Source organism: Mycobacterium sp. NGS34 (assembly GCF_059812845.1).
Genome location: NZ_JCALDM010000001.1, coordinates 335582 through 391265 on the forward strand (window position 1 = coordinate 335582; position 55684 = coordinate 391265).

Consider the following 55684-nt stretch of genomic DNA (forward strand, 5'->3'; position numbering starts at 1 on the left):
CACCGGCCGGCATGGCCGCGTGCTCACTGAAGTGCATGCACAGCCGATCGCCATTGAGCACAAACTCGTGCACCACAATGCCCAAACCCGGTGCGGCATCGAAGATCTTGCGAACCGCGTCGGCGTAGGTGGTCGAACGGACCAGCGACAAGCCGTTGATGTGGACGACGTAGTCGGGCTCCATGATCTGCTCGTAGAGGGATTGATCGTGCGAGTTCGTGTAGTCGATGCAGTACGTGCGCATCAGCGCGACAAACGGATGCACGTCAGCCCTGCACGAACGGCCCGAGCACCTGCGGGACTCGGAGGGATTCGGGAATGTGATCGACGCCGATGGTTTGGTCGATCGCCTCGTGCAGGTAGTAGATGCGCCGTTCCTGATAGCCGAGCCGCAGTGATCGCAGGGTGCCGGCATCGAGCGAACGCTGCTGGCCGGGCAGCACGTCGAGGTCCTCGAACAGCACCCGAGACAATGCGGCGATCACCGCCGCGTTCGTGTCCCGGTTCGCATCGTCGTCCACGCCTAGCGACGAACACCAGTGGACGTTGTACGCCGACGTCGACGGACCAGTGGGCCAGTTGGTGATCAGGAAGACGAAGCCGTTCCCGGCGAACACGATGCTCAGGTTCGGAAACACGTGATAGGAGAACGTTCCGCGGAACGGCAGATCACCGAGGCTGGGGAACACGCTTGGGAACACCGACAGCGCCTCGCCGTCGATGCCGTCGCGGTAGGGGACGAGCATGCGGGAGTGGCCGTTCGGCAGCAACTGGATGCCGGTCCCCGCCTGTTGCAGCGTTCGGGCCGCCGTCGTTCGGTGCACGTAATTGACGTGGTAGCTCTCGAGATTCGCATCGACCGGAAGCTTCCAGTTGACTGGGACGTGACGAACGGTGCGATCGACCAGATGCAGGCGTCCGTCCAGTCCGGCGAAGTCGCTGAGGTCGTCACCGACGGGGGCGAGGAAGTCGGACAACGGCTGTGCGTCCGCGTCAAGGTTGATGAATAGCAACGGGCCCCACGAGGCGCACCGCAGTTCTGCCAGCGCGTGACAGTCAACGTCGAGATCGGAGAAGTTCAGCGCCTCCGGGTACCCGGTCAGCTTTCCGTCCAGCGAGTACGTCCAGGCGTGGAAGGGGCAGGTGAGCCGGCGGCCCACATTCCCCTGCAAGTTCTCGACGAGCGCGGCCCCGCGATGGCGGCAGGTGTTGTAGAACGCGCGGACGACGCCGTCCCCGCCGCGAACGAGCATCACCGGGCGGTCGAGCTGGTCGGGCAGGAGGTAGTCGCCCGGGTTGCGCAGTTGGTCGGCGTGGGCGACGAACAACCACGAGCGGGAAAAGACGGCGGCTTCGAGCCGGGCGAAGCCGGGATCCGAATAGCGCCCGGCGGGCACGGGCGGGAGCGCCGGGAATTCCGGCGGGTATGCGCGCCGCGCCGCTTCCGCCCGGGAACACTCCAATACCGCGTTCATCGCGTCAGAGCCGATGCCCATGGTCACCTCGTCTCCGGCCTGCCGCCGATCTCCTGTGGGATAGTTTTATGAATGGCCACTCATTTTGCAAGGGAACGGCGGCCGGCCCCGGCGCGCCGATCCCGGGGACGCCCACCCAACTCCGACGGGCAGATCACTACCCGGCGACTGCTCGAGGCAGCCGCGGCGGTGTGCGTTGAACGGGGATTCGAAGGCAGCACCCTGCCACTGATCGCCGAACGCGCCGGCTTATCACCGACCGCGGTCTACAACCATTTCCCCAACCGGGAGGAATTGCTGTACGTCGCCGCGGTGCGTGCCCTTGAGCAGATCACCGCCGTCGCGCTGCGGAATGGTCGCGGCGAGCGCCCACTGCATGCGATCGCCATGGCTTACCTGCAGCCCGGGATGCGCCAGAACCGCCGACTCATCGCCGAGCTGCACCTCGCCAGCCGCCGCGACGCGCGGTTGGCGTCCCTGATCGCCCAGTGGCATCACGAGTACGCCGACCGATTCGTCGGGGCGCTCTCCGGCACCGATCCGAACCCAAAGGCCACCACCAAAGCCGTCTTTCTCCTACTCCTCGGGCTGTGTCACTTCGACGACCTGACGGCGATCCGGGTGCCGCGCGCGGCGCTCGCCGAACGTATCGAGCGGCTGGTCGATGTGCTTGTCCCCGAAGGGCCTACGGTCAGCGGGACAGCTTCGTAATCAATCGCCGCATACTGCCGGTCAGGGAACGCGGAACGTGATCCGGATCCATCAGGTCGCTCTCGGCCAGCGCACTGTCCTCGCCGGCCACGGTCCGCCCGGTAAACCGCCGCAATGTCTTGCCTTGCCCACGCAGCGTGTCGACGGCCCCCAGGAAAGACCCACCCTGCCGGATCGTCCGCTCGAACTTGTCGACGGAAACACCTAGATGCTCGCACACGAGTTGTTGTCGCACCCCTTCGATAGCTCGCCGGATGTGTTCGTGTGCTTCGGTATTCGGGCCCGCTTCGATGACAAGGTCGCACTCGCTGTCGAAGCCCATCGACCGGTTGTTGAAGTTTGACGAGCCGACGCGCAACAGCCAATCGTCGACGACCAACACCTTCGAGTGAATGTAGATCTGCGAGCCGCCGTCGGTCACGGCCCAATAGACGCCCAGACGCCGGTGTTCGTCTGCCGCCCAGAGCTCTTGGATGAGCCGGTGGCGTGCGCTGTCCATCGTTTCGCGCTCGAGGCGGTTCAGGCCCCGGCGTGGAAGGACGATGACGACCTCGGGGCCGTCGTCCTCCTTGAGCCGCGCGGCCAGCGCCTCGATCACCTGGCGGGCCGCCAGGTACTGGTTCTCCAGATAGATGGTGTGGCGCGCTGCCGCAATCGCCGCGAGGTTGAGCGCTTCCACCTCGCGAACCTCGTCGCGCTCACCGAATGTGGGCAACGTGCGCGCGATCCCGACTTCGACATCGCGCAAAATCGGCTGCAAGCCGCCGGGCCAGACGGGGCGCGTCGACTCGATCGGGGCCAGCGACTCGTCCGTCGCGTTCCGCCACCTTTCCCGGGCGACCTCGGCGAGGGCGAGCGCCGCGGCGCCGTCCACCGCGGCCGCGACCTCGTGTCGAGGACCGTACCTGCGGCCGAGCGCGCGGCGAAACCGGTTGTTGTGCTTGTGTTCCGGGGTGTCCCAGCGATCCAGGGTGAGGTCGATGCCGCCGCAGAACGCCAGGACGTCGTCGATGATCACGATCTTCTGGTGATGGACGGCGCCGGTCGGCCGGGCCCCGTCGATGGCCAGGCGCAACCGGCTGCTGCTGAGGCGATTCACGACCGACACCGGCGTGACGCCGTACCACAGGCCGTCGAAAACGGGCAGCAGGCGCAGGTTGGATTTCAAGACGTAAATCTCCAGGGCCGGTCGTCGCCACAGCAGCCAGTACAGAAAGGCGCCCAGCTGGTTTGGGCCGGCGAGCTTCTTTCCTCCTCGTTCGAAGGCCGTCCTGGCGTCGAAGTCCCAGCCGATCAACATGATTCGATGGTTGGCGCGCAGCATCGCCGCCTTCACCTGCCGAAAATAGTCGGCCGCGTCGACGATGTACGCCAGCTGGTCGGCGTGCACCACGCGCCAGCAGGTCTGGCTGGCGATGGGCAAGGAGTCATCCCGCATACGCGGCCTGTCTACCACATGAGAGCCTCGCCATCCGGCGACCGTCGCCGGCCCACCTGCGGTTCGTCGTTCTACCGCGTGCTCTCGTCGGGAAGATCGTGCCGCGACTGATGCAGACCCGGCCCATCCGGGTCGTCTTCTTGATGCTCCAGTTTCTCCTGGAGCTCCCGCTGCTCCTCGGTCGCTTTCCTCGCATCTTCGGGTGCCGGCGGCGGGTCGATGTTGACTTGCTGGTCCACGCGTGAACTCCTTCGAGCTTCGACGAATGCTGCTGGGAGGATCACCGCAGTGGTCGGATCCCAAACCGACAGGCCGCCGGTGGCGGCGACCGATAGCATGAGCTGCTACTTGTCCCACGGCTGCCGAGCAGTACGGGATCCGACGCTTGGCCGGAGGTTCGCTCACCGATGTCACGGCTCAAGGCGTGGTGGGGCCAACCCGATCATTACGAGTGGACCACTGCTTTCCTGCGTCAACGGGGGATGATGCGGCCGGCCCGGATGATTCTGGTCGTTGTCGCCGGATCGTCCGCGTTCGTGCCGCTGACCGTGTTGCCGAGCCAAAACAACCCCACCCTCGTCGAGGTGATCACCGGTGGAGTTGCCGTGGCCTTCACCCTCGGTATGACGGTGATGTGGCTGGTCCATTGGCCCACGCGTCGGCAGTCGCAGGTCGGAGTGGCCGTGGGCGCCTTATTTGTCGGCGGGTGGAGCCTGGTGCAGCCCACCGGGGCGCTCGCCGCGCTGGCGTGCACGGCCATGGCCGTTACCGGCGGTTACATCGCGTTCTTCCACGGCCCCAAGCTCTTACTCTTCAACAGCTTGGTGGCGCTCGGTGCCACGGTCACGGCGGTGCTGCGATTGGCCCATGAGGCCAACATCGCCACGGCCGCATCGGCGCTCTGGATAAACACCTTTCTCAACTTGTCGGTCCCCCTGGGCATTTGGGGCATGTCGCGCGCCATGGGGACGTACGTTCAGCGCTCTGAAGAGGATCCGCTCACCGGACTGCTGAACCGGCGGGCATTCACCGACGCGGTCGGACACCGGTTGGCGAATCCACCGCCGGCTCACACCCACCTTGCGGTGGTGATGGTCGATCTGGACAACTTCAAACGCATCAACGACACCCACGGACATCTGGCCGGCGACCGGGCCCTGCGGGCCGTGGCCGGCCTGCTGCGGGAGAACGCTCCTGCCGACGCGGTCATCTGTCGCGCCGGCGGCGAGGAGTTCTTGGTCGCGCTGACCGCCGTCGCCTCGGACGTCACCCCACTGGCCACGCGTTTCTGCAACGCGCTCGCCGGGCTTCTCCCGAAGATCACCGCGAGCGTCGGCATCGCCAGCGCCGAGCTACGGCTGCTGACCGGTGACGTCGCACGCACCGTCGAGGAGCTCATCCGCATCGCCGACGACGCGATGTATGCCGCCAAGCGCCGTGGCGGAGACCAGGTCCATCAGGGCGTACTGGCTTAGCCACCGACCGTCGATAGCCGTTCGCGCACACGCTATTCACAGACTGCGCGCAGCGGCCGCTTAGGTTGCGGCGAAATCATCGAACCAAACCCGCTGGCGAGGGGAGCGACGTTGACCATTCGGACCGACGTCGCCTTGCAGCCCAAGCCTTTCGGACCGATGCCCATTGCCGACGGTGTCCTGACCAAGCCGCGGTTGCGCGGTTGGATCCACCAATACTGCGCCGCCGCGGCCGTCATTGCGGGCGCGCCACTGGTGGCGGTCTCGTGGGTCGAGGCGTCCAAGCGGGCCGGTCACTCGACGCTGACCTACGTGCTGGCGATCGTGGCGATGTTCGCCGTCAGCGCCGTTTATCACCGCGTGCACTGGGAGTCGGCAGGCATCAGGAACTGGATGCGGCGGCTCGATCACTCGATGATCTTCGTGCTGATCGCCGGCACCTACACCCCTTTCGCCAGGCTCGCCATGCCGCGGGGGACCGGCTACGTGGTGCTCGCGATCGTCTGGGGTGGCGCCATCGCGGGAATCGCACTCACCCTGTTTTGGCCGACCGCCCCGCGCTGGCTCGGCGTGGCCCTGTACCTGCTGCTGGGCTGGGTGGCGGTCGCCTACACCGGGTTGATCCTGCGCAACGCCGGCGTCGCCGCGACGGTGTTGCTGGTCGTCGGCGGCGCGCTATACAGCGTGGGCGCGCTGTTCTACGGGCTCCGCTGGCCGGACCCGTGGCCGGCGACGTTCGGCTATCACGAGTTCTTTCACGCCTGCACCGCGCTCGCGGCGATCTGCCAGTACATCGCCATCTGGTTCGTGGTCTTCTAGCGGCTACCTCAGGTCGGCGGCGACCCGCTCCAGCGCGGCGAGGTGGTCGTCAACCGTCGCCAGGCCGGCCTTCATGGTGTTCACCGACACGTGCGTGGCCCCGGCGGCTTTCCAGGCGGCGATGTCGTTGGCAATCTTCTCGGGGTCCCCGGCCCAGCTGACCCGGCCCTCCATCCCGAGGGCGTCGGCGTCGCGGCCGGCGGCCGTTGCCGCGCGCCGCACCTGATCACGCGCGTAGTCGAGGCCAGGTCCCGGCTCCATCATCGGGAACCAGCCGTCGCTGAGCCGTCCGGCGCGTTGGTAGGCGCGGTCGGACGCCGCACCGAACCAGACCGGAATGGGGCGCTGAGTCGGCAGTGGGGCAAGGCCCGCCCCAGTCACCGTGTGGTGCTTGCCGTTGAACGTCACCGACCGTTCGGTCCACAGCTTGCGCATCAGCTCGACCTGTTCCTCGGAGCGCCTGCCGCGATTGGTGAACGACTCGCCGAGCGCCTCGTACTCGACGTCGTTCCAGCCCAACCCGATACCCAGCCGAAACCTGCCGTTGGTGAGCAGATCGACCTCGGCGGCCTGCTTGGCCACCAACACCGTCTGGCGCTGCGGCAAGATGATGACACCGGTGACGAGTTCGAGCGAGGTCACGGCGGCCAGGTAGCCGAACATCACGAACGGCTCGTGAAATGTGTCGTCGATGTCGTAGTAGCCCTGCCAGCCCTGGTGCGCGGCCGGATCGGCGCCGACGACGTGGTCGTAGGCCAGGATGTGCGTGAAGCCCAGTTCCTCGACGCGCTGTCCGTACGCGCGTACGACTGCGGGGTCTCCACCGAGCTCGGTCTGGGGGAACACGACTCCAATGCGCATGGCCCGTTCAACCGTGCCGCGGCGCGGTTGCTTCCCGATCGAAATCGCGCCTCGGTCCGGCACTCCCTCGGTAAACATTCGTTCACAGCGAACTGCCAGGGAACCCGGTACCGGCGGTACGCGCCGGCGATGTCGCGCGCTGGTGGCACCCGCTCTACGGGCGGCATCTTCGCACCGAACATTGGGAAGACGCCGGACGTCAGGGTGAGGCGGCGGCTCGCACGCTGCTGGCGGGGCCCGGCGGGGCGCAGGCCCATGACGAGGTGCCGTATTTCTGGTCCGATCAGTATGACGTCAAGGTCCAGATGCTCGGTGTCCCAACGGATTACGATGCCGTCGAAATCGTCGAGGGCTACCCCGACGGATGGGAGTTCGTCGCCGCGTATGGGCGTGACGGCCAGACCGTCGCGGTGCTGGGAACGATCCCCAACCGGGTCTACGCCTACCGCGACGCGATCGCCAAACGCGCCGAGTTTCCGCCGGCGCGACCGGATTAGCCTCGACGAGGTAATGGGCTCCGCGGTTTAGCGGAATTTGAACTTTGTCGCGGTTGGTCTTTAATTCTTAACGTGACAAACGATCGTCCGAACTGATCGCGGCGTAAGCAATGGCATCGCCGCAGTGAAGCAAGCCGATCAGTATGAATGGGTCACCGCCTATTTGAAGGCCCGTGGCCTTCAGGGCATGTGGCAGCGCGCGACATTTGCGTTCACCGCGTCGCAGGCCGCGCTGCCGCTGCTCATGCTGTGGAGCCCCACCGGGCCCGTCAACGCAACGTCGCGGGCGGCGTCCGTCGTCATATCGGCATTGGGATTCGCCGGCGCGACCCTGTGGCTGGTGCACTGGCCCACCCGACGGGAATCGATCCTTTTCTCCGTCGGCGCGATGGCCGTCATCGCCGTGACCTGTTTGGGTTTGTCGAACTCCTACACGGGGTTGATGGGCTGCACCACGTTTGCCATGCTCGGCGGTTTCATCGCTTACTTCCATGACGGCTATTACGTGATCGTCAACTTTGTCGTGGCGACCGTGTCCGCGGTGAGCCTGGCGTGGCGATTCATCTTGGCCACCGGTGACGTCGCGCTGATAACCGCCGGCCTGATTACCGTGTTGGCCTTCAACATCGGCGTGCCATTCGGAATCCGGTCGCTGGTGCACACGCTGCGAACCGACCTTCGGAGTTCCGACCGTGATTCGCTGACGGGCTTGCACAATCGGCGTTCTTTCTACGACGCGGTGTACGAACTGATGGCGAGTTGCGGGCGGTCCGCGGGTGAGTACCTGGTGATCGCGGTGATCGACTTGGACAACTTCAAGAAGCTCAACGACACCCGCGGCCACGCCGTCGGCGATCAGGCCTTGGTCGCGGTCGGCGCGGCGCTGCAAGAGACCTGCAGCCCCACGGCCGTGATCGGCCGCGTCGGCGGCGAGGAATTCGTCATCGTCGACACCGACGTCACACCGAACCCCGTGTGGATGGCCGAACAACTTCGCCGGGCGATAGCCGAGCTTCCCTTCCCGATCACCGCCAGCATCGGCACCTCGGGCATCGCGCTCGACGCCTCGCCGGTTGTGGCCGATACCCAGCTCATCGTCGATCTCATCGGCACGTCCGACGCCGCCATGTACGAGGCGAAGCGCGCCGGCGGAAACCGCGTGTGCCACTATCCGGCGCCGGTGCCTCCGATCGGTAGGTAGCCGACGACGCGCCGTTCTGGGAATGGATGCGCGACATGTCCGCGTTGAGAGGGCCATGACCGACCGGATTGAGCTGAGCCCCAGGGACTGGGTGCGCGAGCAGACCGAACGAATCCTGCAGCAGGGCACGACCGACGGAGTCGAGATCCTCGACCGCCCCGTCGTCCTGATCACCGTCACGGGGGCCAAGTCCGGCAAGCAGCGGTACGTGCCGCTGATGCGCGTCGAAAAGGACGGCCGCTACGTCATGGTGGCGTCGCAAGGCGGCGCGCCCACCCACCCCTCGTGGTACTTCAACGTCAAGGCCAATCCGGCGGTGACGGTGCAGGACGGCGAGAAGGTCGTCGCCCTTACCGCACGCGAGCTGGAAGGGCCCGAGCGGGAGCAGTGGTGGCGATTGGCGGTCGAGGCCTTTCCCCCTTACGCCGAATACCAGGAGAAGACGGCAAGGCAGATCCCGGTCTTCGTTCTCGAATAACCTCGGCGGGCTCACACGCCGAAGGCGCGCTCCAGGTCCTTGAGCGACGTCTCCAGGTGGCCCAGCAGCCGCTGCAGGTGCGGGACGCTGCGGCGGCAGCCGACGAGGCCGAAGTCGAGGTTCTCGGCGTTGTTGGTCACGGTGATGTTGACCGCCTGGCCGTCGAGCGGGATCGACAGCGGGTAGTTTCCGTCCAACCGGGCGCCACGCCAGTACACCGGTTCCGACGGGCCGGCCGAAACGTTCGAGATGACGATGTTGAACGGCGGCGAGGCGGTGGAGAGGTACCCGGGAATCAGCCCGAAGAACAGTCCACCGATGTTGAACGCCGAGAGGGCGAGCTGTTGCACGGGGGGCAGCTGCCGGAACACCTCTTTGGTGTCGCGGATCGACGAGCTGATGATCTCCAGCCGCTTCGCCGGGTCGTCGAGGTCGGTCGCCAGGTTGCACAGGAAGGTGCCGACCATGTTGCCGCCGCGCTCGTCGCCCTCCTTGCGCAGGTTGACCGGCACCATCGCGGTCAGCGGGTCATCCGGCAGGGCGTTCTGCTCGAGGAGATAGGCGCGCAGCGCCCCGGAGGACATGGCCAGCACCACGTCGTTGACGGTCACTCCGGCGGCGGACTTCACCGCCTTGACGCGGTCCAGCGACCAGGACTGGGCGGCCACCCGCCGGGCACCGCCGATCCGGACGTTGAACATGCTGCGTGGCGCACGGAACGGGAGGGTCAGCTGCTGTTCGAGCAGCGCCGCGCGCGCGAGCCGCACCGTGGATGGTGCCAGCGCGAACGCCGACCCCGCGGTTCGGCCGACCCGTTCGAGCAGCGACGGCTGCTTCCTCGGCTCCCGGTGCCGGCGTGGGCCCAGAGCCCACGGCACCCGCACCTCGGCGTCATCCGGGTCAGGGCTGAAGGCGCGTTGCACCAGCCGCAGCGCGGAAACGCCGTCCATGAGGGAGTGGTGGTACTTGGTGTAGACGACGTAGCGCCCGTCCTCCAGCCCCTCGATGAGGTGCGCTTCCCAAAGTGGACGGTGCCGGTCGAGCAGGCTGCCGTGCAGCCGGGACGCCAATTCCAGCAGGTCACGGACCCGTCCCGGCTCGGGTAGGGCCGACCGGCGGAGGTGGTAGTCGAGCTCGACGTCCCGATCCAACGACCACGCGACGTTCGTGATGCCGCCGAAAAAAGCCGGGTGCTTCCGGAACGTCGGTTGAACGTCCGTGCACTCGAGCATCGCCTGATAGGACTCGCGGACGAAGTGCGGGCCCGCGTCCTCGGGCGGAGCGAAGAGCTGCAACGATCCCACGTGCATCGGATGTTCGCGCGACTCGCCGATGAGGAATAGCGCATCCGTCGGCGATATCGGTTCCATGGTTGGCCTCCCCATTCGGTCCCATTCGGGACAACTCCTCACCTCCAATTAGCCCGAGCGGGCATCGCCCACACCTAAGAAATTGCGCAGCGCCGATTCCCGCCGGTAGGGCCATCAATTCGTGGAGTGGCCATCCGGGCGGATAGACTGCTACGCCTGTAACTCGAGCGGCTGAGATCACACGCCGCTGGACCCATAAATTCATGTCCGGGGGAAGTGCCATGCCTGAAGACCAGACTGAAGCTGTCGGCTTGGAGCCGCACTTCGAGGACGTGCAGGCGCACTACGACCTGTCCGACGAGTTCTTCGAGCTTTTCCTGGATCCGACGCGCACTTACAGCTGCGCATATTTCGAGCGCGACGACATGACCCTCGAGGAGGCGCAGATCGCCAAGGTCGACCTCTCCCTCGGCAAGCTCGGATTGCAGCCGGGCATGACGCTGCTCGACATCGGCTGCGGGTGGGGCACCACGATCGTTCGCGGGCTCGAGCGCTACGACGTCAACGTCGTGGGGCTGACGCTCAGCCGCAATCAGCAGGCGCACGTGCAGCGGCGTCTCGACCAGCACCCGTCCGCGCGGAGCAAGCGCGTGCTGCTGCGGGGCTGGGAGCAGTTCGACGAGAAGGTGGACCGCATCGTGTCGATCGGCGCCTTCGAGCACTTCGGGCGCGACCGCTACAGCGACTTCTTCAAGATGGCCTACGAGGCGCTGCCCGCCGACGGCGTGATGCTGCTGCACACCATCATCAAGCCCAGCGACGAGGAGTTCGCCGAGCGCGGACTGCCCATCACCATGACCAAGATCCGGTTCATGAAATTCATCATGGACGAGATCTTCCCGGGCGGGGACCTGCCGCAAGCCAAGGGCGTCGTCGAGCACGCCGAGCGGGCCGGCTTCGCCGTCGAGCGGGTTCAGCAGCTGCGCCTGCATTACGCTCGCACCCTCGACAACTGGGCGACCACACTCGAGTCGCGCCGCGACGAGGCGATCGCGGTTCAGTCCGAAGAGGTCTACGACCGGTACATGAAGTACCTGACCGGCTGCGCCGACCTGTTCCGCGACGGCTACACCGACGTCGCGCAATTCACCCTCGTCAAGGGCTGACCCCGGCCCTGCCGGTTTTCCGAGTCCGGCCGCGCCGTCGCGGCGCGGTTTATCGGCGCACCCCTGCGGGTAACACCACGAGCAACGACCTGATGCGGTAGAGGCCGAGGTTGCTTGGCCCAAAACCGCAGGAAGGACCGACCGTGGACGGCAAGCACAACGCGACCGGGGTGCCGGAGCAAAGAACATCGGCGAACGGGTGGCGTTCGCGCCGCGGGCTGTCCGGCATCGCGATGGCATGCGAGATCGTGTCCGCTTCGGTGCTGTGCGCGGTGAGCTCGGCGGGGCTGTTCGCCTACGTCGAGCCCGACAAGCCGACGGTTGAGTCGACGTTGGGGCCGCCGCCGGCCTCCCACCCGGTGCGGCAGGAGGGGACCGTCATCGCCGCGTCGGCGGACACGGTGACCGCCCGCAGTCCCAACGGCTACACGCAGACGTACCGCGTCACCCCGAACACCACCGTCATTTCGCGCGACGGCAGCCAACCCATCACCGGCGCTTCGCATTTCGCCGTCAACGACCACGTCGAGATCGTCGGGACGATCGAGGGCGGGACCGTGCTGGCCACCGCCGTCTCCGACCGCGGCACGTCCAACGGCGACGGACCGCCGATGGATCACATTGCGGCCCAACCGATCAGCGGTCCGGACGGCGGCACCTGAGCCAGCCGGGTTGCGCTATCCGTTGCCCAAATGCGCGCCGCCGTCGTCCAATTCGTCTCGGCGCAGGCCCATCGGGGTCTTGGCCGGGATGTCCCCGCCGGCGATCACCGCGCGGGTGATGGGCGTGAGCGCCCGAAACAACGTTTCCACCTCGTCGTCGCTGAGGGCATCGAGCGCAGACAGGGCCAGCGCGTCGGTGCTCGATTCGATGTGATCCTTCAGCTCCCGCCCGGCCGCGGTCACCGTGCCGTCGTCGTTGAGCAATCCACGCGCGGCGAGCCGTTGCTCATGGTGGCGCCACGCCGCCTCGTCGTAATCCCGGGTGCGGGCGATGTAGTCACGCCCGACTCGACCGGCCGCCGCGTGCAGCACGTTGGATTCCCGGCCCGAGACGCCGGCCGCCGCCAGCACCGCCACATGCCCATCGCCGCGCTGCTCTCGGAGCAGCGTCGCGGCGTGCCACAGTGCGGCCACCGGTTCGTCCGGCCACGGCAGCGCCAGGTTCGCGGCGAACAGCGGTCGCCCATCGAGCGCGGCCCCGCGCGCCGCCCTGCCCGCCAACTCCCCTGCCACGGACACGTTTTCATCCGCCTCGACGCCGTAGCGGCGCAGGGCCGCGACCGCCGATTCCTGCCGGGCGCGTAACGCGGCCTCGGGACCGGCGATCTCCCACGCCGCCGGCAGCGCCTTCGCGACGCGCTCCGGGGCGAAGTTGTAGAAGATCGCGGTCACCACTTCCCGCGGCACCATGCCCAGCGGCGCCGATCGGGCGGCGAAGTAACCCATCCAGAACCCCCGGTAGCCCAGCCCGTCCAGCGCCGCCCGCGCCTCGGCCGCGAAGTAGGTCACCGCATGCACCGGCTCGAATCGATCGAAGAAGCGCCGCGCCAGCTCGGGTTCTCTGTGCACTTTCATTTGCCTTTCAAGCTGCCTATGCGGAGCGAAAAGTCGGTGCGTTTGGGTTGCGACTCGTTCTCGACCGTCTCGACGTAGATCTGGGGGTCGCGGTCGACGATCCGCAATCCCTCGGTGGTCGGATGCTCGGCCATGAAGTCGCTGTACAGTCGCCCGAGCGCGTCGCGCAGGCCGATCGGGGCGTTGCGGCGGAAGTCGGGCAATCCGTCCCGTTCCTCTTCGCCCATGTGGTCGTCGTTGGCCGACCGGGTGTGGCCGACCGCCGCCCACCACTGTTCCGTCCCGACCTGAGCGGCGTCGGCGTCGCGCACCCCGTCGCGAATGTCGTTGTGGTCGCCGATGGCGTCGAGCGTCTCGCCTTCAGGGTCATCGGTGCCGCGCTTCAGCAGCTGCGGGTAGAAGATCTTCTCCTCGATATAGGCGTGCACGTCGAGCTTGTCGGCGAGCGGACGCCACACCCGCTCGAGCGCCGCGTTGTTGACGGGTGCCTGCAGCCGCAGCGCGTCCAGCCGGGCGAACTGCTGGCGGAACCACTCGTGATCGGCGGCGATCAACTCTGTGATATCAGCCATCTGACTCCTCAGTCTTCACCCGCCAAGCCCTGCGAGCCATCGTGTTCCATGCCGAGCCAGAGATCAACCGGCGGCTGCTTAGGCTCGAGAAGTGACGATCTCCTATGACGAAGCCCTGCGCGAGCGGATCCGCTCACACCTGGCCGCCCATGACCGGCGCGCGGTCACCGACCCGACGAAGCGGCACGCGGCCGTCGCGGTGGTCTTGGTCGACTCGGAGATCGGGGAGGACAGGGTAGATCCGGCGCCGCTGGACGACTGGATCGCGGCGGCCCCGGCGCTGGAGATCGACCTGGACGGCCGGATGGTCGATGTCTCCGGAGGCGCCGCGTTCCTGCTGTGTCGCAGGGCGTCTCGCCTCACTTCTCATGCGGCGCAGTGGGCGCTGCCCGGTGGCCGGGTCGATCCGGGTGAGACGGCCGTCGACGCTGCGCTGCGGGAACTGCGCGAGGAGGTCGGCATCGAACTGCGCGATTCGGCGGTGTTGGGGTTACTCGACGACTACCCGACCCGGTCGGGCTACGTGATCACCCCGGTGGTGATCTGGGGAGGCGGGCGGCTGGACCCCCGGCCCGCGCCCGAGGAGGTCCTTGCGGTGTACCGGGTGGGCCTGCACCAACTGCAGCGTGCCGATTCGCCGCGGTTCATCAGCATTCCGGAGAGCCCGCGACCGGTCGTACAGATCCCGCTGGGTAATGACCTCATCCACGCCCCGACCGGCGCCGTGCTCCTGCAGCTGCGGTGGCTGTGCCTGGAAGGTCGCGACGACCGGGTCGACGAGTTGGAACAGCCGGTGTTCGCCTGGAAATAGGCGCCGGCGCCTGGTACCGGCTAGCTGATTCGGCCGATTCCCGAATGGGTATGTCTCTCTGAGGTTGTGGGGCGAGTGTGGGGGAGGCGATTCTGATGGCGGTGGAACGCGGACGTGCGCGATGCCCGCGGTGCGCGGCGTGGGCCGAGTATCAATTCCTTGAGCTCGCTGACAACAAGCTTGAGTATGAGGTGCGATGCGCCGCTTGCGGCCACCTCCACTCCGAGGTGACGCTCGTGTGCACGGCCACCACGGCGGCTGCCTAACGGTTCGGTCAGCCGTCCGAATGCGGCGTCGGGCTTTGGCCCGATTCCCATTTCGCCGCGAGAGACCTCTTGACCGGCGTGCCGGGCGCGAGGTCGATCTCGAATGTTTCGCCGGCGCCCTCGAGCGTGACGAGATGGCGGCCGTCGGTGAAGTCTTTGAACACCACCTTGTACGGCTGTTCGCCGGCGCCGCGGTCGACGGCGATGACGTCGCCGGGCGCGACGTCCTCGATTCGGTCGTTACCGGTGGCTTCAGTCATGTGGTCAGCTGGAGCCACGTCGTCGAATCCGGTCTCCCCCGCGGCCATTGCGCGCCTCCTCAGGTCGTCTGAATTGACTTCTGAGGCCTACCCGTTGGGCCGCGCGCCTAAAACCGATGGCGGTGTCGGTCGACGTGCGCGGTGGAAAAGCCCGTAACCGTCGTCTCCGGGTGCTGTCACTCGACGGACGCGCAGTGTTTGCCTGCCGGCAACCGGCGGGCGGGCTCGGTCTGCAAACCTTGACCGACGCTCCGGGACGGAGAAGTCGCCATACCTCTTAAGAAGGGCGACCATGACGGAACACTTGCGCGCTTACAACAGTCTCTGGCAGGTCCGCAGCGACTCATGGTGCCGACTGGAGGAGGCCGCCGACCGGCTGATCCGCCCGACCACCGAGGGCGCGCTCAAGACGAAGTGCATCAACACCTGCCAGGAATTGCTCACGCGGCTAAGCACTCTCGAGCCCTACTGGGCCTACCCGGGGTCGCCGCAATTCGCGCGGGTTCAACGACTGTTCGCCGCCGGCAGCTACGACAAGTTCGCGCAGGCGCTGGTGCAGATCAACCGCGCGCTGACCACGGAGTCGTACCGCACCGGCGATGTCGAGAACGCCGGAAGCGACGACCTCGACATGTTCCCGTCCGATCCGCGCCAGCTCGTCGAACATCAACCCGCGACCCAGCGCGACCGTCCCTACTTCGAGGTGCTCGTCGTCGAGAAGATGACCGAGGACCAGGAACGGGCGCTGCGCAACGAAGTCCGCAAATGGCGGCGCCCCGACGACGAATTCGTCTACGAACTGGTGGTGGTGTCAAGCGGAGACGAGGCGCTCATCGCGGCCCGGCTGAACGTCAACCTGCAGGCGGTGGTGATCCGGCGGCGCTTCTCACACCAATCGACCCGCGACCTGTCGGCCCTGGCGGAGTTCGTCGACACCGGGGTGTCGCACGAGCTGGCGGATCACCAGTCGCCCGAGGAACGCGCGCAGATCCTCGCGGTGTCCCTGGCGAAGTTGCGGCCCGAACTCGACCTGTACCTCATGACCGAGATCGAGGTGGAGGACATCGCGGGCCGGCTGGGCCAGTACTTCCGCCGGGTGTTCCACGCTCGGGAAGGCATGCTCGAGCTGCACCTGTCGATCCTGCAGGGGGTGGCGGCGCGCTACCGCACCCCGTTCTTCAGCGCGCTCAAGCAGTACAGCCACCGGCCCACGGGTGTCTTTCACGCCCTGCCGATTTCGCAAGGCAAGTCGATCGTCAACTCGCACTGGATCAGGGACATGGTCGGCTTCTACGGCCTGGACGTGTTCATGGCCGAGACGTCGGCGACGTGCGGCGGCCTGGACTCGCTGCTCGAGCCGACCGGGCCGCTGCGCGAATCCCAGCAGCTCGCCGCGGAAGCCTACGGGTCGCGCCACACCTACTTCGTCACCAACGGGACCTCGACGGCGAACAAGATCGTCACGCAGGCGTTGGTGGCGCCCGGCGACATCGTGCTGCTGGACCGCAACTGCCACCAGTCCCACCACTACGGGATGATGCTCGCCGGCGCGAATGTGGTTTATCTCGAGGCTTATCCGCTCAACGACTACTCGATGTACGGCGCGGTCCCGCTGCGCGAGATCAAGTCGAAACTGCTCGCCCTGAAGCGCGCCGGCAAGCTCGACCGCGTCAAGATGATGTCGCTGACGAACTGCACCTTCGACGGGATCGTCTACGACGTCGAACGGGTCATGGAGGAGTGCCTGGCCATCAAGCCCGACCTCGTATTCCTTTGGGACGAGGCATGGTTCGCCTTCGCCCGGTTCCACCCCGTGTATCGGACGCGCACCGCCATGGCGGCGGCGCGGGCGCTGCGGGAGCGGCTGGCCGACCCCGACTACAAGCGCCGCTTCGAGGAGTACCTGGCGACCGAAGCGCCCAGCGACGACGACCTGCTGGAGCGCCGCCTCATTCCGGACCCGGCGCGGGCCCGGGTGCGGGTGTATGCCACCCAATCGACGCACAAGACGCTGACCGCGCTACGACAGGGATCGATGATCCACGTATTCGATCAGGACTACGACCAGAAGGTGGCGGAGCCGTTCCACGAGGCCTACATGGCGCACACCTCCACCTCGCCCAACTACCAGATCCTCGCGTCGCTGGATCTCGGCCGCCGACAGGTCGCGTTGGAGGGCGTGGAACTGGTGCAGCGGCAGATCGAAAACGCGATGCAGCTGCGTGACGCGATCGACAACCACCCCCTGCTCAGCAAGTACATGCGTTGCCTGCGGACCTCCGATTTGATCCCCGAGGACTTCCGGCCGTCGGCCATTGCCCAGCCCCTGCGCTCCGGCTTGCGCAACATGATGGCCGCCTGGGATCAGGACGAGTTCGTGCTCGATCCGTCGCGGATCACGTTGTTCATCGGCCCCACCGGATACGACGGCGACACGTTCAAGCGCCAACAGCTGATGGACCGCTACGGGATTCAGATCAACAAGACGTCGCGCAACAGCGTGCTGTTCATGACCAATATCGGCACCACCCGCAGCTCGGTGGCGTTTCTGGTGGAGGTTCTGGTCAACATCGCCCGCGAGTTGGACCAGGATATCTCCGAGATGAGCCTCGGTGAGCGCGAGCACTTCGCGAAGGCGGTCTATCGGCTCACCGAAATGTCTTTGCCACTGCCCGATTTCAGCGGATTCCACCCGGCGTTCCTGGACCACAGCGGCAGCGAGCCGACGCCGGAAGGGGATGTCCGCCGCGCGTTCTATCTGTCCTACGACGACACCAACTGCGAATACCTCACCGGCGACCAGATCGACGAGCGCTTGGACGCGGGAGTCGACATCGTGTCGGCGACCTACGTGACACCCTACCCGCCAGGATTTCCGGTCCTGGTCCCCGGCCAGGTCTTCAGCCGGGAGATCCTGCAGTTCATGCGCGACCTCGACACCCCCGAAATCCATGGCTACCTACCGAATTTCGGCTACCGCGTCTACACCGAGAAGGCCATCGAGATGGTCAGCGAGTCCGTGGGACTGCCGTCCAACGGCCACCGCGCTACGCGACGGAAGGCAGCCCCGGCCCCGGCGAAAACGCCGAAAAAGAAGTCGGCCAAGCACGGCGGGCCCAACGGCGACGGAAACGTTCCCGAGGTCGGGCACGAGGAACTCGTCGGTGCGCAGCACGTCGGCGACGCGCTAACCGCGGACCCGCCGCCGGCCGAGAGCGATGTTCCCGAGGTCGGCGTGGACGAATTGATCGGCGGGCAGCAGCGCGGCGACGCCGTGGCGGCCGAGAAGGGCTAGCCTGCTCGGTCGGGGGCGGCGGGTAGGCGCCGTTCGATGATCGCCACGGCGCGTTCGCCCCAGCGAATGTTCTCCTTTTCGAAGGAGATTCCACGCAGCAGCGTCAGATAGGGGCCCACCCGTTCGGCCTGGGCCAGGTACTCGGCCTCGCTGCGGCCATCGAGCATCCGGGCCCGCGTCCGTTCGTAGCGTTGCAATTTGGTCTTGGCCCATTGCACTCGTTGCACCATGAACTCGCGGACGGCCTGCGCGTCGCCGGCGTCCACGGCCATGACTTTGACCGCGAGCTCGTCGCGGATCGCGGAGGGCTTGGGCGCCCGGGCGGTGAACTGCCGGATCGCTTCGTGGCCCGCCTCGGTCAGGGAGAACATGCGCTTATTGGGCCGGCGATCCTGATGCACGACCCGCGCCTGGATGAGACCCTGCTCGGCGAGCCGGTCGAGTTCTCGATACAGCTGCTGCGGGGTGGCCATCCAGAAGTTGGCCACCGAGGCGTCGAAGCCTTTGGCCAGGTCGTACCCGGAGGCCTCGCCCTCGAGGAGCGCGGCCAACACCGCATCGCGCAGGGACACGCCTGACAGTGTAACGATGCGAATATTCAACAAAGTGACTAATCGCACATCGACAGACCGCCCGCCAGGCCTTAGCGTCGAGCAGGCCTATTCAACAAATTGACTATCCGAGGTGTCGCGTGAGTTCAAAGCATCCCTTTCGTAAGGCGGTCGAGGAGCGCGACGAGGCGGCCATCCAGGCGATGCTGGCCGACACCGTGGTATTCACCAGCCCGGTGGCGTTCAAGCCCTATGTCGGCAAGCCCATCACCGCGGCGATCCTGCGCGGTGTGCTGCGGATCTTCGAGGACTTCCACTATGTCCGTGAAATCGGCGACGGCAACGGGCGCGACCACGCGCTCGTGTTCGAGACCGGGATAGCGGGGGCGCCGGGCGTGAAGGTCACCGGTTGCGACTTCCTCCACTTCGACGACGACGGGCTGATCGACGAGTTCATGGTGATGGTGCGGCCGCTGTCGGGAGCCAAGGCGTTGTCCGAGGCGATGGGCGCGCAGTTCGACCGGATCCAGCAAGAGGCCGTCGAGCTGGCCGATCAATTCGCGACGGCGCGGGGGTAGCGGATCGTGCGGATCGGATTGGGGATCAACTACGCCGGCGGGTTCAAGGAGGTCGCCGCGGAAGTGGCCGACCTGGAGCGCGCGGGGCTGGACATTGTCTTTGTCCCCGAAGCGTATTCGTTCGACGCGGTCAGCGCGCTGGGCTACCTGGCGGCAAGCACGGAACGGGTCCAGCTCGCGTCGGGGATCCTCCAGCTCTACACGCGCACGCCCACGCTGACCGCGATGACCGCCGCGGGCCTCGACTACGTCTCGGACGGCCGGTTCATGCTGGGCCTGGGCGCCTCCGGCCCCCAGGTCATCGAGGGTTTCCACGGGGTGCCCTACGACGCCCCGATCGCGCGCACCCGTGAAGTCGTCGACATCTGTCGCCAGGTGTGGCGGCGCGAGACCCTGCGACACAGCGGCAAGCACTACACGATCCCGCTGCCCGAGGGTCAGGGCAGCGGGTTGGGCAAGCCGCTGAAACTCATCAACAAGCCTGTCCGAGAGCGCATCCCGATCCTGATCGCCGCGCTGGGACCCAAGAATGTCGAGCTGGCCGCCGAAATCGCCGAGGGCTGGCAACCGATCTTCTATCTGCCGGAGAAGGCGCGCGACGTGTGGGGGGAGGCGCTGGCCACCGGTCAGGCCAAGCGCGACGCCGCGCTCGGGCCACTCGACGTGTTCGCCGGACCGGTGCTTGCCATTGGCGAAAACGTCGAGCCCCTACGCGAATTCGTCAAACCCCACCTGGCGCTCTACATCGGCGGGATGGGCGCCAAGGGCAAGAATTTCTATCACACCCTCGCCACCAAGTACGGCTACGGCCCCCAAGCGGACCGGATCCAAGAGCTCTACCTGGCCGGCGACAAGGACGGCGCGGCGAAAGTGGTGCCCGACGAGCTCGTGCGGGACGTCAACTTGATCGGTTCGCGCGAGTTCGTCAAGGAACGCGTGGCGGCGTTCCGTGAGGCGGGCGTGACGACACTGAACGTCGCGCCCATGGCGGGCACGCCGCGTGAGCGGATCCAGCTGATCGAGACGCTGCGCGGACTGATCTAGCCGCCCGCACTCGCGGGTCATGTCGCGACCTGCCAAGGCCTCGCTTGCCATAGCATGTGTGCTATCGCGTCGGCGAAGCGCAGGGAGCGACCAACATGGACCTCGACCGAATCACCCATCCGCTGCGACTTTCCAGAGGATCGCATCAGCCCGGGTCGGGCAAAGGGTGTGCAATGAACGCGATTTCGTACATCAATGGCGACGAGCGGATCACCGACTTTCCGGCGACTTCGGCCCGCCCGCTGGCCGCGTTCGTCCAGTCGTGCAACGACCTGCTTGCCGGGCCCGACGGCTATCTCTCGCCCGACGACAGCTTGCTGGTGCTCGACTTGGGTTGGCTGACGGTTGGCACCGCCGACGTCGCCGACACCGTCGTGCACCCGTGGGTCGCCAAGCTGCTGGTCAGCCCGCCCTGGGGCGTGATCCGCTACGCGGGGGACGCGGCGGCCAGGGCCATCACCGACATCGCCGAACTGCATCGCCGGCTCGCCCCGGGCGCGATGCCGCCGATCGCCGAATGGGACGGCGCCGCCCGCGCCGCGCGCGCGGTCACCACCACGCCGGTGACCGCCGAAAGGTACGCGGTTCGGGCCGCCTGCCAGTCGACCGCGCTCGTCGACACCGACGACTGGGACACGCTGGATGCCGTGGCCGGCAACGCGCTCAAGGCGCACCGCCTGGCGAACGCGGATGGTGGAGCCGCCCGCATCGTGGAGATCACCCGCCACGCCATTCGCTCGTGGCGGCGGTTGGCCGGGTTGAGCGTCGTCGGTGCGCGACCCAAAATGGTTGCGGCGTAACTGGATCAACTCTGGCGGTGCGCGGCCCGTCGCAGCCGCACCGCGCGGCTCATCGCCGTCGTCAACGCCAACACCGACATGACGGCCAGGATTGTCGTCGAGACCGCGGACCCGGTGGTGGCCAATATCAGCGGCAGGCCGAAGCCGACGTACGTCACCACGTAGAACACCCCGACCAGGGCGCCGCGCAGCCGCAGCGGCGCCGCGGCTTCGAGATCGATCAACCCCTCGCGCAAGCAGAGGCCGGACGCGCAGCCCAGGATCAGGAACAGCGGCAAGCCCAGCGCCACCGACATGGTGGGCGGGGCCACCGCTGTTGCTGCGTAGCCGAGCGCGGCCAGCACCGCACCGGCGGTGCCGGCGTGTGGCCCCCAGCGAAGCGCGCGGGCCAGAATCTGAATGAGCCCGCTCACGCCGTTGACTATCAGCGTGGCGGTTCCCGCGGCCACCGGGGCCGCGAGCCCGGTGTGCACGCGGCTGGGAATGGTGATGAATCCCAAAGTCGCCGAGGCGAACACCCACGGCGCGAGCGGCATGGCCCAGCTCAGCGCCCACGCGGTTCCCCGCCGCGCCGCCACCGGCGGCTCCCAGCCGTGCGAGGTTGCGGGCGCCGCCTGGTCCCCGCCCCGCACCGCCAAGACCGAAAGAATCATCGCCGCCACGACAAGGCCGGCGGCGAGCCCGAACGACAGCCGAATACCGAGTTGGCCGGCCCGCGCGATCAAGCCCGCGGCGAATGGGCCGACGGCGAACCCGGCGAGCAACACCGCACCGGCGGCCGCCGCACCGGCGGGACCCCTCAGATCGGAGGCCCATGCGGTGCAGGAGCTCATCAACAGGCCTACACCGAGGCCGACGATCAACCGTCCCGGCAGCAAGACGTCGGCCTGCTGCGAGAACAGCATCGCCAACGTGCCCACCAGAGCGGTCGTGGAGCCCGCCAACGCCACCGATTGGCGCCCGAGCGCATCCGAGGCGCGCCCGCCGAAAAGCAGTCCGGGCAACAGTCCCAGCGCGTAGACCCCGAATATGGCGTCCAGCCGGGCCGTGCCGAGGTGTTGGCGGTCGCTGATCGACGGCATCAACGCGACGAAGTGGTTGGCGACCCATCCCGTCGACAACAACAGGGCAAGCACGCTGGCGAACACGGCGCGGCTACCGCCCGCCACTGCCGTGGCCGACGCCGATTGCGTCCCGCGCACGATGCCGGTCGACGCGTTCGACATAGGATTTCGCCCTCCCCGGATGCTGCGCACCGAACCCCTTAAGACGCGGCGGCCCAAGCGGGTATTCCCGCGCCGGCGCAAGCAAACACACGCCCCCTCAGCGCAAATCGCCGTGAGGTTTGAAACCGGCCGGTTTGGTGAACAGACAGCACAACACGGACCAAGGAGGGCAAATGATCAAGCAAACCGCGGCGGCCGCGATCGCGTTGGCCGCGCTGCTGTCCGGCGCGTGTTCGGCCTCGCAGATCGTCAACACCGGCGGTGACACCAAGTGCAAGGACTTCACCGGGCAGGACGAGAAGAAGCAGAGCGACGAAGTCAGCAAGATGCTCAAGGACAAGAGCGGGACCGATCCGACCAACGCCGAGATCACCGCGACGCGGCTGTCCGCGCTCACCTACTGCCAAACGCTGGGCAAGCCGGACACCAAGATCTCCGAGGCCCCGCACGGCTGACGATCGTCGCTAGAAGTAAAACCCTGCGTACGGTGCGTCCGGTACCGCGAACAGGCGATCGGCGAGGGCGAGCGTCGCCGGATCGTCGGCGCGGGCCAGCCCGGCGACGGCCAGGCCGTGCCAGGTCGCACCGCCGAGCAGCACCGCACTCAGCGCTTCGACGCCCGTGTGCAGCTGGGCGGGGCGGTCCGTCTGTTCCGCGCCGTCGGCGGTGACCGTGAAGCTGGCCGCATTGTCGGGCAGAAACGGGTCGTCGATCGCGATGGTCACCGCCCCGTCTCCGACATATCCACGTGCCCCCAACGCCTTTCGCGCGTCGACGACGCGTAGCCACGTTTCGTCGTGCACCGCGCTCACCCGCGCGGCCCGCCGATCGACGAGCAACCAGGGCAGCGGATCGTCGATGGGCAGCATCCAGAACACCACGCGGTCAATGAGATCGAGCCCGAGCAGGAAACGCAGCAGCCCGACGTAGGCCTGGATGGTGGGCGCGAAGAAGTCCTCGACCGCGATGGTGCGCTGGTCGCTGACGAACCAATTCTCGGTGTCGATGGGACGGTAGCGGGCGAACCCGGACTCCGACCCCGGTTCACCGTGCACCGCGACATACGAAGCACCCGGGGATGACTCGGCGCGCATCCGCACGCCCCGCCACCACACGTGCGGGCGGTCGATGGTTCCCGGGCGGGACGGCCGGTTCTCGGCGTAGATCCGGGGCAGGACGTCCCACGCTTCGCCCAGCTCCAGCAGTCGGACCGGACCGCCGGCCCCGACGCCGGGGCGCAGCGCCGCCCGTGCGGTCTGGACCTCCACGGTCTGCGTCGAACTCGCCACCCCGTAGCCGTATCGCTCGTAGATGGTCGCCTCCGAAGCGCGCAGCGTCGCGACCGCCTCACCCCGCGCTGCGATGTCGCGCAACTGATGACGCATCAGCTCGGTGGCGATGCCCTGCCGGGTGAACGACGGCAGCACCCCGATGTGGGTCACGGCCGCATGTCCCACGATCGCCCCGCCGGGGAGCGTGAGCCCGCTCGTCACCGCGTCGGCGGTGCCGACGAGTTGCCCCCCGACGAAAGCGCCGATCGTGCGGCCGGGATCGAGCAACTCGGTGATTTGGCCGGGCGCCAGGTTTGCCAGCGGGGGAAATCCGACCATCGCGGCGCGAAACACGTTCATCGCGGCGACAAGGTCGTCCTCACCGTCGAGGACACGGATGTCGGTGGTCATCCCGACATCATGTCTCAGCTGAAATGCTAGCGAATCTGCAGCCCGGTCAGCGCGCGCGAAATGACCAGGCGCTGAATCTCGCTCGTGCCCTCGAAGATCGTGAAGATCTTGGCGTCGCGGTGCATCCGCTCGACGGGGTAGTCGCGGGTGTAGCCGTTGCCACCCAGGATCTGGATGGCCTCGTCGGTGACGTAGACCGCGGTCTCGCTGGCGACCAGCTTGGCCATCGAGCCCTCCGCCGAGTCGAAGCTCTGGTTGTTGCGCGCCATCCAGCCGGCCCGCCACACCAGCATCCGCGCCGCGTCGATGCGGCTCTTCATGTCCGCCAGCTTGAACGCGATCGCCTGGAATTCGCCGATCTTGTGCCCGAATTGCTCGCGCTGGCAGGCGTATTCGAGGGCGTATTCATAAGCGGCCCGGGCCACGCCGACGGCCATCGCGCCGACGGTGGGCCGGGTGCGCTCGAAGGTCTTCATCGCGGCCTGCCCGCGCGACGAGGCGCCGGACTTGACCCGGGCGATGCGCTCCTCGAACTTCTCCCGTCCGCCGAGAATCGCGTCCTCGGGAAGCCGGACGTTGTCCAGCACCACCTCGGCGGTGTGTGACGCGCGGATCCCGTGCTTCTTGAATTTCTGGCCCTGCGTCAGGCCGTGGGTGTCCGGCGGGATGACGAAGGTGGCCTGGCCGCGGGTGCCGAGCTCGGGATAGACCGAGGCCACCACGATGTGGACGTTGGCGATGCCGCCGTTGGTCGCCCATGTCTTGGTGCCGTTGAGGACCCATTCGCCCGCCGCTTCGTCGTAGCGCGCGCGGGTGCGGATGGCACCGACGTCGGATCCCGCGTCGGGCTCCGAGGAACAGAACGCGCCGAGCTTGGGTTCGTCCGGGGTACCGAACATCTCGGGAAGCCAGCGGCCCAGCTGTTCGGGGGTTCCGTTGCCCGCCAACGCCGCCGCGGCCAGGCCGGTGCCCAGGATGGACAGCGCGATGCCGGCGTCACCCCAGAACATCTCCTCGAACGTGGTGAGGAAGCCCAGCCCCGTCGGCTCGGCCGCCTGCTGCGCGAAGAAGTCCGGGGAGTACAGCCCGACCTTCGCGGCCTCCTGGATCACGGGCCACGGGGTTTCCTCCCGCTCGTCCCATTCCGACGCGGCGGGGCGGATCACTTCGGCCGCAAACTTGTGCACCCAATCGCGCACCTCGATCACGTCGTCGCTCAATTGCAGTGAGAAAGTCACGGGTCTACTCCTGAAATAGGTTGGTGGTCAGTCGTTCCTGGGCTTGCGATATTGCTTGAGGACGCTGAGGGTCTGTTCCACCCACGCCTCGATGTAGCGGTCTTCGGCGATATTGCCGGGCAGGCGCCCGGTCAGCGCCTGCAGCGTCGCGGCGTAGGACAACGCCCCGATCGCCACGGCCGCGGTCGCCGCGGGATCGGGTATCTCGTTGCGGCCGGACCGATTCAGCGCGGCCAGTTCGTCGGCGAACCGCTGATAGGCGTTGTCGGTGATGACCTGCCAGGTCTTCTCGTCGAGATCGCCGAGCGCGTCGGGCTCGCGCAGCATGACCTTGAGCAGATCCTCGCTCTGTTTGAGGTTGCTCCAGATCAGCTGGCCCGCGGTGCGCACCGCCTGTTCCACGCTGGCCGGCACTCCGGCGTCGTACTGCTCCCGGGCGGCCACGATGCTGTCGATCCGGTGCGCGACGGCGGCCTCCAGCAGCTCGCGCTTGGAGCCGAAGTGCTTGTAGAGCGCGCCCGACCCCGGCGCCAGGCCGGACGCGCGCTGGATGTCGGCAACCGACGTCGCGGCGTAGCCCTTGTCGGCAAACAGCCTCAGCGCTTCGCCCAACAGCCGGTCGCGTCCGGAAGGTTGCACGGTGAGAGAGTACTCACTCACCTAGCGCGAAACCAAGCCAGTGTTACGCAGTTCACAGACCGTTCGGGGAGGCGCTGGTACGAGCGCCGCACGCCGGGCGAAGGGCCGCTGGGCGCCGGCACTTTGAGCGGTGCAAAGGCGTGGCAAAGATTTGGGTTCGATATGCACCCGGGCCGTCCGGTTGCTCACGACCGTCCGCGTTAATTACCTTTCACGACAGGGGCCGGGAAATATCAGCCGAGCGACGAAGCCCAGCGCCGTGTAAATGCCGGAACGCCAACGGGTTACGGACATATCCGCGCCACAGATGCGTAACAACATGGCAATACGTAATGAGAAAGCGAGCGATGCACCAGTTCGAAGTATCCCGAAACAACGCCGCCGATCCCGGGCCGGCGTCACGAAACGACCGGCTGCGCTCCATGATTCACAGCGACCTGCCGGCGTCTCTGGTGGTGTTCCTGGTCGCGCTGCCGTTGTCGCTGGGGATCGCCATCGCATCGAACGCTCCAGTGCTCGCCGGCCTGATCGCCGCGATCGTCGGGGGGATCGTCGCCGGGTGCATCGGGGGATCGCCACTGCAGGTGAGCGGTCCCGCCGCCGGACTCACCGTGATCGTCGCCGACCTGGTGTCCGAATTCGGTTGGGCGGTGACATGTTTGATCACGGTCGGCGCCGGCGTCCTGCAGGTCCTGCTGGGCATGAGCCGCGTCGCGCGGTCGGCCCTGGCGATCTCACCGGTCGTCGTGCACGCCATGCTGGCCGGAATCGGAATAACCATCGTACTTCAACAGGTGCACGTGCTGTTAGGCGGAAAGTCCAAAAGCACTGCCTGGCAGAACGTTATCGGCCTTCCGGCCCAAGTTCTAGGCGCACATAAACCGGCGGTGGTCCTGGGCGTGCTGGTGGTGCTGATTCTGATCGGCTGGCGGTGGGCTCCCGCCAAAGTCGCCCGCATACCCGGCGCGCTGGTCGCGATCGTTGCCGTGACGGTGCTTTCGCTGGTCTTCCCGTTCGATGTGCCCCGGATCGAACTCGAGGGGTCCGTGCTGGACGCGCTGCGGCTGCCGGAACTCCCCGACGGAGGCTGGGGCGCCGTCGCGGTGGGCGTACTGACGGTCGCGCTTGTCACCAGCGTTCAGAGCCTGCTGACCGCGGTGTCCATCGACAGAATGCACAACGGGACGCGGACCGACTTCGATCGCGAGCTGATCGGACAGGGCGCCGCCAACATCGTGTCGGGTGCCATCGGTGGGCTGCCCATCAGCGGTGTCATCGTGCGCAGCGCGGCTAATGTCAACGCGGGCGCGAAATCCCGGGCCTCGTCGATCATGCACGGCGTGTGGATCCTGCTGTTCACGCTTCCCTTCGCGGAGCTGGTGGAACAGATTCCGACCGCCGCGCTCGCCGGCCTGCTGATCGTCGTCGGAATTCAGCTACTCAAGCCGGCCCATATCAAGACCGCGCAGCGCACCGGAGATCTCGCCGTGTATATCGTCACCGCGCTCGCGGTGGTCTTCCTCAATCTCCTGCACGGGGTCATGATCGGCCTCGCGGTGGCCGTCGCGCTGACCGGCTGGCGGGTGATCCGGGCCAGGGTCGAGGCCGCGCGCGTGGGTGATGAATGGAAAGTCGAGGTCGGGGGCGCATGTACCTTTCTCGCGCTGCCCAGGCTGACCCGGGTGTTGGCGTCCGTGCCTCAAGGCGCGACGGTGACCGTCCACGTCGTCGCCAACTACCTCGATCACGCCGCGCACCAGGCGATTAGCGACTGGCTACGACACCATAGACACAGCGGCGGCGCGGTGCAGATCCACGGCATGAGCGAGCCGGACGGAGCCCGCCCGACCGACGGTACTGCTCCAAACGTCGAACGCGGCGGTGCCCAGCTGACCTTGGTCCACACCAAGACGGCAACCTCCGAGGTGACCTGACCGCCGCACCAACCCCAAGCATCGCGCCTATATCCTGAGCTCGTTGGCCAAGCCGGGCGAAGACGGAAGGCAAGATGTCACGAGAACTTCGGCCGCTGCCGCGGACGGTGTGAGTGATGGCGACCGATACGCCCGCGCTCCACGGTCTGCGGTTGCCGATGAAGGTGCTGTCACTGCGCACCATCGTCATCGTCGCCGCGCTGTCGGTGATCACGCTCGTCGTCCTGTTGGGCGCCTGGGTGTGGATCGGCGTCACCAACGACCAGTACAGCCAACTCGACCGTCGGCTGGATTCGGTGAGCAGTCTGGGCGACATCAACACGCTGATCAACAGCGGCCAGCTCGCCACGCCCGACCGACCCACACCGGACGGCAACCTGGTGCGCACCGCGCGCATCGCCGGTGTGACGGTGTCCGTCCCCGGCAATATCGTTCTGCCGCAACTGCCGAACGGATACGCCAACACCACCATCGGTGGCGTGCAATACCGCGTGCGCACCTTCAGCGCGGGTCCCGCCTCGATCGCGCTCGCCGCCCCGCTGGCCGAAGCCCAGCACCGGATCAACGAACTGCACCTGCGGGTGTTGCTGATCTGCGGCATTGTCATCGGTGGCACGATCCTCGTCGGCTGGGTGATTTCGTTGATCATGGTCAATCCGTTCCTGCTGCTGGCGCAGCAGGCCCGCGCCATCAACGCCCAATCCAGCCCGGACGAGGTCCAGGTTCGCGGCGTGCGTGAGGCCGTCGAAATCGCCGAAGCCGTCGAAGGAATGCTGGCCCGCATCGGCAACGAGCAACAGCGCACCAAGGCGGCGCTCGAGTCGGCCCGCGACTTCGCCGCAGTCGCGTCGCACGAGCTGCGCACGCCGCTGACCGCCATGCGCACGAATCTGGAAGTGTTGTCCACCTTGGAAATACCGCGGGAACAGCGCCAAGAGGTGATCGGCGACGTCATACGCACCCAGAGCCGGATCGAAGCGACACTGACGGCGCTGGAACGACTGGCGCAGGGCGAACTGACCACCGTTGACGATTTTGTGCCGTTCGACATCACCGAGCTGCTGGATCGCGCCGCGCACGACGCCCTTCGCATTTACCCGGACGTGCAGGTGTCGCTGGTGCCGTCGCCCACGGTGTTGATGGTGGGGCTGCCCACCGGGCTTCGGCTGGTGATCGACAACGCCATCGCCAACGCCGTCAAGCACGGCGGCGCCACCGAAATCCGGCTCTACGTAACCAGTTCCGGCGAGGGCGTGGAAATCGCCATCGACGACAACGGCACCGGGGTGCCCGAGTCCGAACGCACCGCGGTCTTCGAACGGTTCTCCCGCGGGTCCACCGCCTCCCGGTCCGGGTCGGGGCTGGGGCTGGCCCTCGTCGCGCAGCAGGCCGAACTGCACGGCGGTAGCGCGTCCCTGCATTCCAGCCCGCTGGGCGGCACGCGTCTTTTGCTCCGGCTGGCGGGTGACGGGCGCGGGCCGGCAGGTTGACGCGATGCTAGGCCACCTCGGCGTCAACGTGCCGGATCTGCCGGCCGCGAAGCGCTACTACGACGCGCTGATGCCCCTGGTCGAATTCGAGCCGTTCCTTGCAGCCGACGATGAATTCGCCTACAAGCCCGCCGGCAACAAGCCAGGCACCTACCTGTTCTTCTACCCGTCGGGCCAGCCGGGCGAGTACTCCGCGGAGCGGACCGGTCTGCAGCACCTGGCGTTCATGGTGCCGCGCCGATCATTGGTGCACGCCGTGCACGAGCATGTCGTTCGGTTGGGCGGCACGGTCATCCATCCCCCGCGGCATTTCCCGCAGTACGCCGGCCATTACTACGCCACCTTTTGGCACGACCCGTTCGGTCTCAGGCTCGAGGCCGTGTGCCACCACGACCGCGACTGAGCATTCGCCAAGATTGAATCGGCCGAGCACCGCGAACGTGCGGCTAGCCGCACATTCGGCGTCGAGCGTGCGGCCAGCCGCACGGTCGAGCAGTGAAGGTCGCCTATTCGCCCGAATTCACAGAGGGGTGGCCTGCTGGGCCAGGTTCAGCAATACGTAGGCGATGCAGAAAAGGAAGTTGAGTACTACCAGGACCAGGCCCATGAAGAGGAGCGAGCGGGTCCCCTGGCGCTTGAGACGCTTGACCCGCGCGCCGCGGGCCTCACGGTTGAGCTGCATCGCGATCAGCGCGAAATTCACATCCGTTACTTCGTCGTCCGCGACGGGCGCACCGGCCACCATCTGACGCAGGCGTTCGGGGGCGGTGTGGACGCCGACGCGCTCGAAGCGGTGACACAGCCGTCGCGCCCGCCTGCGGCCAAGTGCCTGACATCGCATCTGTACCTGGTGCATGAGTTGCCGCCGTTCGTAGCCCCAGGCATCGGACGGAACCGTCACAAGCCGGGAGTCTAACCCGCAAATACCCGGTTTCGGGAGGTCTAAGTCAATTCCGTCGGCACCTTTTAACCGCCGGTCATCCGCTCGGATTCAGGCAGGTCCAGGTAGCGCTCCAGGTTGCGATGCATGTTGATCACGCGCCGTTCTTCGCTGGAGAGCGCCAAGTGGGTGAACCCGGGCTGGTGCAGGCCACGCTGTAGGCCCGCGAGCAGCTGGATGTCCTGGGTGAGCACCAGGCCCGGTTCGGCCTCCCCGGCGGTGCTCCGCACGTCCGCCGGCTTGCTGCGCGGCGCACCCGGCGCCATCCGGGTCATCAGGAAGATGACCATTTCGCCGCGATCGGGGTCGGCGCCGGGCCGCGAGCACATGACGGTCAGGTGGTCGGCGTTGGCCAGCAGCGTCATGTTGGGAAACACGTTGTACTGGTGCAGCCGGGTGATCCGGTCGGTGTCGGCCCACGAGAGGTCCACCCCGCGGCTGGCCGCGAAGGCCCGCGTGGCCTCTGCGATCAAGTCCTGGACCGTCTGCCCGGGACGGCGTTCGTCGGCGGGAAACGGGGTGCCCTCGGCCGCGCCCATCAGCGCGCCCTGCGTGTAGACGTAGGCGTCCCAGACCTCTTCGTCGCTCAGCGCGCCGTCGAAGCGCGGGCTCTGCACGCCGTAGGGCTGGTCGGACTTTCCCGTGTGACCCCAGATCTGTTGGGGCGCATGGATGTCGTCGACGCAGCGCAGCAGCTCGGGATGCAGCGTCTGGATGTGGTAGGTCTCGCTGTAGCCGTCGGCGATCGTCTTCCAATTGGCGTCGACGTCGATCGTCAGCGTCGCGTAGCAGCGGAAGTCGCTCAGGTGGCACCACGCGATGTCGTCGGGCACCGCCTCCAAATACTCGAGCAACGGCATCGCGCCGACGTCGAGATTGACGAAGACCAGGCCCTCCCACGTGTCGACCAGGGCGGGTATCAGCGGGAAGTCCGACATCCGCAGTGAGCCGAAGCCCTTGCGGTTGGGCACCCGCTTGAGCGTGCCGGCGAGGTCCCAGGTCCAGCCGTGATAGCCGCACTTGAGCTCGCGCAGCCCGGAACCCGAGCCGGCGCACAGCGAGTTTCCGCGATGGCGGCACGCGTTCTGGAAGGCGCGCAAGACGCCGTCGTCGCCCCGCACGATCAGCACCCCGTACGGACCGCAGCGGTACTCGAAGTAGTCGCCGGGCTCGGCGACGTGGTCGACCATGCACGCCAGCTGCCACACCTTCGGCCACATCCGTTCGACCTCGCGTTGGGCGAACGTCGGCGAGTAATAGCGCTCGGCCGGCACCAGGGTGGGGCCGGCCGGCGGGGTGCCGATCGCGTCCTCTTGGGCGTTGGGGCGGGTGCGAGTCGGGTTGCCGGCGGGCGCGTTCACGGACGGCGCCCCTAACGCGCTCCGCGCACCAACCGGCCGGGACGCGCCCCGGTGTCGACGTCGTTGCGGCGCGTCACCGTCCCACTGACGATCGTGGCGGCGTAGCCGCTCGCGCCCTGCAAGATCCGGTTGCCGCCGGCCGGCAGGTCGAAGGCCATCGCCGCGGGGTGCAGACGCAGGGCGTCCATGTCGATCACGTTGATGTCGGCCTTCTTGCCGGCTTCGATGGTGCCGCGGTCGGTGAGGCCGAACAGGTGCGCGGTGTCGCGGGACTGCTTGCGGATCACGTATTCGAGCGGCAACTTCTCACCCCGCCGACGGTCCCGCGCCCAGTGCGTCAGCAGGAAGGTGGGATAGGAAGCGTCACAGATCATTCCGCAGTGGGCGCCGCCGTCGGAGAGTCCCAGCACGCCCGCGGGGTGCAGCATCATCTCCCGGATCGCGTCGCAGTTGCCGTCGGCGTAGTTGAACAGCGGCAGCATCAGCATGTTGGTCGCGTTCGACTCGAGCATGAGGTCGTAAAGGGTGGCCAGGGGGTCCTCGCCGCGTTCCTTGGCTATCGCGGCGACGGTGCGGTCCGGTGTCGGCTCGTAGTCGGGCGGATTGCCGAGCGCGTAGAGGCGGTGCAGGGAGTGCTGCACCAGCGCGAACATCCCGTCGAACAGCTGTGTCGGGTCGACGGGCAGGTCGTCCTCGGAAAGGATCGCCGCCCGCACCGCCGGATCGGCGAGGCGCTGCGCGAGCTCGGCGCGGCCGCATTCGGCCGCGAGCCGGCGATAGGTTGGCCGATGGCTGAAGCCGTGATGCCCCTGGAACCCGATCATCATGCCGAACGGGCGCGCCGCGATCTGCGGGTGCAGCCGGGCGCCCGCCGCGTGCGCATCCGCGGAGAGGTCGAGCATCTCGCGCCAGAGCTTCGGGTCGGCGTCCACTTGAATGAGCGCGAACGACACCGGGCGGTCGATCTCCGCGCTGAGCCGGCGCATCCAGTCCAATTCCTTCTTCGGGCCGATGATGTCCTCGCCCGCCGCCCCCTGCGGAGCCAGCTCGAACACCGCCTGACCGCCGGCGGCCATGGCGCGCCCGAGACCGAACAATTCCTCCTCCGCGGCGAAGGTGCCGGGCACCGGCTCACCGTCCATCGCGCGGTGGCCCATCGTGCGCGACGTCGAAAACCCGAGAGCGCCGGCCTCGATGGCCTCGGTGACCAGCCGCGCCATGGCCGCGATGTCGTCGGGCGTGGCCGGCTCGTTACGGGCGCCCCGCTCGCCCATCGCGTAGGCGCGGATCGCGCCGTGGGCGACCTGGCTGCCGACGTCGATCGCGAATTTCTGCTTGCCGATCGCGTCGAGGTATTCGGGGTAGGTCTCCCAGCCCCAGGTGATGCCCTCGGTGAGGGCGGTGCCGGGGATGTCCTCGACGCCCTCCATCAGCTCGATCAACCATTGCTCGCTGCCGGGCCGCACGGGGGCGAAGCCGACGCCGCAGTTGCCGGTCACGATCGTCGTGACGCCATGGCCGCTCGACGGCTCCAGCAGGCCGTCCCAGCTCACCTGGCCGTCGTAATGCGTGTGGATGTCGACGAACCCGGGGGCCACCAAACGCCCTGTCGCATCGATGGTTTCAGCAGCCTCGCCGGCCATCTCAGGGCTGTCGGCGCCGCGCCGGACGACGTCGACGATCGCGCCGTCCTTGATGCCGATGTCAGCCCGGTAGCGCTCCGCGCCGGTGCCGTCGACGACAGTGCCACCGGTGATCTTCAGGTCGAACATGAGGTTCACTCCTTGTCGCCATGCGCTGTCGACGCGAGGCAGGCAGTATTTCGCTACGCCAAGTAGCGTAACTCCTCACAGTATTCGTCGCGGAGGAACCAGTCAATGACGCTGTCGCTGATCAGCGCGCACCCGCGAGGCATCAACCCTGCCCCGGAAGATCGGTGCGTTGGTAGGTTCTGGAAGTGCTCTTCGCGGCCCTGCGCGACATGCAATGGAAAAAACGGCGCCTGATCATCACCGTCGTCAGCACCGCGCTGATCTTTGGAATGACACTGGTCATGACCGGACTGATGAACGGATTCCAGGTCGAGGCCCGCGGCACCGTCGATTCCCTGGGCGTCGACGCGTTCGTGGTGAAAAACGGCGCGGCCGGGCCGTTCCTGGGGTCGACACCATTCCCCGACGTCGACCTTGCCCGCATTAGAGCTTTGCCCGGCGTCGCGGCCGCGGCCCCGCTGGGCTGCGTGGGGACGATCATGAAGGAGGGCGGGACAACGCGAAACGTCACGGCGTTCGGCGCCCCCGAGCATGGCCCCGGCATGCCGCGAGTCTCGGAGGGTCGGGCGCCGTCGATGCCGGACGAGGTCGCGGCGTCGAGCGTGCTGGGCCTGCACGTCGGCGACACCCTGGAGGTTGGCGCACACGTATTGCGGATCGTCGGCATTGTGCCGAACTCCACCGCGCTGGCGAAGATCCCGAACATCTTCCTCACCACGCAGGGCCTGCAGCAGGTGGCGTACAACGGGCAGCCGATGGTCACGTCGATCGGGGTCGTCGGCACACCCCGACACCTGCCGGACGGCTACCAGACGTATGACCGGGCGGGTGCCGTGAAGGACCTGGTACGCCCGTTGCATGTGGCGGTGACTTCGATCTCGATCGTCGCCGTCTTGCTGTGGATCGTGGCGGCGCTGATCGTCGGATCGGTGGTCTACCTCTCCGCGCTCGAGCGGGTCCGCGACTTTGCGGTGTTCAAGGCGATCGGCACGCGGACGCGATCCATCATGGCGGGGCTGACCTTGCAGGCGCTGGTCGTTGCGTTGCTCGCGGCTGCGGTGGGCGTCGGGCTTGCGCAGCTGATGGCACCGCTGTTTCCGATGATCGTCGCGATCCCCGTCGGCGCGTACCTGCTGTTACCCGCGGTCGCGATCGTGGTCGGCCTGTTGGCCAGCCTGGCCGGGCTGAGGCGCGTGGTGGCCATCGATCCGGCGCTCGCGTTCGGAGGTCCTTAGCGGTGGGCGATCTCAGCATTCAAAACCTCGTCGTCGAGTACTACAGCGGCGGATACGCTCTGCGGCCGATCAACGGCTTGAACCTCGATGTGACGGCGGGGTCGTTGGTGATCCTCCTCGGGCCCAGCGGGTGCGGGAAGACCACGCTGCTGTCCTGCCTCGGCGGCATACTGCGGCCAAAATCGGGCGCAATCAAGTTCGACGACGTCGACATCATCACCCTCGACCGCACTGCGCTGGCGGACTATCGGCGCCACAAGGTGGGCATTGTCTTCCAGGCGTTCAACCTGGTGCCCAGCCTCACGGCCCTAGAGAACGTAATGGTTCCGATGCGCGAGGCCGGGATGTCGCGCCGGGCCGCGCGTGAGCGCGCCGAGGAACTCCTGACGCGGGTCAACCTTCAAGAGCGAATGAAACACCGCCCGGGCGACCTGAGCGGCGGGCAGCAGCAACGCGTGGCCGTCGCCCGCGCGATCGCGCTGGATCCACCGCTGATCCTCGCCGACGAACCGACCGCGCACCTCGACTTCATTCAGGTGGAAGAGGTGTTGCGGCTGATCCGCGAACTCGCGGACGGGGATCGTATTGTCGTGGTCGCCACCCACGACTCCCGGATCCTGCCGATGGCCGATCGCGTCGTCGAGCTGACGCCCGATTTCCCCGAGACGAACAAGCCGCCGGAAACGATAGAGGTCAAGGCCGGCGAGGTGCTGTTCGAGCAGTCGACGATGGGCGAGCTGATCTACTTCGTGACCGACGGTGAATTCGAGCTCGTGCGCGAATTGGCTGACGGCGGTGAGGAATTGGTGAAGGTCTCCGGACCCGGAGACTACTTCGGCGAAATCGGCGTGCTGTTTCACATGCCGCGCGCGGCGACCGCGCGTGCCCGCACCGACGCGACCGTCGTCGGCTACACGGCGCCGGCGTTCCGTCAGCGGCTCGGTGAGGGGGGCATCAGCGACGTGATCAAGCACCGCAAGGTTGCCGCCGAGTGAGTTGGTGCTACAAACAACTCTCCAGTGCCGCAATGGTTTCCAGGTCGTCGAGCGCCGCCACACCGCGGCGCAGGCCTTCCATGGCGATGCCTTCGACCTGCATTCCGCCCATCCCCGCGGTGATCAGCGGGGCCACATACGCGTAGAGCGCGCCCTGCCGGTAGCGCCGCCACAGGTCGTCGCGGTCGAGGTTGGGTCCGCCGGCCGCCGCCAGCGCGCGTCGGTAGTCGTCGAGCAGGTCCCGTTGGGTCGCGACGCGGTCTTCCGGGGTCAGGCTGGTGATCAGCGTGTACGCCAGCTCACGCGAGGGGTGGCCGCGCCGCACCGCCTGCCAGTCCAACAGCCCGGCTTTGCCGCCGTCGAAATACATGTTGCCGGGGTGCGCGTCGCCGTGCATGACGGTGTGCGGGGGCGTGTCGATCAGCGCCGCGACGGCTCGGTAGTTGTCGGCGATGAAGGTTCCGTTCTCGACGGGGATTTCGGTGCGCCCTGCGAGCCGCTTGATCGAGGCGTGCATCAGCGAACCGGTCAACATGGACGTGACGTCGCCCGACGGGGTGTATAGCCAGCCCAGCGGGCCGCGGCGGTCGTGCGGGAGGCGGTCCCAAAAGGTGGCGTGCAGATCGGCCAGCAATTCGACGATGAGGCTGGCCTGGTCGGGGGAGAGCGGGTGCAGGGTGTCGGGAAATTCGCACGACTCGGCGGGCAGGTCGTCCAGAACCAGCAGGTAACGGCCCGTCCAGGTGTCGAAGGCCGCGCCGTAGGCCTGCGGAACGCCGTGCAGCTGCGGGGCCAGTTCGTTGTAGAAGCGCACCTCGGTGTGTCCGAGGCGCCCGAGCTCGCCCATCAGTCGGGTGGCGGCCGTTTCGGCGGCGACCTTGACGAACACCGACTCGGGAACGTTCTTGCCGGTCAGCACAAGCCGGGCCCGCGACGAGGTCCCCGCGTCGCGGTCGAGCACACGGACGGACCTGACGGTGGTTCCCATCAGCTTGGACAGGACTCCGGCGTCGATGTCAGCGACCGTGCGGGGCAACCCCAGCCGGGGGCCCACTACGGCGTCGGCGGTCACCCGGCAGACCCCCTGGCCCAGGTGAGCGGCCAACCCGACGAGGGAAAAAGCTTGTTCCGCAAGGTTTTTCATGTGCATCCGTCCTGGTTCGGGATCCCCGTACCGGCGGGAGGGGTCACTCAACCGGTGCGGGGTCCCGTCAGACAAAAATAACTGAACGTCTGGACATCAGACAATACACGATTATTGTCTGATTTGTGGCACCAGGGCACGCACCACGAACTGCTCGACGAATTGGCGTTTGTCGGCGGTCGGGCGACACCGCCACGACGGGCCCAGCAGGAACAGCGTCGCGGTGTGCAACCACTGGACGATCGAACGAAAGTCGAGGTCGTCGTAGAGGCGCCCCGCCCGCTTCCACTGGTTCAGCAGCGGTTCGTAGTGCCGCAGCAGCAGCTCCACGAAGGGTTCAGAGCCCTTCTCGAGGGCCGCGGCCACCGCGGTGCTCTCCGCGGCGAACATCGCCTCGTTCAGCGGATTGCCGGCCACGGACTCGACGCGCGCCAGCACCATTTCGGGCACCGACCGGACCGGATCGTCGGGCGCGGGCAGCGAGCGAACCATATCGCCGAGCGCCTTGTCCACGCGCATCAGCATCAGACCGAGCAACACGTCGTCGCGTCCGGGGAAGTACCGGTACACCGTCGACCGCGACACCCCGGCTTCGTCGGCCACCTCGGCCATCCGGAACTGAGAGTTCCCGCGGCGGACGATGCAGCGCCCCGCGGCGTCGAGGATCCGCCTGCGGGCCTCCTCGTCGTCGAGGATCGCGCGGTCGGCGCCCCACCACCGGCTCGGTTCCATGGCGCCGATGGTACGGGATACGTTGTGCTGCTTCGGTATCTGATGCCGTCGGCAACCGCAGCAGGGCCGATAATCCTCGAATCCCGTTGCGGCCCCGGCTATTAACCGGCCAGAGAGGGAAATGATGGGCTATTCCGCCGCCGACGAGTCGTTCACCCACCAGCTCCCGACAACCTTCGACCGGGTGCACCACACCGATCCGACATGGTCGGACCGGTGTTACTTCTTCGCCGCATCGCCGGATGGCACCATGCTGTTGGCCAGCGGCTACGGCAACAACCCGAACACCGGAACCGCGCTGGGATACGTCAAGGTCAGCCTCGCCGACGGCCGGCACTGGGATCTCCTGTCGGGCCGGCCCGTGACCGGCGCCGACCGCGCCGACCTGCGCGCCGGCCCGATGAGTTGGACCTGCGTCGAGCCGCTGAAGAAGTGGAGACTCGACGTCGAACCCAACAAGTCCGGTGTCGAGTGGGAGCTCTACTACGAGCCCACCGCCCCGATGTGGGAGCTGCTGCCGATGAAGGTGCGCGACCCGGCCGGCCAGACGCTGGCCGACATGTATCACATGAAGGAACCCGGGCGATGGAGCGGCTGGGTCACGATCGGCGGCGAGCGGATCAGCGTGGACGGGTTCCACGGCGGACGTGACCGCACGTTCGGCGTGCGCGTCTCGGACAAGATCGACTTCTGGCTGTGGCTCGACGCCGGATTCGACGACCGCGCCATCGAAGCCTGGGTCATCGAATCCTCCGATGGCACAGTCAAATACGTTGACGGCGGCATCACCCACGCCGACGGGACGCTGTCGAAACGATTCGTCGCGATCGAGCACGACGTGCAGTTCGACCGCAACAGCAAGCGACCCGCCCGCGCCACACTGGTCTTCACCGACGAGGACGGCAAGGCCTACCGCGTCTTCGCCGACGCCGCCCACCAGGAAGTCAACGCCTACTACGGGCTGCCGATGGCGCACTGCCAGTACGAGGACCTGGGCGGCGGCGCGTACTTCATCCATTTCCTCTGGGACAGCACCAATTCCGAGCAGCTGGCCGAGACCGAGGGCAAATCGATGGCACTCGACCAGCTGATGCGTTTCGAGATGGACGGCGACATCGGTTGGGGCGTCTTCGAATTGCTGCTCGGCGGGCAGGGCTACCGCCGCTATCCGAACTGGACCGCGATGGACATGTCGGCCTTCACCCAGGACAAGACGCCCGTCGACCGGCTTGCCGCGGAAGACGATCGAGTCCACCAATGACGCTGGACGCCAAGCTGGAACAGCGGTTGACGGCCTGGCTGCGCGCGCAGGTACCGGACGCCGACGACGTCCGGATCGAAGGGCTGGACCGGGTGGACTTCGGGCATTCGGCCGAGATGATGATGCTGAGCGTCGTCACCCGCCGAGGCGACCGGGACAGCCGCCAAGACGCGGTGCTGCGCCTGCGGCCCAAACCGCCCGCGCTGCTCGAGCCCTACGACCTCGGGCGGCAGTTCGCGATCCTGCGGGCCTTGGCGGGCTCTGCGGTGCGTGTTCCGCGGGCGCTGTGGCTCGAAGAAACCGGCGACGTGCTCGGACGACCCTTCTTCGTGATGGAACGGGCGGCCGGCCACGTCTATGAAATGGAGGCGCCGGCCGGTGTCGCGGATTCGACCGTGGTGCGGATGTGTCAGAGCCTGGTCGAACAGCTCGCGGCGATCCACACCGTCGACCTGGCGCAGACCGGGCTCGAGACACTCGACGACGGTGGCGATCATCTCGATCGCGAACTCGACCACTGGGCGGCGGAGATGGACCGGGTCAAGCGCGACCGTCTGCCCGCCCTGGAACGGCTTCAGCAGGCGCTGCGCGCGGACCAGCCCGAGCCATGTCCGAAGGTCACGTTGGTGCACGGCGATGCCAAGCCGGGCAACTTCGCGTTCTCCGACGGCGAGGTCAGCGCGGTGTTCGACTGGGAGATGACGACCGTCGGCGATCCGCTGACCGACATCGGCTGGCTCGAGATGTTGTGGCTGCAGCCCGTCGGCCTCAACACCCACCCCGCGGCGCTACCCATCGACGCGCTGCTTGCGCACTACGAGTCGGCCAGCGGAATCACGGTCCGCAACCGCGCGTGGTACCGCGCGTTCAACGCCTACAAGATGGCCGTCATCTGCCTGATCGGCGCGATGCTGATCGAGGATGGCCACAGCGACGACCAAAAACTCGCGCTCGCCGCCTACGGCACCTCGCTGTTGACCAAGGCCGGCCTTAGCGAGCTGGGCATCGACGAACCGCTCGACGACGGTCCCGTCCTGCCGCGCGACGAGCGCATCCAGCGGGTCCTGGAGGCCGCTACGTAGGGCGCGTCAGCCGTGCCCTGACTGGGCTGAACTGTCGGCGACGCGGCACAGCGCGCCGTCGAGCGTGCTGTACAGCGACAACACGTTGTCCAACCCCATCAGCTTGATCGGCCTGCTGGTGGCCGGCCCATTCGCGACGACCGCGAATCGGGTGGGCGGCGCGACGTCGGCCTGCGCGGACACCAGGACCGTCATCCCCGCCGAGGCCAGAAAATCCACTTTCGACAGGTCGACGACGAGCCCGGCGGGTCCGGTGGCCAGTTCGGTGGTTATCGCCTCGGCGAGCTGCGGCGCGCTGAGCATGTCGACTTCGCCCGAGACGGTGAGCACGACCGTCTGGTCTACCTGGCGTTTTCCCACCTCGAAGGCGATCGGATCGGCCGAATCGCCGGATTGTTCGGTCATGGTTTATCACTCACATTCGCCCGTGCGGGCCCGAGAAATCAACAGCTATTGCCAAGCCGGGGCTGTTGACTCAACCCGCGTAGCACGCTTTGTCGAGGAGAAACACTCCATCGATCCTGCGCCGCTAGGCGGTGGCGCAGCCGCACGTGATCATTAGATTCTAAGCCACGGGCAACCGATGTCGCCGCTCCGGTGTCTGGCGGCGCCTTGGCAACATTCGTTGTCAGTAGGCGAACACCGAACGAATTCCGGCGACCCGACGTGGTCGCTATGTGCGCGATGGTCGACGCCAGTGTTGCGCACGGCAGCCGGGGGTGGATGAATTGCGTTCACCGAGTGTCGTTCCCAGGCTGCGCGGCTTGGCCCGGAAAAGCAGGAAAGGACGGTGGGTATGGAGGCCGGTGGTCAGGATGGCGCCCCGGACGACGAAGGGGACGTCGCCAAGCCCGAACATCCCCGCCGCCTCGCGCTGAATCGGCGGACCGCGCTGCTCGGCATGGGCGCCGTCGCCGGTTTCGCGGCGGTCGACGTTGGCGGTTTCGCCTATGCCGGCGGCTGGCTGCGGCCGGACACGCTCACTCCGCCCCGGTTCGCCGATCGTTTCGAACGCATCTACGGCCGCCACGACGGGTTTCGGCGAAACCATGCCAAAGGACTCAGCGCCACCGGGTCCTTCGCGAGCAACGGGGCGGGCGCGGCCATTTGCCGGGCCGCGGTGTTCCGGCCCGGCACGGTTCCCGTCGTCGGCCGGTTTTCCCTCGGCGGTGGCCTGCCGGATCAGACCGACAAGCCCGACACCGTCCGCGGCCTCGGACTGCTGTTCGACGCCGGCGGCCAGCAGTGGCGCACGGCGATGGTCAACGTTCCCGTCTTCACCGACAGCACCCCGCAGGGGTTTTATGACCGGCTGCTCGCGTCCAAGCCGCTGCCCGACACCGGCAAGCCCGACCCGCAGAAGATGGCCGCATTCCTCGATCGCCATCCCGAAACCGTCGCCGCGATGAAAATCATCAAGCAGTCACCGCTCAGCCCGGGGTTTGCGGACAGCACGTTTTACGGGCTGAACGCTTTCTGGTTCACCAACGGCGCCGGCGCCACCGTTCCGGTGCGCTGGTCGGTGGTGCCGCAGGACGCCGGCGGGGGCGGGGCGCCGCCGCACGGCAAGGACTACCTGTTCGACGACCTCATCCGCGCGGTGGCACAGCGGCCGCTGACGTGGCGGCTGATCCTCACGGTCGGCGAGCCCGGCGATCCGACCCACGACGCCACCAAGCCGTGGCCGCAGTCGCGCCGGACCATCGACGCCGGCACCGTCACCATCGCCGCCGTGCAGACGGAGGAAGCGGGCAACGCGCGCGACATCAACTTCGACCCGCTGGTGCTGCCCGACGGCATCACCGCATCGGACGACCCGCTGCCCCCGGCCAGATCGGCCGTCTACGCGCGCTCCTTCACCCGCCGCGCCGAGGAGCCCAAGTCGCCCAGCGAGGTCAACGTGGCCAAGGTGCTGTCATGACGGGCACCGCAAGCGAAACCACCAGCGCCCGGCCGCGTTTCGCCCTTCCCTCGCGAATCCTGCACTGGTTGATGGCGCCGATGGTCATCGTCCAGCTGCTGATCGGGGTGACCATGATCGCTTCGCTCAGCTACTACCCGCTGCTGCTGGCGATCCATCGCCCGCTGGGCGTGTTGATCTTGGTCTTCGCCCTGGTGCGCCTGGCGAACCGGCTCACCCACCGGCTGCCCCCGTTCCTGGCCACCATGGGACCCCTCGAACGCCGCGTCGCCTCGTGGTCGGAGTACCTGCTATACGCGCTGCTGCTCGTCCAGCCGCTGGTCGGGTGGGCCATGCTGTCGGCGGCGCGGTTTCCGATCACCCTGGCCGGGCCGCTGCGCCTGCCCGGCATCGCGCCGCACGACCTCGATCTATACGCCGTGCTTCGGCAGGCCCACAACGTCTTCGCCCTGCTGCTCTTCCTGACGTTCACCGCCCACGTCTGCGCGGTGTTGTTTCACACGCTGGTGCTGCGCGACGGGCTCCTCGACCGGATGGCGGTGTGGCCAACCAAACGCCGGGCCCGGCAGCAGGACGACACCATGGCGTGACGGCCGGGCCGTGCGAATATGACCGACGTGACGTACGAGAAGGACCTGACCGGCCTGGTGGTCATCGACCCGTACAACGACTTCATCTCCGAGGGCGGCAAGGTGTGGGACCGCCTGAAGGGCGTCGCGGAGGCCAACCAGTGCGTCCCGCACATGCGCCAGGTCCTCGATGCCGCCCGGGCGGCCGACATCCGCGTCTTCTATGCGCTGCACCACCGGTACCGGCCCGGCGACTACGAGACCTGGAAGTACATCGCGCCGATCCAGCGGGCCGCGTGGTCGCGCAAGACCTTCGAATACGCAAGCTGGGGCGGTGAGCTGCACCCCGGCTTCGAGCCCCAGCCGGGCGACATCGTCGCCCAAGAGCATTGGTGTTCGAGTGGTTTCGCCAACACCGACCTCGACCTGCTGCTGAAGAGGCACGGCGTCCGTCGGCTCATCATGATGGGACTGATCGCGCACACCTGCCTCGAGGCCACGGTCCGGTACGGCGCCGAACTCGGTTACGAGGTCACCGTGGTCAAGGACGCGACCGCGAGCTACTCGGACACCGAGATGCGCGCCGCGCTCGAGGTCAATATCCCGAACTACGCCAGCGCCCTCCTCACCGCGGACGAAGTCGTCGACGCGCTGAAGTGACGGCGGTGATGACCTGCCTGCTCGTGCCCCGATCCGACGAATATGATCGGCACCCGACAGTGCCACGAGGGAGTGGGGAAGTTCCATGCCGAACCAGCAGCAAGCCGACCGGATGACGTCGGGCAAGGGGTTCATCGCAGCGCTCGACCAGAGCGGCGGCTCGACACCCAAGGCGCTGCGCCTATACGGAATTCAAGAGGACGCGTACTCCTCCGAGGAGGAGATGTTCGACCTCATCCACCAGATGCGCTCGCGGATCATCACCTCCCCGGCGTTCAACGGCGACCGGGTGCTGGCGGCGATCCTGTTCGAACAGACCATGGACCGCGACATCGAGGGTGTGCCGTCGACCACGTATCTCTGGGAGACCAAGGGCGTGGTGCCGATCCTCAAAATCGACAAGGGCCTGGCCGAGGCGTCCGACGACGTGCAGCTGATGAAGCCGATGCCGGGGCTGGACGAGCTGCTGGAGCGGGCCGTGAGCAAGGGCGTCTTCGGCACCAAGGAACGGTCGGTGATCGGCGGGGCCAACGCGGCGGGCATCGCCGCGATCGTCGCCCAGCAGTTCGAGGTCGGCCACCAGGTGCTGTCGCACGGCCTGGTGCCCATCCTCGAGCCCGAGGTCACCATCTCGATTCCGGACAAGGCCGAGGCCGAGGGCATCCTGCGTGATGAGATCACCAAGCAGCTCGAGACCGTGCCCGACGGGCAGCGCGTGATGATCAAGCTGAGCCTGCCGACCGAGGTCAACTTCTACCGTCCCCTGATCGAACACCCGAAGGTGATGCGGGTGGTCGCACTGTCCGGCGGCTACTCTCGCGAAGAGGCCAACGAGCTGCTGGCGAAGAACACCGGACTGATCGCCAGCTTCAGCCGCGCGCTGACCGAGGGGCTTTCGGCCGACCAGTCCGACGAGCAGTTCAACGCCACGCTGGACAAGTCGATCCAGTCGATCTACGACGCGTCCGTCGCCGGCTGAGCCCTGCTCTAGTAGCGGTGATTGGCCATGGGCGGCCTGCCCTGGCCGGCGTCGCCGTCGTCCGACACCAGCGCGGGCACCATTTCGCTGGTCACCAGCCCCTCGTGCCGAGTGAGTTCGTCGACGACGTCGAAGCACTCCGCGATGTTGGCCGGGGTGTCGATGACGATGGTGACCGCCGGGACGCGACGCCGCAGCGACAGCAGCTTGTCCCCGTGCGGGCGGTGGTCGCCGTGGTAACCCCAGATGCCCCGCACCACCGTCGCGCCGTCCGGCGATTCACGCTGACGAAGCCGCTGGACGATCGCGCGGTGAATCGGCACGCCGTCATGCAGCGCCGACTCGGAGGTATAGACCATGAGCTTCTGCCACAGGGGCAGACCGTGCTCGTCCACCCCCGGCAGGGCGTGCGGGCGTTCCAGCAATTCGCCGTCGCGCTTACACACGCGGACCCGTTCGATCGTGAGCATGGGCCGGCGGAGCAGCTCGCCGAGCTCCGGCAGCACCCGCGCGATGCGATCGCCGGACCCGACCGCGACGATCATCATGGGGACGTCGGCGTTGCGACCGACAAAGCGCGCGCGTTGCCGCTGTCCGTGGACGAGGCCGTCGACGCCCAGGAATACCGATGCGCCGGCGATGCGGCGCCGATGCAGCAAGTCGCAGGCCGCGACATAGGCCGGCATCCCGCGGACGCGTTCCTTGCGGCCGAGGTAGATCGTCAGCTTCACGGCCTCGCGCAAATCGTCGGGAAGCTCCGGGAGCTTGACGTCGTCGCGTAGCAGCCGTGCGCGCTCCAGCGTGACCAGGCCACGCTGTTTGATCGCCAGCACCGGGTCGATCAGCGCCTCGATGGTTTTCCGGGTGTCCACGGCGACGATCACCACCGGTGGGTCCTCCGACAGCGTCAGCGACTCATCGGTTCGCAGATGGCGGCCCGTCCCGAATCCGCCGATGCCGCGCAGCACGACGCTGCTGGCGACGCGGTGCTGTTGGTAGAGATTGAGCAGCACGTCGGAAACGAAGCCCTCGCCCGTCCGTCGGCGCTCCGCCAGATAGGCGCTGAGCTTGAGACAGTCTTCGTCCACGCCCGCTCCCGTCGCCGTGCGGAATTTTACCCAGCGGATCCAGCGCCGCCCGGATTGGGGACCAATTCCTCTGCTGCGGCACGGCGACGGCCGTTAAATTGGTGTGTGCCTTGATGATTCGCGACATCGCCGTTACGCGGACGTTAACACCATGTGGCCGCAAAACCACGAAGGAGTCGTCGTGCCCAGTGAGCGCATGTCCGGAACTGATGACATGCGGCGACTCGCCGGTTTGCTCGACCGGGTCGACGGGTTGTTGACCAGCTTGTCCGAGGCCGAGCGCTCGTGGGCGGAATGGTTGAGCACCGTCGCGCCCGAGCATCGGTCGAGCGCGCGAAACCTGGTCCACTACTGGGCGATTCGCCAGTCCGATTTGCGGGAGCTGCAGACGGATCTTGCGGAGTTCGGGCTTTCATCGCTGGGCCGCAGCGAATCGCACGTTCAGGCCACGCTTTCGGCGGTGCGCTCGGCCATCTCGGCGATCGTGGAGGGACGGTGGGAGCCGCCTCCGCCGTCGGTCGTGCCCATCGGGCGGGGACCCGAGATACTGCGGCAACACACGGTGGAGCTGCTGGGCCCGCGCCCGCCGCACCGGGCGACCCGCATCATGGTCACGTTGCCGTCGGAGGCCGCGACCGACGCCGACCTGGTGCACGGGCTGGTGCGGCGCGGCATGAACATCGCGCGGATCAACTGCGCACACGACGACGCGGCGGCGTGGCGCGCGATGGCGCACCACGTCCGGGACGCGGCCGCCCACGCGGGCGAATCCTGCTTGGTGGCAATGGATCTGGCGGGACCGAAGCTGCGCACCGGCCCGCTGGAGCCCGGGCCCCGTGTCACGAAACTGCGTCCGCGAAGAAACGCCCTCGGTCAGGTCGTCGCCCCGGCGCGTGCATGGCTGACGTCGACCGAGGAACCGGCCGACCCTCCGCAACCCGGCATGGCGGTGATCGCGGTGCCGCGCCGGTGGCTGACCAACCGCGGCGGCGGCGACGTGCTGGTGCTGCGGGACGCCCGCGGATCGCGGCGCCGGCTCGCGCTCGAGACCGTCGACGCGGCGGGCGGCTTCGTGATGACCGCGCAGCAGACCACCTACCTGGCGACCGGGACGGTACTGCGCGCCGGAGGCGGTGGAAAGCCGGCCGAAGTGGGCCCGCTCCCGGCGAAGGAGCAGAGCCTGGTGTTGCGCGCGGGGGACCTGCTGCGGCTGACCCGCGACTGTGCACCGGCCCGGGTGGACGCCGATCAGCCCGTTCCGCGCATCGGTTGCACGCTGCCCGAGGCGTTCGAGCACGCCCGCCCCGGGGACGCGATCCACTTCGACGACGGCAGGATCGGCGGGCGGGTGGTGTCCGTCGACCGCGACGTGATCACCGTGCGCATCGACCATCCGGAAGAGGGCGAGGCTCGCCTGAAGGCCGCGAAGGGCATCAACATGCCCGACACCGACCTGCCGATCTCGGCGATCACCGACCGCGACGCCGCCGACCTCGCCGCCGTGGTCGAGCTGGCGGACCTCGTCGACATGTCTTTCGTTGGCAGCCCGGCGGATGTCGAGCGCCTGCTGGCCGAGCTCGATCGCCTCGGTGGCGACCACCTGGGCATCGTGCTCAAGGTCGAGACGCGGCGCGCCTTCGAGCACCTGCCGCAGTTGCTGCTCACCGCGATGCGCCGGCCGCGGGTCGGGGTGATGATCGCGCGGGGCGACCTGGCGGTCGAGTGCGGGTACGAGCGGCTGGCCGAGCTGCAGGAGGAAATCCTGTGGTTGTGCGAGGCCGCGCACCTGCCGGTGATCTGGGCGACGCAGGTGCTCGAACAGCTCGCCAAGACGGGCCTGCCGTCGCGCGCCGAGATCAGCGATGCCGCGATGAGCGAGCGGGCCGAATGCGTGATGCTGAACAAGGGCCCCTACCTGCCCGAGGCGGTGACGGTGCTCGACAACATCATGCGCCGAATGGCGCAGCACTACTACAAGAAGAACGCGTTGTTGCGCCCGCTGCGCTCCTGGTCAGCCGCGAGTCCCGAGCGCCTCGACGATGATCCGGGTGGTGCGCTCGGCTCGGCGTCGTGAATATTGTTGCGTCCCAGACAGTATCGGGTACACCACGCCACCGACGATCGCGTCCGCCGCCGACTCGGCGGCCGCCGCATCGATGCCGTCGGCGACCAGCCGGGCCCGCACGCTCTCGTGCAACGGCACGCTGAACCCGGCGCGCAGTTTCACCGCTGTGTCCTCGTGTTCCATGCCGGCGACGGTCAGGATGCGCAACATGGCCGACCCGCGCGCCGTCGTCAGGCTCGCCACGAGCCTGCCCACCCAGCGCACCAGGTCGGCGGACAGGTCATCGGTGTGGTCCACCGACGCCAGGATCTTGTCCGCGTCCTCGAGCATGACGTCGGCGACCAGCGCCGGACGGGTGGGCCACCAGCGGTAGATGGTCTGCTTTCCCACCCCCGCCCGGGCGGCGACCGCCTCGATGGTCAAGCCGTCGAATCCGCGCTCGAGGAGCAGCTCCCGGGTTGCGGTGACGATGGCCGTGCGCGATTTCTCGCTGCGGCGCCTCGGATAGCTCGCCTGGGTGAGATCGGTTGGCATCCCAGTGATCCTCATCTCCCCAGGTCTTTCCGTCGGCCGCCGGGTTGGGCCGGCTTTACATATCCTGACCCGCCCCGTAGTCTGCCACAAGACGAGACGGTTCGTCTTGTAAGGGAAAGGCAGCGGTCTTCGATGGCGTGTCGTCTCAGCCGCGCGGGGTCGCGGTCATGACGCTGGGACTGACCCCGGAGCAGCAGGATCTCAGCGACGCCGTCGCCCAGTTCGCCACCCGGCACGCCCCCATCGCCGCGACCCGCGAGTCGTTCGACGACTTGGCCGCGGGACGGCTTCCGGGATGGTGGGACGCGCTGGTTGCCAACGGCTTTCACGCGGTGCACCTGCCCGAGCGCCTCGGCGGTCAGGGCGGACGGCTCATCGACGCGGCGTGTGTGCTGGAATCCGCCGGCAAGGCGTTGCTGCCCGGCCCGTTGCTGCCCACCGTGACCGCGGGAGCCGTTGCGCTGCTGGCCGATCCGGACCCGACCGCGGAATCGCTGCTGCGCGACCTCGCGTCCGGCCTGCCCGCCGCGGTCGTCCTGCCCGCGGCCGGCGACTTCCGGGCGCGCGCCAACGGCGAGCGCTGGGTGATCAGTGGCGCGTCGGACGTCACCGCTGGTGTGTGTTCGGCGCGGGTGGTCCTGGTCTGCGCCCGGACCGGGGACGACGAGGACGTCTGGGTTCTGGTGGACACCGAAAAGCCCACGGCGGCGGTCGAATCCATGCACGGCACCGACCTGGTGGCCGATGTCGGGATTCTGCGGCTGAGCGAGTACGACGCCGTCGACTCCGACCTGCTGAGCGGGATCGATGCCGATCGCGCGGAGTGCGTCGCCGTCGGACTGGTGGCCAGCGTGATGGCCGGCATCGCACAGTGGTGTGTCGAGGCGGTCACCGCGCACCTGCGCGTCCGCGAGCAGTTCGGCAAGGTGATCGGCACCTTCCAGGCGCTGCAGCACAGCGCGGCGATGCTGCTGGTCAACACGGAGCTGGCCACCGCGGCGGCCTGGGACGCGGTGCGCGCCGTGAATGAGCCCCTCGACCAGCACCGCCTCGCCGCGGGCGGGGCGGCGACGATCGCGGTCTCGCCGATCCCGGACTTGGTGCTCGACGCGCTGACGATGCTCGGCGCCATCGGCTTCACCTGGGAACACGACGTGCACCTGTACTGGCGGCGGGCCATCAGCCTGGCGGGATCGATCGGTCCGGCCAATCGCTGGGCGCGACGGCTGGGGGAGCTCACCTGCACCCAGACGCGCGACATGTCGGTCAATCTGGGTGACGCGGAATCCGAATTTCGTGCCTGGGTCTCCGAAACCCTCGACGCGGCAATGCAGTTGCGCAACGACACGCCCGCACCGCACGGCGACTACCCGGACCAGGCCTCCGGGCCGCAACGCACGTTGCTCGCGGACGCCGGCCTGATGGCGCCGCACTGGCCCGCGCCCTGGGGCGTCGATGCGGGTCCGCTCAAGCAACTCATCATCGACGAGGAGTTCGCCAAGCGGCCCGGTTTGGTGCGGCCATCGCTGAACATCGCCGAGTGGATCCTGCCCTCGGTGCTGGCCGCTGCGTCAAAAGAGCTGCAGGAGAAGCTGATCCCGGCGACGCAGCGCGGCGAAATCCACTGGTGCCAGCTGTTCAGCGAGCCGGGCGCGGGCTCCGACCTCGCGTCGCTGGCCACCCGGGCGACCAAGGTCGACGGCGGCTGGCGGATCAACGGTCACAAGATCTGGACCTCGTTGGCGCAGTACGCCGACCTGGGCGCGCTGCTGGCGCGGACCGACCCCGAAGCCAGCAAGCATCGCGGCATCGGGTATTTCATCGTCGACATGCGATCGCCCGGGGTCGAAATCCAGCCCATCAAGACGGCGACCGGGCAGGCGCACTTCAACGAGGTGTTCCTCAACGACGTCTTCGTCCCCGACGAGATGCTGCTCGGCGGTCCCACCGACGGTTGGAGCCTGGCGATCGCCACCATGGCCGAAGAGCGCTCGGCCATCAGTGGATACGTCAAGTTCGACCGGGCCGTGGCGCTTCGTCGCCTCGCCGCACAACCCGGACCGGATCGCGACGACGCGCTGCGTGGGCTCGGCGAGCTTGACGCCTACACCAACGCCATCCGGGCGCTCGGTGTGCGGGAAACCATCCGGCTGCTCGACGGGCAGGCCTCCGGTCCGGCGTCGAGCATCGCCAAGGTCGCGATGAACGTGTTGCTGCGCCGCACCTTCGAGGCCACGCTGCGGTTGACCGGACAGGTGGCGATGGTCGATGACGCCGACGCCGCGGTCGTGGAACCCTACCTGCACCTGCCCGCCGAGTTGCTCGGCGGCGGCACCAGAGAGATCCAGCTGAACATCATCGCCCAGATGATCCTCGGCCTGCCCCGAAAATAGGACAACCACATGGGATTACGTGGAGAAGCCGCGATCGTCGGCTACGTCGAGCTGCCACCCGAGCGGATGGCCAAGGCCTCGCCGGCGCCGTTCGTCCTCGAGCAATGGGCCGAACTGTCGGCGGCCGCGCTCGAGGACGCCGGGCTGTCGGGGGAAGACGTCAATGGGATCGTGGCGTCGCACCTGGCCGAATCCGAGATCTTCGTGCCTTCGACCATCGCCGAATACCTCGGAGTTGGTGCGCGATTCGCCGAGCTGGTGGACCTCGGGGGCGCCAGTGCGGCGGCCATGATGTGGCGCGCCGCCGCGGTGATCGAACTCGGCATCTGTGACGCGGTCCTGTGCGCGCTGCCCGCGCGATACATCACGCCGACGTCGAAGAAGAAGCCGCGGCGTCTGGTGGACGCGATGTTCTTCGGGTCGTCGAGCAACCAATACGGCTCTCCCCAGGCGGAATTCGAGATCCCGTACGGCAACCTCGGCCAGAACGGCCCGTACGGCCAGGTGGCCACGCGCTACGGGGCGGTCTACGGGTACGACGAGCGGGCGATGGCCAAGATCGTCGTCGACCAGCGGGTCAACGCCAACCACACCGAGGGCGCGATCTGGAAGGACAAGCCGCTCACCGTGGACGACGTCCTGGCCAGCCCGGTGATCGCCGACCCGCTGCACATGCTGGAGATCGTGATGCCCTGCGTCGGGGGCGCCGCCGTCGTCGTGGCCAACGCCGACCTTGCCCGGCGCGCGCGTCACCGGCCGGTGTGGATCAAGGGGTTTGGCGAACACGTGCCGTTCAAGACGCCCACCTACGCCAAGGACCTGCTGCACACCCCGATCGCGGAGGCCGCCGACACCGCATTCGCGATGGCCGGCTTGGGCCGCGAGCAGATGGACATGGTGTCGATCTACGACTGCTACACCATCACCGTCCTGCTCTCGCTGGAGGACGCCGGCTTCTGCGAGAAGGGCAAGGGGATGGAGTTCGTCGCCAACCACGACCTGACCTTCCGCGGCGACTTCCCGCTCAACACCGCCGGCGGCCAATTGGGCTTCGGCCAGGCGGGTCTCGCGGGCGGAATGCACCACGTGTGCGACGCGGCCCGCCAGATCATGGGTCGCGCAGGCGCGGCTCAGGTCGCCGACTGCAACCGCGCCTTCGTGTCCGGCAACGGTGGAATCCTGTCCGAGCAGACCACGCTCGTCCTGCAGGGAGACTGACGATGAACTTCGAGCGGCCGATGCCCGTCAAAACCCCTACCACCGCGCCATTTTGGGACGCGCTGGCGCAGCACCGCATCGTCATCCAGTACTCGCCGTCGTCGCAGAGCTATGTGTTCTATCCGCGGGTGCGCGCCCCGCACACCCTGGCGGACGACCTGGAATGGCGCGAGATATCCGGGATGGGGACGCTCTACTCGTTCACCGTGGCCCGCCGGCCGGTCGGCCCGCACTTCGCCGACGCGGTGCCGCAGCTGCTGGCCATCGTCGAATGGGACGAGGGGCCAAGGTTTTCCACCGAGATGGTCAATGTCGACGCGGCGGGCTTGCGTGTCGGGATGCGCGTGCGCCCGGTGTTCTGCGACTACCCGGAGCACGAGGTCACGATGCTGCGTTACGAGCCGGCCGAGTAGCGCGTCGTGGCGGCGGCCACGCTCCGGATCAGCTGCGCAGCCGATCGCGCATCCAGGCGAGCCCCCCGGTGATGTCGTACGGGGAGTAGTGGGGATTGGGGGTGTCGCCGAGGAACGCGACGCCGCTGATGATGGCCATCATGATTGCCAAGACGCCTGGAACCGGTTCCCCGAACAGAGTGGCGATCTGCGCGGCGATGGAGAACGGGTTGGAGAAGAAGTCGGAGCGGGCCACAGCCTGGTATACCGCGGCCTTCACCTCACTCGACTTGTCGTCGGTGTTCTCGGCGAAGATGTCGCCCTCGCGGTATACGTCAACCCAGAAGTCGGGCTTGTCCGGGGAGCCGGGCAGCCCGAACCGCCGAAGCGGGTCAAGTCCATGGCTTCCGGGCTTGGTTATCCAGGGCCGCGCCCAATCCGCGATGCTGTCGGTCTGGCGACCCGGATTACCGTAAGCGAGAACACCTTTGAGATCGGGGGTCCGCCAGGCCAGCGGCTTTCCGGGCGCCAGGTAGTCGAAGTAGAAGTCGCAGATGATGATTCCTCCTTGGGAGAACCCACCCAGCGACCAGGGCGTGCCCTTGGGGAATGGGACCAGGTTGTCCATGACGTCTGACCCGATGAGCCGGGCCAACTCGTTGACACCGCTGGCGTTGTCGAACGGAATCGGGCCGTTGTTGTAGCCGATCGGCTGGTGATGGCAGAGCCCTTCGGCTTCCAGTTGCCTGGCGGTGTCGGCCACCGGCCCGGCGAACATGTTCGAGCTATGCCCTTCGACAGTGAACATGACGGGCCGCAGCCCGGGCGCCGGCGGCACGTATCCGACGCGGCTTGCCGTCGTGGCGTCGAATTCCCCCGTCTGTGGCAGGCCTAGGCGGCGCTGCATTTCCTTGACCGCGGCGACTTCGTCTTTTCCGTAGTAGCCGTCTTCCGGCGGCGCGTAGGCGCGGTACTCGCGCATGAACCAGGCCTGCCAGTATTCGATTTCCGGGCCATGCGACCCGGGCTGGTAGGGAAGCGGCATTTTGGTGAACCTCCATAGGAATCGGGCGGTTTGGTGGGTGCGGGCGCGGCGCCGCCTCTCTTACCGCTCCTTCGAAGCGGTCTTCCGCGTCGGCACCTTGGTGGCGGTTGCGGAATTCTTGCGCGCCCGTGCCTTCGCCGCGGGTGTGGATGCCTTCGACGCCGTCGACTTTCCGTTCGGAGGAATCACTATGCGGGGGGTCGCCGCCTTGACGGGCGCAGGGGGTTTGGCGAGCAGGGCGTCCAGGGCCGGCTTGTACTTCGCCAAGTAGTCGACGACCGTCAACGTGCCCAGTTGGGGCCACCCGTGTCCGTAGCCGTCCGAGCCCACGGGCCCGGCCAGCTGCTCGTAGATGAGCCGTTGGTAGTCGGGCGGCACGGTGGGTATCACCAACGGCGACGGGGTCACCGGCATGGCGTCACCGACCCCGAGGACCGAGGCCAACTGGGACGGCGAGAGGCCGTCGGCACTGTTCATGTCGCAGTTACCGAAGGGCGGCACCCCTTCGGGGAGTCCGTCTCCGTACCCCTGACCGTCGGTGTACTGGTGCGCGACCTTGAATACGGCCGGGTCATTGGGATTGGAGCCGTACCCGGCGATGATCATCGGCACGTGCTCCGGCCTGGTCTGCCACATCTGGCGCATGTCGTTGAGGTTGCAATACCCGATAACGCGGCGCGCGTCGCCGAGCCACTTGGCCAGCCCGTAGTACATGCCGTTGACCGCGGCGCTTTGGTCGCAGCCGGGGTTTCCGTCTCCGCACTCGACGTCGATCATGGCGACCATCTTGGGGTGGGGTCCGCCGTTGGAGTTGACCTGATCCTGGAACGTCGCCAGGGTTGCCTGCCAGTCGGGGCGCCAGTAGGCGTAGACGATGAAGCCCTTGAGCTTGCCGCTGTCGGCGGCCTTCTTACACCAGCCGTAGTTTTGGGCGAAGTTGTTGTCCCGGTGTGTCCCGTCGTTGGCTCTGATGGACAGCCATCGATAGGGCCAGTCGATGCCGTCCTGGTTGTACGTCGCGGAGGTGTAGGCGTCGGTCACCGGCACCTGATGCTCGGACACGTCAGCGAACAAGGTGTCCCGCGGCTCGTCTCGCGGCGCGGCAGCGGTTCCGCTGGGCTGGTGAGGAATCGGTGTGCCGTCCTCGACGATGGGGCCGGGGACGAACCACCAGTCGTTGGCGTAGGGGTTGTCCACCGCCATCGCTTGGTCGCGCAGCACGGTTCCTTTGTCACCGTTGGTTTCCACGCGCAGATCGCCGATCTGGCACCACATGTGGGAGTTCATGCCGCCGCCGGGCCCGTGGTGCAAGGCGATTTTGATTGCCGCGTCGGCGGGGAACAGGCTGGGGTTTCCTACCTGGATGGTATGAAATGGGCCGTCAAGTGAATTGGCTTGGCCACCGTGGGACGGCGCCCGCCAGTTCTCCGTGCAGAGGCCGTGGCGAGACCACTCCATTGCGGTGCCGTTGATACCACCGTCGAGTTCGTCGACGACGCATCCTGAGCAGTCGGTGCCCTTGCTGCGGTCAAAGGGGTCCCAGTTTCCGCCGTAGTCGTACGGGTTACCCGCGCGGTCGATGGCGATCTGCTGTCCGAAGGAAATGGTCTTGCGTTGCACCGGCATTCGTCAGCCCTCCGTGGAGTAAATGTGTGGTTGCGGTGTGGTATGTGGCGGCGATGTGAATGTGCCACCTCCGCTCCATCCGGCGCATGCGTAGTTGACTACGTCATCGCAGACGGTGATGAGTTCACGCCCGCGTGCGCCCGCGGTGCGCGCCGCGTCTCAGGTAGTCGATTACGCTATGCCGGCTGGGCCTGCGGAGTGAGAGTCAAGGCGATCCTTTGGCTGACCTATCCACCCGTGGGAGGAATCCATGTCTACACCGCCGGATGCCGGCTCGACGTCGCCAGCTCCCGACTTCCCTGGCGACGCTTGGAACGGGTTTGAGTCGGGGCTGCCGAAGTCGTGGAGATGGACCTCACCCTGGAGGCAAACGGTCCAACGTCATCGGATCACGCTCTTGGATGACCTGGCCCGCCTCGAGCTGAAGAATCGTCCGGAGCAGGAGCAACGCGCGTTCCTCATCAACAGTCTTCTGTCCGACGCGGGTAACGCGGCGCAAAGCAGAGTCGGTATTCGAAAGTGGTGGTGGGGCACCGAGATCGAGCGCGCGTGGGCTCGCCTTCGTGAGGTCGAGGAGCGTACGGTCGATCTGCTGCCCGACGCGGAACTGACTGCCCGCGGTACCGAAGCCCTGGCATGCGCAAGCCTGCACCTGGACAGTGACGACAAGAGGCAGAAGCGGCTGCAAGCGCTGCTGGCGGATTCGTCCCATACCAATGCCGCGGATCTGCGCCCGTCCATCGTTGGTGTTTTGCGAGCCTCGCACGACAACTCGGACCGCAGCAACCAAGAGGCGCGGTATCTCAGGAACCGATTGCTCCTTGCATCCGGGGTCTGCCTCTTTGTTTCTGCGCTGATTCTGTTGGCGCAGTGGCTGTTCGGCGACGATCATTTTCTCACTTTGCCCGCCGGCACTTTCAAGGCTTCGCCCTGGCACTACCTCTTCCTGGTCATGCTCTTCGGGTCCGTCGGCGCGTTGTTCACCGGGATACCCGCCATGTCCAAGGTCCCCTCGGACCACAGTCCGTTCAATCTGCCGCTCCAGCAGGGCTTACTGAAGATGGTCCTCGGCCCGCTGGTCGCGGTCGTTGGACTCTTGATCTTGGACGCCGACGTGCTGCATGTTGGATCGTCGAACACATTGATCGGTAATCTGTTCCTCGCGGTCGTCTTTGGGGCGGGTCAGCACGCCGTCACCCGGTATGTCGACCAGCGCGCTAACGAGATTCTCACGGCGGAAACGGGTTCCGCGAAAAAGGGTTGAGGTACTCGGGGACG

Annotated in this window: 54 protein-coding genes (1 of these 54 only partly in view); 30 read left to right on the top strand and 24 right to left on the bottom strand. The window is 67.2% G+C overall.

The window, feature by feature from the left end; translation table 11 throughout:
* Positions 1-265 carry the beginning of a hypothetical protein gene (locus AC5Y7V_RS01680; protein WP_499878311.1) on the bottom strand. 533 nt of this gene lie to the left of the window's left edge, so only the first 265 of its 798 coding nucleotides appear in the window; the start codon lies at positions 263-265; the stop codon falls past the left edge of the window.
* Between the two features lies 1 nt (position 266).
* The gene (locus AC5Y7V_RS01685) at positions 267-1496 is read right to left on the bottom strand and encodes an aromatic ring-hydroxylating oxygenase subunit alpha (RefSeq protein ID WP_499878312.1); all 1230 of its coding nucleotides are present in this window, start codon (positions 1494-1496) and stop codon (positions 267-269) included.
* A gap of 51 nt (positions 1497-1547) precedes the next feature.
* On the opposite strand from AC5Y7V_RS01685, the gene AC5Y7V_RS01690 reads away from it, so the two are divergent.
* Positions 1548-2186 carry a TetR/AcrR family transcriptional regulator gene (locus AC5Y7V_RS01690; protein ID WP_499878313.1) on the top strand — a complete coding sequence of 213 codons (639 nt, stop codon included), beginning with the start codon at positions 1548-1550 and terminating at the stop codon, positions 2184-2186.
* On the opposite strand, the gene AC5Y7V_RS01695 is transcribed toward AC5Y7V_RS01690, so the two are convergent.
* Together AC5Y7V_RS01695 and AC5Y7V_RS01700 are read right to left on the bottom strand one after the other, a co-directional pair.
* Positions 2167-3624 (bottom strand): phospholipase D-like domain-containing protein, encoded by a 1458-nt coding sequence (locus tag AC5Y7V_RS01695; RefSeq protein ID WP_499878314.1) that lies wholly within the window; start codon positions 3622-3624, stop codon positions 2167-2169. The two genes, AC5Y7V_RS01690 and AC5Y7V_RS01695, sit on opposite strands and share 20 nt — an antisense overlap.
* 71 nt (positions 3625-3695) lie before the next feature.
* A complete protein-coding gene (locus tag AC5Y7V_RS01700) occupies positions 3696-3962 on the bottom strand; it encodes a hypothetical protein (protein ID WP_499878931.1) in 267 nt (88 codons plus the stop codon).
* A gap of 69 nt (positions 3963-4031) precedes the next feature.
* Between AC5Y7V_RS01700 and AC5Y7V_RS01705 the strand changes: the two genes are divergently transcribed.
* Positions 4032-5099 (top strand): GGDEF domain-containing protein, encoded by a 1068-nt coding sequence (locus tag AC5Y7V_RS01705; RefSeq protein ID WP_499878315.1) that lies wholly within the window; start codon positions 4032-4034, stop codon positions 5097-5099.
* A gap of 159 nt (positions 5100-5258) precedes the next feature.
* Positions 5259-5918 carry a PAQR family membrane homeostasis protein TrhA gene (trhA, locus tag AC5Y7V_RS01710; RefSeq protein ID WP_499878893.1) on the top strand — a complete coding sequence of 220 codons (660 nt, stop codon included), beginning with the start codon at positions 5259-5261 and terminating at the stop codon, positions 5916-5918.
* A gap of 3 nt (positions 5919-5921) precedes the next feature.
* On the opposite strand, the gene AC5Y7V_RS01715 is transcribed toward trhA, so the two are convergent.
* A complete protein-coding gene (locus AC5Y7V_RS01715; RefSeq protein ID WP_499878316.1) occupies positions 5922-6779 on the bottom strand; it encodes an LLM class F420-dependent oxidoreductase in 858 nt (285 codons plus the stop codon).
* Between the two features lie 263 nt (positions 6780-7042).
* Between AC5Y7V_RS01715 and AC5Y7V_RS01720 the strand changes: the two genes are divergently transcribed.
* From AC5Y7V_RS01720 to AC5Y7V_RS01730, 3 genes are all read left to right on the top strand, one after another.
* Positions 7043-7276 (top strand): oxidoreductase C-terminal domain-containing protein, encoded by a 234-nt coding sequence (locus AC5Y7V_RS01720; RefSeq protein WP_499878317.1) that lies wholly within the window; start codon positions 7043-7045, stop codon positions 7274-7276.
* Between the two features lie 124 nt (positions 7277-7400).
* A complete protein-coding gene (locus tag AC5Y7V_RS01725; protein WP_499878318.1) occupies positions 7401-8477 on the top strand; it encodes a GGDEF domain-containing protein in 1077 nt (358 codons plus the stop codon).
* Positions 8478-8532: 55 nt separating this feature from the next.
* Complete coding sequence (locus AC5Y7V_RS01730; protein WP_499878319.1) at positions 8533-8955, top strand: nitroreductase family deazaflavin-dependent oxidoreductase; 423 nt, start codon at positions 8533-8535, stop codon at positions 8953-8955.
* Positions 8956-8966: 11 nt separating this feature from the next.
* Here the strand turns inward: AC5Y7V_RS01730 and AC5Y7V_RS01735 are convergent, their stop codons facing one another.
* The gene (locus tag AC5Y7V_RS01735; protein ID WP_499878320.1) at positions 8967-10325 is read right to left on the bottom strand and encodes a WS/DGAT/MGAT family O-acyltransferase; all 1359 of its coding nucleotides are present in this window, start codon (positions 10323-10325) and stop codon (positions 8967-8969) included.
* A gap of 221 nt (positions 10326-10546) precedes the next feature.
* Here AC5Y7V_RS01735 and AC5Y7V_RS01740 point away from each other — a divergent pair, with 221 nt between their 5' ends.
* Both AC5Y7V_RS01740 and AC5Y7V_RS01745 read left to right on the top strand, forming a co-directional pair.
* Complete coding sequence (locus tag AC5Y7V_RS01740; protein ID WP_499878321.1) at positions 10547-11431, top strand: cyclopropane mycolic acid synthase family methyltransferase; 885 nt, start codon at positions 10547-10549, stop codon at positions 11429-11431.
* Between the two features lie 143 nt (positions 11432-11574).
* The gene (locus tag AC5Y7V_RS01745) at positions 11575-12093 is read left to right on the top strand and encodes a single stranded DNA-binding domain-containing protein (protein WP_499878322.1); all 519 of its coding nucleotides are present in this window, start codon (positions 11575-11577) and stop codon (positions 12091-12093) included.
* A 15-nt stretch (positions 12094-12108) separates the two neighbouring features.
* On the opposite strand, the gene AC5Y7V_RS01750 is transcribed toward AC5Y7V_RS01745, so the two are convergent.
* Complete coding sequence (locus tag AC5Y7V_RS01750) at positions 12109-13002, bottom strand: SCO6745 family protein (RefSeq protein ID WP_499878323.1); 894 nt, start codon at positions 13000-13002, stop codon at positions 12109-12111.
* Between the two features lie 2 nt (positions 13003-13004).
* On the bottom strand, positions 13005-13580 hold the full coding sequence (locus AC5Y7V_RS01755) for a hemerythrin domain-containing protein (RefSeq protein ID WP_499878324.1): 576 nt from the start codon (positions 13578-13580) through the stop codon (positions 13005-13007).
* A gap of 91 nt (positions 13581-13671) precedes the next feature.
* Here AC5Y7V_RS01755 and AC5Y7V_RS01760 point away from each other — a divergent pair, with 91 nt between their 5' ends.
* The gene (locus AC5Y7V_RS01760) at positions 13672-14391 is read left to right on the top strand and encodes an NUDIX hydrolase (RefSeq protein WP_499878325.1); all 720 of its coding nucleotides are present in this window, start codon (positions 13672-13674) and stop codon (positions 14389-14391) included.
* Positions 14392-14665: 274 nt separating this feature from the next.
* On the opposite strand, the gene AC5Y7V_RS01765 is transcribed toward AC5Y7V_RS01760, so the two are convergent.
* The gene (locus AC5Y7V_RS01765; RefSeq protein ID WP_499878894.1) at positions 14666-14917 is read right to left on the bottom strand and encodes a hypothetical protein; all 252 of its coding nucleotides are present in this window, start codon (positions 14915-14917) and stop codon (positions 14666-14668) included.
* A gap of 292 nt (positions 14918-15209) precedes the next feature.
* On the opposite strand from AC5Y7V_RS01765, the gene AC5Y7V_RS01770 reads away from it, so the two are divergent.
* Positions 15210-18212: an aminotransferase class I/II-fold pyridoxal phosphate-dependent enzyme gene (locus AC5Y7V_RS01770; RefSeq protein ID WP_499878326.1), complete on the top strand. Its 3003-nt coding sequence runs from the start codon at positions 15210-15212 to the stop codon at positions 18210-18212.
* Here the strand turns inward: AC5Y7V_RS01770 and AC5Y7V_RS01775 are convergent.
* Positions 18209-18784: a PadR family transcriptional regulator gene (locus tag AC5Y7V_RS01775; protein ID WP_499878327.1), complete on the bottom strand. Its 576-nt coding sequence runs from the start codon at positions 18782-18784 to the stop codon at positions 18209-18211. The two genes, AC5Y7V_RS01770 and AC5Y7V_RS01775, sit on opposite strands and share 4 nt — an antisense overlap.
* A gap of 119 nt (positions 18785-18903) precedes the next feature.
* Between AC5Y7V_RS01775 and AC5Y7V_RS01780 the strand changes: the two genes are divergently transcribed.
* The 3 genes from AC5Y7V_RS01780 to AC5Y7V_RS01790 all read left to right on the top strand — a co-directional run bounded on the left by AC5Y7V_RS01780 (position 18904) and on the right by AC5Y7V_RS01790 (position 21185).
* The gene (locus AC5Y7V_RS01780; RefSeq protein WP_499878328.1) at positions 18904-19341 is read left to right on the top strand and encodes a nuclear transport factor 2 family protein; all 438 of its coding nucleotides are present in this window, start codon (positions 18904-18906) and stop codon (positions 19339-19341) included.
* 6 nt (positions 19342-19347) lie between these two features.
* Entirely contained in the window at positions 19348-20385 is a 1038-nt protein-coding gene (locus AC5Y7V_RS01785) for an LLM class F420-dependent oxidoreductase (RefSeq protein ID WP_499878329.1), read from the top strand.
* A 173-nt stretch (positions 20386-20558) separates the two neighbouring features.
* On the top strand, positions 20559-21185 hold the full coding sequence (locus AC5Y7V_RS01790) for a hypothetical protein (protein ID WP_499878330.1): 627 nt from the start codon (positions 20559-20561) through the stop codon (positions 21183-21185).
* 5 nt (positions 21186-21190) lie between these two features.
* Here the strand turns inward: AC5Y7V_RS01790 and AC5Y7V_RS01795 are convergent, their stop codons facing one another.
* Positions 21191-22411, bottom strand: coding sequence for an MFS transporter (locus AC5Y7V_RS01795; RefSeq protein ID WP_499878331.1), 1221 nt, complete (start codon positions 22409-22411; stop codon positions 21191-21193).
* A gap of 173 nt (positions 22412-22584) precedes the next feature.
* Between AC5Y7V_RS01795 and AC5Y7V_RS01800 the strand changes: the two genes are divergently transcribed.
* Positions 22585-22866 (top strand): hypothetical protein, encoded by a 282-nt coding sequence (locus AC5Y7V_RS01800; protein ID WP_499878332.1) that lies wholly within the window; start codon positions 22585-22587, stop codon positions 22864-22866.
* Between the two features lie 9 nt (positions 22867-22875).
* On the opposite strand, the gene AC5Y7V_RS01805 is transcribed toward AC5Y7V_RS01800, so the two are convergent.
* From AC5Y7V_RS01805 to AC5Y7V_RS01815, 3 genes are read right to left on the bottom strand one after another with little or no spacing between them, the layout of a single operon-like run.
* Entirely contained in the window at positions 22876-24093 is a 1218-nt protein-coding gene (locus AC5Y7V_RS01805; RefSeq protein ID WP_499878333.1) for a GNAT family N-acetyltransferase, read from the bottom strand.
* A gap of 26 nt (positions 24094-24119) precedes the next feature.
* Positions 24120-25331, bottom strand: a complete 1212-nt coding sequence (locus AC5Y7V_RS01810) for an acyl-CoA dehydrogenase family protein (RefSeq protein ID WP_499878334.1) — start codon at positions 25329-25331, stop codon at positions 24120-24122.
* A 27-nt stretch (positions 25332-25358) separates the two neighbouring features.
* Positions 25359-25970: a TetR/AcrR family transcriptional regulator gene (locus AC5Y7V_RS01815; RefSeq protein ID WP_499878335.1), complete on the bottom strand. Its 612-nt coding sequence runs from the start codon at positions 25968-25970 to the stop codon at positions 25359-25361.
* A 347-nt stretch (positions 25971-26317) separates the two neighbouring features.
* Here AC5Y7V_RS01815 and AC5Y7V_RS01820 point away from each other — a divergent pair, with 347 nt between their 5' ends.
* The 3 genes from AC5Y7V_RS01820 to AC5Y7V_RS01830 all read left to right on the top strand — a co-directional run bounded on the left by AC5Y7V_RS01820 (position 26318) and on the right by AC5Y7V_RS01830 (position 29797).
* The gene (locus tag AC5Y7V_RS01820; protein WP_499878336.1) at positions 26318-27904 is read left to right on the top strand and encodes a SulP family inorganic anion transporter; all 1587 of its coding nucleotides are present in this window, start codon (positions 26318-26320) and stop codon (positions 27902-27904) included.
* A 158-nt stretch (positions 27905-28062) separates the two neighbouring features.
* The gene (locus AC5Y7V_RS01825; RefSeq protein ID WP_499878895.1) at positions 28063-29394 is read left to right on the top strand and encodes a sensor histidine kinase; all 1332 of its coding nucleotides are present in this window, start codon (positions 28063-28065) and stop codon (positions 29392-29394) included.
* A gap of 4 nt (positions 29395-29398) precedes the next feature.
* On the top strand, positions 29399-29797 hold the full coding sequence (locus AC5Y7V_RS01830) for a VOC family protein (RefSeq protein ID WP_499878337.1): 399 nt from the start codon (positions 29399-29401) through the stop codon (positions 29795-29797).
* A gap of 117 nt (positions 29798-29914) precedes the next feature.
* On the opposite strand, the gene AC5Y7V_RS01835 is transcribed toward AC5Y7V_RS01830, so the two are convergent.
* From AC5Y7V_RS01835 to AC5Y7V_RS01845, 3 genes are all read right to left on the bottom strand, one after another.
* Complete coding sequence (locus AC5Y7V_RS01835) at positions 29915-30295, bottom strand: hypothetical protein (RefSeq protein WP_499878338.1); 381 nt, start codon at positions 30293-30295, stop codon at positions 29915-29917.
* 65 nt (positions 30296-30360) lie between these two features.
* Positions 30361-31695: an aromatic ring-hydroxylating oxygenase subunit alpha gene (locus AC5Y7V_RS01840; protein ID WP_499878339.1), complete on the bottom strand. Its 1335-nt coding sequence runs from the start codon at positions 31693-31695 to the stop codon at positions 30361-30363.
* A gap of 11 nt (positions 31696-31706) precedes the next feature.
* Entirely contained in the window at positions 31707-33467 is a 1761-nt protein-coding gene (locus AC5Y7V_RS01845; protein WP_499878340.1) for an N-acyl-D-amino-acid deacylase family protein, read from the bottom strand.
* A gap of 185 nt (positions 33468-33652) precedes the next feature.
* On the opposite strand from AC5Y7V_RS01845, the gene AC5Y7V_RS01850 reads away from it, so the two are divergent.
* Positions 33653-34702 carry an ABC transporter permease gene (locus AC5Y7V_RS01850; RefSeq protein ID WP_499878341.1) on the top strand — a complete coding sequence of 350 codons (1050 nt, stop codon included), beginning with the start codon at positions 33653-33655 and terminating at the stop codon, positions 34700-34702.
* A 2-nt stretch (positions 34703-34704) separates the two neighbouring features.
* The gene (locus AC5Y7V_RS01855) at positions 34705-35697 is read left to right on the top strand and encodes an ABC transporter ATP-binding protein (protein ID WP_499878342.1); all 993 of its coding nucleotides are present in this window, start codon (positions 34705-34707) and stop codon (positions 35695-35697) included.
* 7 nt (positions 35698-35704) lie between these two features.
* Here AC5Y7V_RS01855 and AC5Y7V_RS01860 read toward each other — a convergent pair whose 3' ends face one another.
* Together AC5Y7V_RS01860 and AC5Y7V_RS01865 are read right to left on the bottom strand one after the other, a co-directional pair.
* The gene (locus AC5Y7V_RS01860; protein ID WP_499878343.1) at positions 35705-36841 is read right to left on the bottom strand and encodes a phosphotransferase; all 1137 of its coding nucleotides are present in this window, start codon (positions 36839-36841) and stop codon (positions 35705-35707) included.
* Positions 36842-36952: 111 nt separating this feature from the next.
* Positions 36953-37573: a TetR/AcrR family transcriptional regulator gene (locus AC5Y7V_RS01865; RefSeq protein ID WP_499878344.1), complete on the bottom strand. Its 621-nt coding sequence runs from the start codon at positions 37571-37573 to the stop codon at positions 36953-36955.
* Positions 37574-37697: 124 nt separating this feature from the next.
* Here AC5Y7V_RS01865 and AC5Y7V_RS01870 point away from each other — a divergent pair, with 124 nt between their 5' ends.
* Together AC5Y7V_RS01870 and AC5Y7V_RS01875 are read left to right on the top strand one after the other, a co-directional pair.
* On the top strand, positions 37698-38834 hold the full coding sequence (locus AC5Y7V_RS01870) for an Rv3169 family protein (RefSeq protein ID WP_499878345.1): 1137 nt from the start codon (positions 37698-37700) through the stop codon (positions 38832-38834).
* Entirely contained in the window at positions 38831-39916 is a 1086-nt protein-coding gene (locus tag AC5Y7V_RS01875; RefSeq protein ID WP_499878346.1) for a phosphotransferase family protein, read from the top strand. Before AC5Y7V_RS01870 ends, AC5Y7V_RS01875 begins: the two co-directional genes overlap by 4 nt.
* 6 nt (positions 39917-39922) lie before the next feature.
* Here AC5Y7V_RS01875 and AC5Y7V_RS01880 read toward each other — a convergent pair whose 3' ends face one another.
* Positions 39923-40321: an STAS domain-containing protein gene (locus AC5Y7V_RS01880; RefSeq protein WP_499878347.1), complete on the bottom strand. Its 399-nt coding sequence runs from the start codon at positions 40319-40321 to the stop codon at positions 39923-39925.
* A 391-nt stretch (positions 40322-40712) separates the two neighbouring features.
* Here AC5Y7V_RS01880 and AC5Y7V_RS01885 point away from each other — a divergent pair, with 391 nt between their 5' ends.
* The 4 genes from AC5Y7V_RS01885 (at position 40713) to AC5Y7V_RS01900 (ending at position 44045) form a co-directional block, all read left to right on the top strand.
* Positions 40713-41837: a catalase family peroxidase gene (locus AC5Y7V_RS01885; RefSeq protein WP_499878348.1), complete on the top strand. Its 1125-nt coding sequence runs from the start codon at positions 40713-40715 to the stop codon at positions 41835-41837.
* Positions 41834-42427, top strand: a complete 594-nt coding sequence (locus AC5Y7V_RS01890) for a cytochrome b (RefSeq protein WP_499878349.1) — start codon at positions 41834-41836, stop codon at positions 42425-42427. Before AC5Y7V_RS01885 ends, AC5Y7V_RS01890 begins: the two co-directional genes overlap by 4 nt.
* A gap of 18 nt (positions 42428-42445) precedes the next feature.
* Positions 42446-43066 carry a cysteine hydrolase family protein gene (locus AC5Y7V_RS01895; protein WP_499878350.1) on the top strand — a complete coding sequence of 207 codons (621 nt, stop codon included), beginning with the start codon at positions 42446-42448 and terminating at the stop codon, positions 43064-43066.
* Between the two features lie 85 nt (positions 43067-43151).
* Positions 43152-44045, top strand: coding sequence for a fructose bisphosphate aldolase (locus tag AC5Y7V_RS01900; RefSeq protein WP_499878351.1), 894 nt, complete (start codon positions 43152-43154; stop codon positions 44043-44045).
* 8 nt (positions 44046-44053) lie between these two features.
* Here the strand turns inward: AC5Y7V_RS01900 and AC5Y7V_RS01905 are convergent, their stop codons facing one another.
* The gene (locus AC5Y7V_RS01905; protein WP_499878352.1) at positions 44054-45133 is read right to left on the bottom strand and encodes a DUF190 domain-containing protein; all 1080 of its coding nucleotides are present in this window, start codon (positions 45131-45133) and stop codon (positions 44054-44056) included.
* A 196-nt stretch (positions 45134-45329) separates the two neighbouring features.
* Between AC5Y7V_RS01905 and AC5Y7V_RS01910 the strand changes: the two genes are divergently transcribed.
* Positions 45330-47207 carry a pyruvate kinase gene (locus AC5Y7V_RS01910; RefSeq protein WP_499878896.1) on the top strand — a complete coding sequence of 626 codons (1878 nt, stop codon included), beginning with the start codon at positions 45330-45332 and terminating at the stop codon, positions 47205-47207.
* On the opposite strand, the gene AC5Y7V_RS01915 is transcribed toward AC5Y7V_RS01910, so the two are convergent.
* The gene (locus tag AC5Y7V_RS01915) at positions 47145-47732 is read right to left on the bottom strand and encodes a TetR/AcrR family transcriptional regulator (protein WP_499878353.1); all 588 of its coding nucleotides are present in this window, start codon (positions 47730-47732) and stop codon (positions 47145-47147) included. The two genes, AC5Y7V_RS01910 and AC5Y7V_RS01915, sit on opposite strands and share 63 nt — an antisense overlap.
* A 167-nt stretch (positions 47733-47899) precedes the next feature.
* Between AC5Y7V_RS01915 and AC5Y7V_RS01920 the strand changes: the two genes are divergently transcribed.
* From AC5Y7V_RS01920 to AC5Y7V_RS01930, 3 genes are read left to right on the top strand one after another with little or no spacing between them, the layout of a single operon-like run.
* Positions 47900-50125 (top strand): acyl-CoA dehydrogenase family protein, encoded by a 2226-nt coding sequence (locus tag AC5Y7V_RS01920; protein WP_499878354.1) that lies wholly within the window; start codon positions 47900-47902, stop codon positions 50123-50125.
* A 9-nt stretch (positions 50126-50134) separates the two neighbouring features.
* A complete protein-coding gene (locus AC5Y7V_RS01925) occupies positions 50135-51343 on the top strand; it encodes a thiolase family protein (protein WP_499878355.1) in 1209 nt (402 codons plus the stop codon).
* Between the two features lie 2 nt (positions 51344-51345).
* Complete coding sequence (locus tag AC5Y7V_RS01930; protein WP_499878356.1) at positions 51346-51756, top strand: Zn-ribbon domain-containing OB-fold protein; 411 nt, start codon at positions 51346-51348, stop codon at positions 51754-51756.
* A gap of 28 nt (positions 51757-51784) precedes the next feature.
* On the opposite strand, the gene AC5Y7V_RS01935 is transcribed toward AC5Y7V_RS01930, so the two are convergent.
* Together AC5Y7V_RS01935 and AC5Y7V_RS01940 are read right to left on the bottom strand one after the other, a co-directional pair.
* Positions 51785-52780, bottom strand: coding sequence for a peptidoglycan-binding domain-containing protein (locus tag AC5Y7V_RS01935; RefSeq protein WP_499878357.1), 996 nt, complete (start codon positions 52778-52780; stop codon positions 51785-51787).
* 60 nt (positions 52781-52840) lie between these two features.
* Entirely contained in the window at positions 52841-54406 is a 1566-nt protein-coding gene (locus AC5Y7V_RS01940) for a glycoside hydrolase family 25 domain-containing protein (protein WP_499878358.1), read from the bottom strand.
* 397 nt (positions 54407-54803) lie between these two features.
* Between AC5Y7V_RS01940 and AC5Y7V_RS01945 the strand changes: the two genes are divergently transcribed.
* Positions 54804-55670 (top strand): hypothetical protein, encoded by an 867-nt coding sequence (locus AC5Y7V_RS01945; protein WP_499878359.1) that lies wholly within the window; start codon positions 54804-54806, stop codon positions 55668-55670.
* Positions 55671-55684: the final 14 nt, after the last annotated feature.

Excerpts from the sequence above, each read along its gene's own strand:
- AC5Y7V_RS01795 (WP_499878331.1), bottom strand. The coding sequence starts at position 22,411 with ATGTCGAACGCGTCGACCGGCATCGTGCGCGGGACGCAATCGGCGTCG.
- AC5Y7V_RS01800 (WP_499878332.1), top strand. The coding sequence starts at position 22,585 with ATGATCAAGCAAACCGCGGCGGCCGCGATCGCGTTGGCCGCGCTGCTG.
- AC5Y7V_RS01845 (WP_499878340.1), bottom strand. The coding sequence starts at position 33,467 with ATGTTCGACCTGAAGATCACCGGTGGCACTGTCGTCGACGGCACCGGC.
- AC5Y7V_RS01740 (WP_499878321.1), top strand. The coding sequence starts at position 10,547 with ATGCCTGAAGACCAGACTGAAGCTGTCGGCTTGGAGCCGCACTTCGAG.
- AC5Y7V_RS01865 (WP_499878344.1), bottom strand. The coding sequence starts at position 37,573 with ATGGAACCGAGCCGGTGGTGGGGCGCCGACCGCGCGATCCTCGACGAC.
- AC5Y7V_RS01790 (WP_499878330.1), top strand. The coding sequence starts at position 20,559 with ATGAACGCGATTTCGTACATCAATGGCGACGAGCGGATCACCGACTTT.
- AC5Y7V_RS01825 (WP_499878895.1), top strand. The coding sequence starts at position 28,063 with ATGAAGGTGCTGTCACTGCGCACCATCGTCATCGTCGCCGCGCTGTCG.
- AC5Y7V_RS01925 (WP_499878355.1), top strand. The coding sequence starts at position 50,135 with ATGGGATTACGTGGAGAAGCCGCGATCGTCGGCTACGTCGAGCTGCCA.
- AC5Y7V_RS01805 (WP_499878333.1), bottom strand. The coding sequence starts at position 24,093 with ATGACCACCGACATCCGTGTCCTCGACGGTGAGGACGACCTTGTCGCC.
- AC5Y7V_RS01685 (WP_499878312.1), bottom strand. The coding sequence starts at position 1,496 with ATGGGCATCGGCTCTGACGCGATGAACGCGGTATTGGAGTGTTCCCGG.
- AC5Y7V_RS01730 (WP_499878319.1), top strand. The coding sequence starts at position 8,533 with ATGACCGACCGGATTGAGCTGAGCCCCAGGGACTGGGTGCGCGAGCAG.
- AC5Y7V_RS01935 (WP_499878357.1), bottom strand. The coding sequence starts at position 52,780 with ATGCCGCTTCCCTACCAGCCCGGGTCGCATGGCCCGGAAATCGAATAC.
- AC5Y7V_RS01875 (WP_499878346.1), top strand. The coding sequence starts at position 38,831 with ATGACGCTGGACGCCAAGCTGGAACAGCGGTTGACGGCCTGGCTGCGC.
- AC5Y7V_RS01890 (WP_499878349.1), top strand. The coding sequence starts at position 41,834 with ATGACGGGCACCGCAAGCGAAACCACCAGCGCCCGGCCGCGTTTCGCC.
- AC5Y7V_RS01700 (WP_499878931.1), bottom strand. The coding sequence starts at position 3,962 with ATGCTATCGGTCGCCGCCACCGGCGGCCTGTCGGTTTGGGATCCGACC.
- AC5Y7V_RS01695 (WP_499878314.1), bottom strand. The coding sequence starts at position 3,624 with ATGCGGGATGACTCCTTGCCCATCGCCAGCCAGACCTGCTGGCGCGTG.
- AC5Y7V_RS01880 (WP_499878347.1), bottom strand. The coding sequence starts at position 40,321 with ATGACCGAACAATCCGGCGATTCGGCCGATCCGATCGCCTTCGAGGTG.
- AC5Y7V_RS01910 (WP_499878896.1), top strand. The coding sequence starts at position 45,330 with ATGTCCGGAACTGATGACATGCGGCGACTCGCCGGTTTGCTCGACCGG.
- AC5Y7V_RS01765 (WP_499878894.1), bottom strand. The coding sequence starts at position 14,917 with ATGACTGAAGCCACCGGTAACGACCGAATCGAGGACGTCGCGCCCGGC.
- AC5Y7V_RS01870 (WP_499878345.1), top strand. The coding sequence starts at position 37,698 with ATGGGCTATTCCGCCGCCGACGAGTCGTTCACCCACCAGCTCCCGACA.
- AC5Y7V_RS01770 (WP_499878326.1), top strand. The coding sequence starts at position 15,210 with ATGACGGAACACTTGCGCGCTTACAACAGTCTCTGGCAGGTCCGCAGC.
- AC5Y7V_RS01915 (WP_499878353.1), bottom strand. The coding sequence starts at position 47,732 with ATGCCAACCGATCTCACCCAGGCGAGCTATCCGAGGCGCCGCAGCGAG.
- AC5Y7V_RS01705 (WP_499878315.1), top strand. The coding sequence starts at position 4,032 with ATGTCACGGCTCAAGGCGTGGTGGGGCCAACCCGATCATTACGAGTGG.
- AC5Y7V_RS01940 (WP_499878358.1), bottom strand. The coding sequence starts at position 54,406 with ATGCCGGTGCAACGCAAGACCATTTCCTTCGGACAGCAGATCGCCATC.
- AC5Y7V_RS01900 (WP_499878351.1), top strand. The coding sequence starts at position 43,152 with ATGCCGAACCAGCAGCAAGCCGACCGGATGACGTCGGGCAAGGGGTTC.
- AC5Y7V_RS01885 (WP_499878348.1), top strand. The coding sequence starts at position 40,713 with ATGGAGGCCGGTGGTCAGGATGGCGCCCCGGACGACGAAGGGGACGTC.
- AC5Y7V_RS01690 (WP_499878313.1), top strand. The coding sequence starts at position 1,548 with ATGGCCACTCATTTTGCAAGGGAACGGCGGCCGGCCCCGGCGCGCCGA.
- AC5Y7V_RS01920 (WP_499878354.1), top strand. The coding sequence starts at position 47,900 with ATGACGCTGGGACTGACCCCGGAGCAGCAGGATCTCAGCGACGCCGTC.
- trhA (WP_499878893.1), top strand. The coding sequence starts at position 5,259 with ATGCCCATTGCCGACGGTGTCCTGACCAAGCCGCGGTTGCGCGGTTGG.
- AC5Y7V_RS01735 (WP_499878320.1), bottom strand. The coding sequence starts at position 10,325 with ATGGAACCGATATCGCCGACGGATGCGCTATTCCTCATCGGCGAGTCG.
- AC5Y7V_RS01860 (WP_499878343.1), bottom strand. The coding sequence starts at position 36,841 with ATGAAAAACCTTGCGGAACAAGCTTTTTCCCTCGTCGGGTTGGCCGCT.
- AC5Y7V_RS01715 (WP_499878316.1), bottom strand. The coding sequence starts at position 6,779 with ATGCGCATTGGAGTCGTGTTCCCCCAGACCGAGCTCGGTGGAGACCCC.
- AC5Y7V_RS01820 (WP_499878336.1), top strand. The coding sequence starts at position 26,318 with ATGCACCAGTTCGAAGTATCCCGAAACAACGCCGCCGATCCCGGGCCG.
- AC5Y7V_RS01895 (WP_499878350.1), top strand. The coding sequence starts at position 42,446 with ATGACCGACGTGACGTACGAGAAGGACCTGACCGGCCTGGTGGTCATC.
- AC5Y7V_RS01830 (WP_499878337.1), top strand. The coding sequence starts at position 29,399 with ATGCTAGGCCACCTCGGCGTCAACGTGCCGGATCTGCCGGCCGCGAAG.
- AC5Y7V_RS01755 (WP_499878324.1), bottom strand. The coding sequence starts at position 13,580 with ATGGCTGATATCACAGAGTTGATCGCCGCCGATCACGAGTGGTTCCGC.
- AC5Y7V_RS01930 (WP_499878356.1), top strand. The coding sequence starts at position 51,346 with ATGAACTTCGAGCGGCCGATGCCCGTCAAAACCCCTACCACCGCGCCA.